The 54,883-nt window shown below is 60.4% G+C and carries 58 protein-coding genes and 1 pseudogene (1 of these 59 running past the window's edge); 29 read left to right on the plus strand and 30 right to left on the minus strand.

The annotated features are described in order from the left end of the window. The 3 genes from modA to modC form a co-directional block, all read left to right on the plus strand. Positions 1-438, plus strand: a 438-nt coding sequence (modA, locus tag AAFM15_RS05480; protein ID WP_341685700.1) for a molybdate ABC transporter substrate-binding protein, incomplete at its 5' end; no start/stop codon positions are given. 13 nt (positions 439-451) lie between these two features. Continuing rightward, positions 452-1,156: a molybdate ABC transporter permease subunit gene (gene modB, locus AAFM15_RS05485; RefSeq protein WP_341685701.1), complete on the plus strand. Its 705-nt coding sequence runs from the start codon at positions 452-454 to the stop codon at positions 1,154-1,156. Then, positions 1,153-2,250, plus strand: coding sequence for a molybdenum ABC transporter ATP-binding protein (modC, locus tag AAFM15_RS05490; protein ID WP_341685702.1), 1,098 nt, complete (start codon positions 1,153-1,155; stop codon positions 2,248-2,250). The genes modB and modC overlap by 4 nt, the downstream gene beginning before the upstream one ends. Before the next feature lie 14 nt (positions 2,251-2,264). Here modC and AAFM15_RS05495 read toward each other — a convergent pair whose 3' ends face one another. The 4 genes from AAFM15_RS05495 to AAFM15_RS05510 are packed head-to-tail and all read right to left on the minus strand — an operon-like array spanning position 2,265 to position 9,539. Continuing rightward, entirely contained in the window at positions 2,265-3,128 is an 864-nt protein-coding gene (locus tag AAFM15_RS05495; protein WP_341685703.1) for a formate dehydrogenase accessory sulfurtransferase FdhD, read from the minus strand. A gap of 5 nt (positions 3,129-3,133) precedes the next feature. Beyond that, positions 3,134-6,001 (minus strand): formate dehydrogenase subunit alpha, encoded by a 2,868-nt coding sequence (gene fdhF / locus AAFM15_RS05500; protein ID WP_341685704.1) that lies wholly within the window; start codon positions 5,999-6,001, stop codon positions 3,134-3,136. Beyond that, complete coding sequence (locus AAFM15_RS05505; RefSeq protein WP_341685705.1) at positions 5,998-7,827, minus strand: NADH-ubiquinone oxidoreductase-F iron-sulfur binding region domain-containing protein; 1,830 nt, start codon at positions 7,825-7,827, stop codon at positions 5,998-6,000. The genes fdhF and AAFM15_RS05505 overlap by 4 nt, the downstream gene beginning before the upstream one ends. 53 nt (positions 7,828-7,880) lie before the next feature. Further along, the gene (locus AAFM15_RS05510; protein ID WP_341685706.1) at positions 7,881-9,539 is read right to left on the minus strand and encodes an OFA family MFS transporter; all 1,659 of its coding nucleotides are present in this window, start codon (positions 9,537-9,539) and stop codon (positions 7,881-7,883) included. A 135-nt stretch (positions 9,540-9,674) separates the two neighbouring features. Between AAFM15_RS05510 and AAFM15_RS05515 the strand changes: the two are divergent. From AAFM15_RS05515 to AAFM15_RS05535, 5 genes and pseudogenes are all read left to right on the plus strand, one after another. Beyond that, positions 9,675-10,346: pseudogene (locus AAFM15_RS05515) on the plus strand (substrate-binding domain-containing protein); the annotation flags it as partial. Then, positions 10,321-10,752 (plus strand): substrate-binding domain-containing protein, encoded by a 432-nt coding sequence (locus AAFM15_RS05520; RefSeq protein ID WP_341685707.1) that lies wholly within the window; start codon positions 10,321-10,323, stop codon positions 10,750-10,752. The pseudogene AAFM15_RS05515 and the gene AAFM15_RS05520, both read left to right, overlap by 26 nt. A gap of 69 nt (positions 10,753-10,821) precedes the next feature. Further along, positions 10,822-11,184, plus strand: a complete 363-nt coding sequence (locus tag AAFM15_RS05525) for a TraR/DksA C4-type zinc finger protein (protein ID WP_341685708.1) — start codon at positions 10,822-10,824, stop codon at positions 11,182-11,184. A 41-nt stretch (positions 11,185-11,225) separates the two neighbouring features. Then, positions 11,226-11,651 carry a VOC family protein gene (locus AAFM15_RS05530; RefSeq protein ID WP_341685709.1) on the plus strand — a complete coding sequence of 142 codons (426 nt, stop codon included), beginning with the start codon at positions 11,226-11,228 and terminating at the stop codon, positions 11,649-11,651. A gap of 2 nt (positions 11,652-11,653) precedes the next feature. Next, positions 11,654-12,259: a MarC family protein gene (locus tag AAFM15_RS05535; protein WP_341685710.1), complete on the plus strand. Its 606-nt coding sequence runs from the start codon at positions 11,654-11,656 to the stop codon at positions 12,257-12,259. A gap of 15 nt (positions 12,260-12,274) precedes the next feature. Here the strand turns inward: AAFM15_RS05535 and AAFM15_RS05540 are convergent, their stop codons facing one another. Then, a complete protein-coding gene (locus AAFM15_RS05540) occupies positions 12,275-13,285 on the minus strand; it encodes a fumarylacetoacetate hydrolase family protein (protein WP_341685711.1) in 1,011 nt (336 codons plus the stop codon). A 101-nt stretch (positions 13,286-13,386) separates the two neighbouring features. Here AAFM15_RS05540 and AAFM15_RS05545 point away from each other — a divergent pair, with 101 nt between their 5' ends. The 3 genes from AAFM15_RS05545 to AAFM15_RS05555 all read left to right on the plus strand — a co-directional run bounded on the left by AAFM15_RS05545 (position 13,387) and on the right by AAFM15_RS05555 (position 15,618). Beyond that, positions 13,387-14,217: an IclR family transcriptional regulator gene (locus AAFM15_RS05545; RefSeq protein WP_341685712.1), complete on the plus strand. Its 831-nt coding sequence runs from the start codon at positions 13,387-13,389 to the stop codon at positions 14,215-14,217. A gap of 19 nt (positions 14,218-14,236) precedes the next feature. After that, positions 14,237-15,265 carry a DUF3108 domain-containing protein gene (locus AAFM15_RS05550; protein WP_341685713.1) on the plus strand — a complete coding sequence of 343 codons (1,029 nt, stop codon included), beginning with the start codon at positions 14,237-14,239 and terminating at the stop codon, positions 15,263-15,265. A gap of 68 nt (positions 15,266-15,333) precedes the next feature. Then, on the plus strand, positions 15,334-15,618 hold the full coding sequence (locus tag AAFM15_RS05555) for a DUF3567 domain-containing protein (protein WP_341685714.1): 285 nt from the start codon (positions 15,334-15,336) through the stop codon (positions 15,616-15,618). A gap of 16 nt (positions 15,619-15,634) precedes the next feature. Here the strand turns inward: AAFM15_RS05555 and AAFM15_RS05560 are convergent, their stop codons facing one another. Next, entirely contained in the window at positions 15,635-16,969 is a 1,335-nt protein-coding gene (locus AAFM15_RS05560; RefSeq protein ID WP_341685715.1) for an aminotransferase class III-fold pyridoxal phosphate-dependent enzyme, read from the minus strand. Positions 16,970-17,043: 74 nt separating this feature from the next. Between AAFM15_RS05560 and purU the strand changes: the two genes are divergently transcribed. From purU to AAFM15_RS05575, 3 genes are all read left to right on the plus strand, one after another. Then, positions 17,044-17,889, plus strand: a complete 846-nt coding sequence (gene purU, locus AAFM15_RS05565; RefSeq protein ID WP_341685716.1) for a formyltetrahydrofolate deformylase — start codon at positions 17,044-17,046, stop codon at positions 17,887-17,889. 26 nt (positions 17,890-17,915) lie between these two features. Beyond that, entirely contained in the window at positions 17,916-18,785 is an 870-nt protein-coding gene (locus AAFM15_RS05570) for a LysR substrate-binding domain-containing protein (protein WP_341685717.1), read from the plus strand. Positions 18,786-18,870: 85 nt separating this feature from the next. Next, positions 18,871-20,385, plus strand: a complete 1,515-nt coding sequence (locus tag AAFM15_RS05575) for an FAD-linked oxidase C-terminal domain-containing protein (RefSeq protein ID WP_341685718.1) — start codon at positions 18,871-18,873, stop codon at positions 20,383-20,385. A 6-nt stretch (positions 20,386-20,391) separates the two neighbouring features. Here AAFM15_RS05575 and AAFM15_RS05580 read toward each other — a convergent pair whose 3' ends face one another. Beyond that, a complete protein-coding gene (locus tag AAFM15_RS05580; RefSeq protein ID WP_341685719.1) occupies positions 20,392-21,087 on the minus strand; it encodes a YggS family pyridoxal phosphate-dependent enzyme in 696 nt (231 codons plus the stop codon). A gap of 95 nt (positions 21,088-21,182) precedes the next feature. Here AAFM15_RS05580 and AAFM15_RS05585 point away from each other — a divergent pair, with 95 nt between their 5' ends. Beyond that, entirely contained in the window at positions 21,183-22,088 is a 906-nt protein-coding gene (locus AAFM15_RS05585; protein ID WP_341685720.1) for an NAD(P)-dependent oxidoreductase, read from the plus strand. A gap of 30 nt (positions 22,089-22,118) precedes the next feature. On the opposite strand, the gene AAFM15_RS05590 is transcribed toward AAFM15_RS05585, so the two are convergent. The 3 genes from AAFM15_RS05590 to AAFM15_RS05600 form a co-directional block, all read right to left on the minus strand. Continuing rightward, the gene (locus tag AAFM15_RS05590) at positions 22,119-22,757 is read right to left on the minus strand and encodes a BON domain-containing protein (RefSeq protein ID WP_341685721.1); all 639 of its coding nucleotides are present in this window, start codon (positions 22,755-22,757) and stop codon (positions 22,119-22,121) included. Next, complete coding sequence (locus tag AAFM15_RS05595; protein WP_341685722.1) at positions 22,754-23,314, minus strand: SIS domain-containing protein; 561 nt, start codon at positions 23,312-23,314, stop codon at positions 22,754-22,756. Before AAFM15_RS05595 ends, AAFM15_RS05590 begins: the two co-directional genes overlap by 4 nt. A gap of 62 nt (positions 23,315-23,376) precedes the next feature. After that, positions 23,377-23,766 carry a YraN family protein gene (locus AAFM15_RS05600; RefSeq protein WP_341685723.1) on the minus strand — a complete coding sequence of 130 codons (390 nt, stop codon included), beginning with the start codon at positions 23,764-23,766 and terminating at the stop codon, positions 23,377-23,379. Between AAFM15_RS05600 and rsmI the strand changes: the two genes are divergently transcribed. Beyond that, positions 23,766-24,683 (plus strand): 16S rRNA (cytidine(1402)-2'-O)-methyltransferase, encoded by a 918-nt coding sequence (gene rsmI / locus AAFM15_RS05605; protein WP_371833086.1) that lies wholly within the window; start codon positions 23,766-23,768, stop codon positions 24,681-24,683. The genes AAFM15_RS05600 and rsmI overlap by 1 nt on opposite strands. A 6-nt stretch (positions 24,684-24,689) precedes the next feature. On the opposite strand, the gene AAFM15_RS05610 is transcribed toward rsmI, so the two are convergent. The 13 genes from AAFM15_RS05610 to AAFM15_RS05670 form a co-directional block, all read right to left on the minus strand. Next, positions 24,690-25,592 carry a DMT family transporter gene (locus tag AAFM15_RS05610; protein ID WP_341685724.1) on the minus strand — a complete coding sequence of 301 codons (903 nt, stop codon included), beginning with the start codon at positions 25,590-25,592 and terminating at the stop codon, positions 24,690-24,692. 4 nt (positions 25,593-25,596) lie between these two features. Next, on the minus strand, positions 25,597-26,598 hold the full coding sequence (locus AAFM15_RS05615; protein WP_341685725.1) for a 2-dehydropantoate 2-reductase: 1,002 nt from the start codon (positions 26,596-26,598) through the stop codon (positions 25,597-25,599). Further along, positions 26,595-27,383, minus strand: coding sequence for a class II aldolase/adducin family protein (locus AAFM15_RS05620; RefSeq protein WP_341685726.1), 789 nt, complete (start codon positions 27,381-27,383; stop codon positions 26,595-26,597). Before AAFM15_RS05620 ends, AAFM15_RS05615 begins: the two co-directional genes overlap by 4 nt. Positions 27,384-27,400: 17 nt before the next feature. After that, entirely contained in the window at positions 27,401-28,216 is an 816-nt protein-coding gene (locus AAFM15_RS05625; protein ID WP_341685727.1) for an HpcH/HpaI aldolase/citrate lyase family protein, read from the minus strand. Between the two features lie 10 nt (positions 28,217-28,226). Then, complete coding sequence (hpaH, locus tag AAFM15_RS05630) at positions 28,227-29,042, minus strand: 2-oxo-hept-4-ene-1,7-dioate hydratase (protein WP_341685728.1); 816 nt, start codon at positions 29,040-29,042, stop codon at positions 28,227-28,229. A 2-nt stretch (positions 29,043-29,044) separates the two neighbouring features. After that, positions 29,045-29,473, minus strand: coding sequence for a 5-carboxymethyl-2-hydroxymuconate isomerase (locus tag AAFM15_RS05635; protein ID WP_341685729.1), 429 nt, complete (start codon positions 29,471-29,473; stop codon positions 29,045-29,047). Between the two features lie 15 nt (positions 29,474-29,488). Then, positions 29,489-30,415, minus strand: coding sequence for a 3,4-dihydroxyphenylacetate 2,3-dioxygenase (gene hpaD, locus AAFM15_RS05640; protein WP_341685730.1), 927 nt, complete (start codon positions 30,413-30,415; stop codon positions 29,489-29,491). 2 nt (positions 30,416-30,417) lie between these two features. Then, the gene (gene hpaE, locus AAFM15_RS05645) at positions 30,418-31,887 is read right to left on the minus strand and encodes a 5-carboxymethyl-2-hydroxymuconate semialdehyde dehydrogenase (protein ID WP_341685731.1); all 1,470 of its coding nucleotides are present in this window, start codon (positions 31,885-31,887) and stop codon (positions 30,418-30,420) included. A gap of 2 nt (positions 31,888-31,889) precedes the next feature. Beyond that, on the minus strand, positions 31,890-32,654 hold the full coding sequence (locus AAFM15_RS05650; protein ID WP_341685732.1) for a fumarylacetoacetate hydrolase family protein: 765 nt from the start codon (positions 32,652-32,654) through the stop codon (positions 31,890-31,892). After that, entirely contained in the window at positions 32,651-33,283 is a 633-nt protein-coding gene (locus AAFM15_RS05655) for a fumarylacetoacetate hydrolase family protein (protein WP_341685733.1), read from the minus strand. Before AAFM15_RS05655 ends, AAFM15_RS05650 begins: the two co-directional genes overlap by 4 nt. Next, positions 33,280-33,771 carry a homoprotocatechuate degradation operon regulator HpaR gene (gene hpaR, locus AAFM15_RS05660; protein ID WP_341685734.1) on the minus strand — a complete coding sequence of 164 codons (492 nt, stop codon included), beginning with the start codon at positions 33,769-33,771 and terminating at the stop codon, positions 33,280-33,282. The genes AAFM15_RS05655 and hpaR overlap by 4 nt, the downstream gene beginning before the upstream one ends. A 110-nt stretch (positions 33,772-33,881) precedes the next feature. Next, the gene (locus AAFM15_RS05665; protein ID WP_341685735.1) at positions 33,882-34,352 is read right to left on the minus strand and encodes an RNA-binding protein; all 471 of its coding nucleotides are present in this window, start codon (positions 34,350-34,352) and stop codon (positions 33,882-33,884) included. A gap of 219 nt (positions 34,353-34,571) precedes the next feature. Beyond that, complete coding sequence (locus AAFM15_RS05670) at positions 34,572-35,774, minus strand: ammonium transporter (protein WP_341685736.1); 1,203 nt, start codon at positions 35,772-35,774, stop codon at positions 34,572-34,574. Between the two features lie 133 nt (positions 35,775-35,907). Here AAFM15_RS05670 and AAFM15_RS05675 point away from each other — a divergent pair, with 133 nt between their 5' ends. Together AAFM15_RS05675 and AAFM15_RS05680 are read left to right on the plus strand one after the other, a co-directional pair. Continuing rightward, a complete protein-coding gene (locus tag AAFM15_RS05675) occupies positions 35,908-36,576 on the plus strand; it encodes a thiol:disulfide interchange protein DsbA/DsbL (protein ID WP_341685737.1) in 669 nt (222 codons plus the stop codon). Between the two features lie 58 nt (positions 36,577-36,634). Continuing rightward, complete coding sequence (locus tag AAFM15_RS05680) at positions 36,635-37,735, plus strand: Fic family protein (protein ID WP_341685738.1); 1,101 nt, start codon at positions 36,635-36,637, stop codon at positions 37,733-37,735. A gap of 21 nt (positions 37,736-37,756) precedes the next feature. Here AAFM15_RS05680 and AAFM15_RS05685 read toward each other — a convergent pair whose 3' ends face one another. Both AAFM15_RS05685 and AAFM15_RS05690 read right to left on the minus strand, forming a co-directional pair. Continuing rightward, positions 37,757-38,176, minus strand: a complete 420-nt coding sequence (locus AAFM15_RS05685) for a hypothetical protein (protein WP_341685739.1) — start codon at positions 38,174-38,176, stop codon at positions 37,757-37,759. After that, a complete protein-coding gene (locus AAFM15_RS05690) occupies positions 38,173-39,183 on the minus strand; it encodes a hypothetical protein (protein ID WP_341685740.1) in 1,011 nt (336 codons plus the stop codon). The genes AAFM15_RS05685 and AAFM15_RS05690 overlap by 4 nt, the downstream gene beginning before the upstream one ends. A gap of 78 nt (positions 39,184-39,261) precedes the next feature. On the opposite strand from AAFM15_RS05690, the gene AAFM15_RS05695 reads away from it, so the two are divergent. Together AAFM15_RS05695 and AAFM15_RS05700 are read left to right on the plus strand one after the other, a co-directional pair. Next, complete coding sequence (locus AAFM15_RS05695; protein ID WP_341685741.1) at positions 39,262-39,963, plus strand: GIY-YIG nuclease family protein; 702 nt, start codon at positions 39,262-39,264, stop codon at positions 39,961-39,963. A gap of 92 nt (positions 39,964-40,055) precedes the next feature. Next, positions 40,056-40,313, plus strand: coding sequence for a hypothetical protein (locus tag AAFM15_RS05700; protein WP_341685742.1), 258 nt, complete (start codon positions 40,056-40,058; stop codon positions 40,311-40,313). Between the two features lie 37 nt (positions 40,314-40,350). On the opposite strand, the gene gatB is transcribed toward AAFM15_RS05700, so the two are convergent. From gatB to gatC, 3 genes are read right to left on the minus strand one after another with little or no spacing between them, the layout of a single operon-like run. Beyond that, on the minus strand, positions 40,351-41,814 hold the full coding sequence (gene gatB, locus AAFM15_RS05705) for an Asp-tRNA(Asn)/Glu-tRNA(Gln) amidotransferase subunit GatB (protein ID WP_341685743.1): 1,464 nt from the start codon (positions 41,812-41,814) through the stop codon (positions 40,351-40,353). Position 41,815: 1 nt separating this feature from the next. Then, positions 41,816-43,276: an Asp-tRNA(Asn)/Glu-tRNA(Gln) amidotransferase subunit GatA gene (gene gatA, locus AAFM15_RS05710; protein WP_341685744.1), complete on the minus strand. Its 1,461-nt coding sequence runs from the start codon at positions 43,274-43,276 to the stop codon at positions 41,816-41,818. Positions 43,277-43,284: 8 nt separating this feature from the next. Next, positions 43,285-43,584 (minus strand): Asp-tRNA(Asn)/Glu-tRNA(Gln) amidotransferase subunit GatC, encoded by a 300-nt coding sequence (gene gatC / locus AAFM15_RS05715; RefSeq protein WP_341685745.1) that lies wholly within the window; start codon positions 43,582-43,584, stop codon positions 43,285-43,287. Between the two features lie 197 nt (positions 43,585-43,781). On the opposite strand from gatC, the gene AAFM15_RS05720 reads away from it, so the two are divergent. The 9 genes from AAFM15_RS05720 to AAFM15_RS05760 all read left to right on the plus strand — a co-directional run bounded on the left by AAFM15_RS05720 (position 43,782) and on the right by AAFM15_RS05760 (position 54,460). Beyond that, a complete protein-coding gene (locus AAFM15_RS05720) occupies positions 43,782-44,825 on the plus strand; it encodes a rod shape-determining protein (protein ID WP_341685746.1) in 1,044 nt (347 codons plus the stop codon). A 23-nt stretch (positions 44,826-44,848) separates the two neighbouring features. Then, on the plus strand, positions 44,849-45,715 hold the full coding sequence (gene mreC / locus AAFM15_RS05725) for a rod shape-determining protein MreC (RefSeq protein WP_341685747.1): 867 nt from the start codon (positions 44,849-44,851) through the stop codon (positions 45,713-45,715). Then, positions 45,712-46,236 (plus strand): rod shape-determining protein MreD, encoded by a 525-nt coding sequence (gene mreD, locus AAFM15_RS05730; protein ID WP_341685748.1) that lies wholly within the window; start codon positions 45,712-45,714, stop codon positions 46,234-46,236. The genes mreC and mreD overlap by 4 nt, the downstream gene beginning before the upstream one ends. Before the next feature lie 23 nt (positions 46,237-46,259). Further along, positions 46,260-48,221 carry a penicillin-binding protein 2 gene (gene mrdA / locus AAFM15_RS05735; RefSeq protein ID WP_341685777.1) on the plus strand — a complete coding sequence of 654 codons (1,962 nt, stop codon included), beginning with the start codon at positions 46,260-46,262 and terminating at the stop codon, positions 48,219-48,221. A gap of 186 nt (positions 48,222-48,407) precedes the next feature. Then, complete coding sequence (locus AAFM15_RS05740) at positions 48,408-49,670, plus strand: TolC family protein (RefSeq protein WP_341685749.1); 1,263 nt, start codon at positions 48,408-48,410, stop codon at positions 49,668-49,670. 9 nt (positions 49,671-49,679) lie between these two features. Next, positions 49,680-51,929: a type I secretion system permease/ATPase gene (locus AAFM15_RS05745; RefSeq protein ID WP_341685750.1), complete on the plus strand. Its 2,250-nt coding sequence runs from the start codon at positions 49,680-49,682 to the stop codon at positions 51,927-51,929. After that, positions 51,926-53,131 carry an HlyD family efflux transporter periplasmic adaptor subunit gene (locus AAFM15_RS05750; protein WP_341685751.1) on the plus strand — a complete coding sequence of 402 codons (1,206 nt, stop codon included), beginning with the start codon at positions 51,926-51,928 and terminating at the stop codon, positions 53,129-53,131. Before AAFM15_RS05745 ends, AAFM15_RS05750 begins: the two co-directional genes overlap by 4 nt. A 19-nt stretch (positions 53,132-53,150) precedes the next feature. Continuing rightward, positions 53,151-53,801 (plus strand): excisionase family DNA-binding protein, encoded by a 651-nt coding sequence (locus AAFM15_RS05755; RefSeq protein ID WP_341685752.1) that lies wholly within the window; start codon positions 53,151-53,153, stop codon positions 53,799-53,801. 38 nt (positions 53,802-53,839) lie between these two features. Next, a complete protein-coding gene (locus tag AAFM15_RS05760) occupies positions 53,840-54,460 on the plus strand; it encodes a helix-turn-helix transcriptional regulator (protein WP_341685753.1) in 621 nt (206 codons plus the stop codon). Between the two features lie 22 nt (positions 54,461-54,482). Here AAFM15_RS05760 and AAFM15_RS05765 read toward each other — a convergent pair whose 3' ends face one another. After that, on the minus strand, positions 54,483-54,785 hold the full coding sequence (locus AAFM15_RS05765; protein ID WP_341685754.1) for a hypothetical protein: 303 nt from the start codon (positions 54,783-54,785) through the stop codon (positions 54,483-54,485). Positions 54,786-54,808: 23 nt separating this feature from the next. Continuing rightward, positions 54,809-54,883, minus strand: partial view of a MoaD/ThiS family protein gene (locus tag AAFM15_RS05770; protein WP_341685755.1) — the final stretch only. Its footprint extends 180 nt past the window's final position; only the last 75 of its 255 coding nucleotides appear in the window; the start codon falls outside the window, past its right edge; its stop codon occupies positions 54,809-54,811.

Here is a 54,883-nt window from a genome sequence, read left to right on the forward strand (position 1 = left end):
GCTCTGTGGAGCCAGAAGCCAGGCGTGGTCGATGTGCAAGGCGCGGTGCTGGCCAGCCCTTTGCCGGGCAAGCTGGCAGTAGCCGACGCGAGGTTGGCGCCTTATGGTGCAGCAGCCTTGCAGGTCATGACGAAGCTGGGCCGCGTCGATGCTCTGCGCCCACACTTTGTGACAGGCGAGAACATTGGCCAGACGTTCCAGTTCGTCAAAACAGGTAATGCCGCACTGGGTTTTGTGGCGCTGTCTCAAGTCATGGTGGATGGCCAGATCAGCTCGGGGTCGGCCTGGGTCATCCCTTCCAAACTGTACGACCCGATTCGCCAGGATGCCGTGTTGCTGAAAACGGGCGAAAACAACCCTGCAGCCACAGCACTTCTGCAATACTTGCGCAGTGACAGTGCCCGTCAGGTGATTCGCGCCTACGGCTATCAGTTCTAAACACGTCTCAAGCTTGTTCAACACCACGTTCCCTGCCGATTTCTGGGCCAGCACTTGGCCTGCACTGTGGCTAACGCTAAGGCTGGCTACTGTGAGCACGCTGGCCCTGCTAGTGCTGGGCACGCCGCTGGCATGGTGGCTGGCGCGCACGGCATCGCGCTGGCGCGAGCCGGTCAATGCACTGGTCACGCTACCCTTGGTGTTGCCGCCTTCCGTACTGGGTTTTTACATGCTGGTGTTGCTGGGGCCGCACGGCCCGCTGGGGCAGCTGACGCAGGCTTTGGGGTGGGGCACGCTGTCGTTCAGTTTTAGTGGCTTGGTGTTGGGCTCCATCGTCTATTCGCTGCCGTTTGCGGTGCAGCCTTTGCAAAGCGCGTTTGCCGCCATGGGCCGCCGCCCCCTGGAGGCGGCCATGACACTAGGGGCCAAACCGCTGGATGCTTTTTTAACAGTGGCTTTGCCGCACGCGCGCCACGCGCTGCTGAGTGCGGGGCTGCTGAGCTTTGCGCACACGCTGGGCGAGTTTGGTGTGGTGCTGATGATTGGCGGCAACATTCCTGGGCAGACGCAGGTGCTGTCCACCCTGATTTACGGCCACGTGGAGGCCATGGACTACGCCCAGGCGCATGTGCTGGCGGGCGGCATGGCGGTGTTTGCGTTTGCGGTGTTGTGGCTGCTCTCGCGTGTGCAGCGGCGCCTGCAGGAGCAACGCTCATGAGTGCCCAGAACATTGACTTGCAGTTTGATCTGCGTTTGCAGCGCTCTGGTTTTACGCTGCAGGCCGCTATGGCGCTGCCCTTGCAGGGCGTGACAGTGTTGTGGGGTGCATCGGGCTCGGGAAAGACGACTTTGTTGCGCTGCCTGGCCGGATTGGAGCATGCGCAAGGCCGAGTGCAACTGGGCCACACGCTTTGGCAGGACGACGCGCAGGACGTGTTTGTGCCCACCTGGCAACGGCGCCTGGGCATGGTGTTTCAGGACCACGCCTTGTTTGACCACCTGGATGTGCGCGGCAACCTGATGTACGGCCTGCGCCGCCTGCCGGCCACCGAACAGGCCACGGCCAAAGCAGCACTGGACGAGGCGGTGCAGGTGCTGGGCATTGGCCATTTGCTGGCGCGAGGCGTACAGGCGCTGTCGGGCGGTGAGCGCCAGCGCGTGGCTATGGCGCGGGCGCTGGCGGTGCGCCCACAGGTGCTGTTGCTAGACGAGCCTCTGGCTGCGCTGGATGCTGCGCGCAAGGCCGAGGTGTTGCCCTGGCTGGAGCAGTTGCGCACGCATTTGCGCGTGCCCATGGTGTACGTCACGCATGCGGCCGACGAAGTCACGCGCCTGGCCGATCACCTGGTGGTGCTGCAGGCCGGGCAGGTGCAGGCCAGCGGGCCGGTGCAGGACGTATTGGCTTCGGTGCAAGTCCCCGTGTCGTTGGGAGACGATGTGGGCGCATTGGTGGATGCCACCGTGGTGCAGCGCGATGCGCAGTGGTCACTGGCGCATGTGCGCATGCAGGACGCCGCCTTGTGCGTGCCCGACCGGGGCTTGGCCGAGGGCACGCGTTTGCGGCTGCGCATCTTGGCGCGCGATGTGAGCATCACGCTCGAGCGCGCTCAAGGCACGAGCATTCAAAACCATGTGCCGTGTGTGGTGCAGGCCATGGTGCCCGACAGCAGCGATCACCAGATGCTGGTGCAGCTTTGCCATGGCGAGGCTTTGCTGGTAGCGCGAGTGACACGCCGCGCAGTAGAGATGCTGCAGCTGCGCGAGGGCATGCACGTGTGGGCGCAAATCAAAGCCGTGAGCATGGTGCACTGAGCACCACTGAAGCCTTAGGCCTGCAGGGCCAAAAACAGTTCGGGTTGGAGTTGCAGCCGCTCGGGTGCGCTAAAGCACAAGAAGCGACGGTTGGTCGCGCGACCAATGGTGCACAAGCCCAGCTGGCGCGCAATGGTCAAGCCCATGTGCGTGATGCCGCTGCGCGAGATGAGCACGGCCACGCCCATTTGCGCCGCCTTGATGACCATTTCGCTGGTCATGCGGCCCGTGGTGTAGAACACATGGCCCTGGGTCGGCGCACCCGTGCTTCCAACCGGACGCAGCGTTTGCGCTTCTTGCAGCCACTGCCAGCCAGCAATGGTGTCAATCGCGTTGTGGCGACCCACGTCTTCCACAAACGTCAGCAAACGGTCTTGCTGAAACAGCCCACAGCCGTGTACTGACCCGGCCTGCTTGTAGACACTGTCCATCAAACGGATCTGGTTGACGATGCTGTAGAGCTCGCTTTGCGTAATGCAAGTGGAGGGCAGCTGCAGCGCATCGGTCTGCTCCATCAGCTCGGCAAACATGCTGCCCTGGCCGCAGCCGGTGGTGACCACACGGCGCGCTGTGCGCTCCTGCCAGCGGGCAATTCCACCCCGGGTGTGTACAGCGGCGGCACCCACTTCCCAATCAACCGTCACGCTGGCCACATCATCCACGCCGTCCACCAGACGCTGGTTGCGCAAGTAGCCCAGCACCAGTTGCTCCGGGCGTGCGCCCAGCGTCATGAGAGTGACGAGTTCCTGCTTGTCCACATACACCGTCAGCGCACGTTCTGCAGGAATGTTCAGACTCTGGATTTCGCCGTGCTCATTGACCACCGTGATGGCTTCGGTCAATGGCGCTTGCGCATTGGTGAGGATGGGCAGGGCCATAGCGCTTACTCCTGCAAAGCCATGAGGCCCTGGGTGCCGTATCCAGGCACACGGGCGGGCGTGCCACCAGCACTCACGGCCACAGCGCAGTACTTGAACTCCGGAATTTTCCCGAAGGGATCGAGCGCCGGGTTGGTCATGAGGTTGGCTGCAGCTTCGTAGTAGGCAAACGGAATGAACACAGCGCCACGCGGCGTGCCGTCATCGCGGCGCACATGCAGGCTGACCTGACCACGGCGCGAGCGCACGGTCAGCACATCGCCGGGTTGCAGACCCAGGGTCTGCATGTCTTGCCCGTTCATGCTGGCGGTGGCCATGGGCTCGATGGCGTCGAGCACACGGGCGCGGCGAGTCATGGAGCCGGTGTGCCAGTGTTCGAGCTGACGGCCAGTGATGAGCACAAAGGGATAGTCGGCATCGGGCCGCTCGTTGGCGGGAATGATGTCGGCAGGCACCAGGTGCGCACGCCCATCGTTGGTGGGGAAGCGCCCGATGAACACAGTGGGGTGACCCGGTGCATCTTCGCTCAGGCAAGGGTAGGTGACGCTGGACTCGCGTTGCAGACGCTCCCAGCTGATGCCACCAATGGCGGCATGCATGGCTTTGCGCATTTCTTCATACACCTCTGCCACACCAAATTCAGGACCGCTGTAGTTCCAGCTCAGCCCCATACCGCGTGCCATTTCCTGCAGGATCCACAGGTCAGCTCGGGCCTGACCGGGTGGCTGCACGACTTGCTGGCCCAGCTGTACCATACGGTCAGTGTTGCTGACAGTGCCGGTTTTTTCGGGCCAGGCGGTGGCGGGCAGCACCACGTCGGCCAGCCAGGCGGTTTCGGTCATGAAGATGTCTTGCACCACCATGTGCTGCAAACTGGCCATGGCATGGCGGGCATGGTTCAGGTCAGGGTCGCTCATGGCCGGGTTTTCGCCCATGATGTACATGCCGCGAATCTTGTGCGGGTCGCTGTCATCGGCCAGGGCTTTGTCCATGATCTCGACCACGGTGTAGCCAGGCTTGTCGTCCAGCTTGGTGCCCCAGAAGTCTTCAAACCAGGCGTGCGCTTTGGGGTCACTGACGCGCTGGTAGTTGGGATACATCATCGGGATCAAGCCCGCATCGCTGGCGCCTTGCACGTTGTTTTGGCCACGCAGCGGGTGCAGGCCGGAGCCAGGCTTGCCAATCTGGCCGGTGATGGTGGACAGCGCAATCAGGCAGCGAACGTTGTCGGTGCCGTGGATGTGCTGGCTCACGCCCATGCCCCACAAAACCATGGAGCCTTTGGAGGTGGCATAGGCCCGCGCGACTTCGCGCAGGGTTTCTGCGGGCACGCCGCAAATCGGCGCCATGGCCTCCGGGCTGTAGCCCTGGATGTTGGCATGCAAGGCTTCGAAGTTGCTGGTGCGCTCGCGCACAAAGGTTTCATCCACCAGGCCTTCTTCGATGACGGTGTAGATCATGGCATTGAGCATGGCCACATCGGTGTCGGGCTTGAACTGCATGATGCGCCAGGCGTGTTTGCCCAGATCGGTCACACGCGGATCGGCCAGCACCACTTTGGCGCCGCGCTGGGCGGCGTTCTTGATCCAGGTCGCGGCCACCGGGTGGTTGGCGGTGGGGTTGGAGCCAATGATGACAATGACTTCGGCATGCTCCACATCGTTGACCTGGTTGCTCACGGCTCCCGAGCCCACGCCTTCGAGCAAGGCGGCCACGCTGGAGGCGTGGCACAGGCGGGTGCAGTGGTCCACGTTGTTGGAGCCAAATCCGGTACGCACCAGTTTCTGGAACAGGTAGGCTTCCTCGTTGCTGCCTTTGGCCGAGCCAAAACCCGCCAGCGATTTGGCACCGTAGGTGTCGCGCAAAGTGACCAGACCGCCCGTGGCCAAGGCCAGGGCCTCTTCCCAGGTGGCTTCGCGGAACACATCTGACCACTGGGCGCTGTCGCGGTTGAGGTGCTCCAGCGCTTCGGGGTCTTTGGGCACACCAGGCTTGCGAATGAGCGGCACCGTCAGGCGTTGCGGGTTATGGATGTAGTCAAAGCCAAAGCGCCCTTTGACACACAGGCGGTTGTGGTTGGCACGGCCATCGCGACCGTCCACGCTGACGATGCGGTTGTCTTTGACGTTGTAGGTCAGCAAGCAACCCACACCACAGAAAGGACACACTGAATCCACCTTGCGATCCACCTGCTGCGAGCCCACTTGCGTAGCGGGCATAAGCGCACCAGTGGGGCAGGCCTGCACACATTCGCCACAAGCCACACAGCTGCTGGCACCCATCGGGTCTTCCAGGTCAAAAGTGATGGTGCTGTGCGCGCCGCGGTGGGCATAACCGATGACGTTGTTGACCTGCTCTTCGCGGCACGCCCGCACACAGCGGTTGCACTGGATGCAGGCATCCAGATTGACGGTCATGGCCGGGTGGCTGATGTCGCTGGCCACACGCTCGCGCTGCAGGCTGCGCAGCGAGCCGCGCACCTGCACGCCCATGCGCTGCGCCCACTGGCTGAGTTCGCCGTGTTCGCCTGCATCGCCCTCACCTTCAGCGTCGTTCCATTTGTAGCCACGCTCGGGCATGTCCGACAGCAGCATTTCGAGCACCATCTTGCGCGACTTGGTGGCGCGTTCGGTGTCGGTGTTGACCTTCATGTCGGGCGTGACGTTGCGGCAGCAGCTGGGGGCCAGCACGCGTTCGCCCGCAATCTCGACCACACAGGCGCGGCAATTACCGTCGGGGCGCAGGCCGTCCTTGTGGCACAGGTGCGCAATGTCCACACCGTGGCGGTGCGCAGCGCTGTGAATGGTTTCGCCATCAAAGGCCTGTACGCGCTGGCCGTTGAGCTCAAAAGAAATGGTCTGGAGCGTGTTCATGCGCCTTCTCCTTGCACTGCGGTGCTGGCACCGACTTCATGCGCAAAGTGTTGGAGGATGCTGCGCACCGGGTTGGGCGCAGCCTGGCCGAGGCCACAAATGGAGGCATCGCCCATCACATCGGCCAGGTCCTGCAGCAGTGCGGCGTCCCACACGGGGTTTTGCATCAGCTGTGCGGCTTTGCTGGTGCCCACGCGGCAGGGGGTGCACTGGCCACAGCTTTCGTGTTCAAAAAAGCGCATCACGTTGAAGGCAGCATCGCGGGCCTTGTCGGCCTGGCTGAGCACCATGACGGCAGCCGAGCCAATGAAGCAGCCGTGCGGCTGCAAGGTGTCAAAGTCCAGTGGAATGTCGGCCATGCTGGCGGGCAAAATGCCGCCCGATGCACCACCGGGCAAGTAGGCGTAAAGCGTGTGACCTTCGGCCATGCCGCCGCAGTATTCATCGACCAGTTCGCGCAGGGTGATGCCAGCGGGCGCGAGCTTGACGCCTGGCGAGCGCACGCGCCCGCTGACGCTGAAGCTGCGCAGGCCTTTGCGGCCATTGCGGCCAAAGCCGGTAAACCAGTCAGCACCGCGCTCGACGATGTCACGCACCCAGTACAGGGTTTCGAAGTTATGTTCGAGTGTGGGGCGACCAAACAAGCCGATTTGTGCAATGTAGGGCGGGCGCATGCGGGGCTCGCCACGCTTACCCTCAATACTCTCGATCATGGCGGACTCTTCGCCACAAATGTAGGCACCTGCGCCACGGCGCAACTCGATGCGCGGCAGGGCGCAAGGCGGATGCGCATGCAGCTTGTCCAGCGCCCCTTGCAGCAGGGCACGACAGCCGTGGTATTCGTCGCGCAGGTAAATGTAGACCGCGTCCACACCGACCACATGGGCGGCAATGAGCAGGCCTTCCAGGAAACGATGCGGGTCGCGCTCAAGGTAAGTGCGGTCTTTGAAGGTACCGGGCTCGCCCTCGTCAATGTTGACAGCCATCAGGCGCGGCACCGCTTGTTCGCGCACGATGCGCCATTTACGCCCGGCCGGGAAACCGGCGCCACCCAGACCACGCAGGCCGGAGTGTTCCAGCGTTTCAATGATGGCGTCACCACTGAGCTCACCACTGACCACGCGTTGCAGCAGGCCATAGCCGCCTTGGGCACGGTAACTGTCCATATCCACATGGGCAGGTGCCAGCACGGTGTCGGCCTCGGTGGTCACCGCGGCCTGCGCCAGCGCGCCCGGGTTGAACTGCCCACCGGGGGCACTGGCGGGGTGTTGGCCACTGCTGGCTTGTGCGTCGAGCGCCAGCTCGCGCACTTGTTTGGTGGTGGCTTGGGGTACAGGACGTTGGTCCACCACAGCCACGGGCGCCTGTTCGCAGCGGCCCACGCAAGGCGCGGCAATGACGCGTACACCGCTCATGCCCAGCTCGTGTTGCAAACTGCTGAGCAGTTGCGAGGCGCCGCCCAATTGGCAGCTCAAACCGTCACACACACGCACGGTGCGCACGGCGGGGGTCTGATCGTCTTCGATCACATCGAAGTGGTGATAGAAGGTGGCGACCTCGTACACCTCAGCCATGGACAGGCGCATTTCTGCGGCCAGCGCCACGAGGTGACGGCGGTAGAGGCCTTTGTATTGGTCCTGCAACGCGTGCAGATGTTCGATGAGCAAATCGCGACGATGTGGCCCCTCGCCAATCAGTGCACGCACCTGGGCGCGGGCGGCGTCATCAGGCTGACGACCTTTGAGTTGGCCGCGACGGCGCAACTGCTGGCGCGCCTCGTCCAGCGTGGCCAGAGGAATCACAGAGGAAGAAGTGACAGTGCTCATGTCTTGCCCTACAAAAGCCCTGCAGCGCATGGCTGCAAGGCATCGCTCAAAATTCAGTGAAAGAACTTGCCCACGCTCAGCAGCGTGCGATACACGCCCCAAACCAGTGGAATGCCAACCGCAGCCCAGGCCAGGTACACCATGGCCATGCTGCTTGCATGGTAGCCCGATTGGCTGGCCCCCACTGCAGATGCCGTAGCACGGTCGTGCGCGATTTGACGCTCACGCGCAAGCTCCTCAGGTGTCATGAAGTGTTTGGGGTTAAGCGGCCTGACCAGCGCGTTGGCCACCAGACCCACAACCAGCATGCCCACCAGGATGTACATGGTCTGGTTGTAAACCTGTTCACGCGGAATGCCCAGGCCAAGCTGGTACTCGCGCATGTAATTCACCACCACCGGGCCAATGATGCCGGCGGTAGACCAGGCCGTCAGCAAACGGCCGTGAATGGCCCCCACCATCTGCGTGCCAAACAGGTCCGCCAGATACGCAGGCACAGTGGCAAACGCGCCGCCATACATCGACAAAATGATGCAAAAGGCCCCCACAAACAACAACTTGCTGCCCATGCCCGCGCTGGCCGGGATGCTGAAATACAGCACACCGCCCAGCACGAAGAACACCGTGTAAGTCAACTTGCGGCCCAGCTTGTCAGACAGACTGGCCCAGAAGAAACGGCCACCGATATTGAACAGGCTGAGCAAGGCCGTAAAGCCTGCGGCCACACCAGCAATGGCGGTCAGTTGAGCCTTGTCGAGTTCAGAGAATTTGGCCTCCAAGCCGATCAGGCTGCCGCCAAAAACTTCCTGCAACATGGGGCTGGCCATGCCGATCACGCCAATGCCGGCCGACACGTTCATGCACAGCACCAGCCAGATCAGCCAGAACTGGGGAATGCCCCAGACCTTGCTCACATGCACATGGTTTTGCGTGATCATGGCGTTGGACTGTGCAGCCACTGGCGGCTCCCAGCCCTCTGGTTTCCAGCCGCTGGCCGGAATGCGGTAGCCAAACGCACCGATCAACATGGCCACGATGTACAGGCTGCCCATGACCACAAAAGTCTGCCATACCCCTACGCTGTCAGCAGTGGCAAACACCTTCATCAACTCGGCTGCCAAGGGCGAGCCAATCATGGCCCCGCCACCAAAACCCATGATGGCCATGCCAGTGGCCATGCCCCGACGGTCAGGGAACCATTTGATCAGGGTACTCACAGGCGAGATGTAGCCCAGCCCCAGGCCAATCCCCCCCACAATGCCCGAGCCCAGAATCATCATCCAGAACTGGTGCAGGTAAATGCCCAGCGCCGAGAACAGCATGCCGCCGCCCCAGCAAATGGCTGCCAACACGCCCACCTTGCGGGGCCCCACATGTTCCAGCCAACCACCCCAGATGGCAGCAGACAAACCCAGGAACACAAAAAACAGGGTGTACATCCAGCCCAGCGTGGCCACTGACCAATCGCACTGGGCGGTGAAGAGTTGCGCGAAAAAGCCCACATCGGGTCCGCACTTGATCGGCTCCTTGATGCCCAAAGCCTTGGACAAGGGCAGCCAAAACACCGAAAAGCCGTAAGCCATACCGATACACAGGTGAATGGCCAAGGCCGCAGGTGGCACCAGCCAGCGATTGAAGCCGGGGCGTGCAATGATGCGCTCCTTGGACAGCAGGCCCGAGCCCGCTTGTGCGTCTTCAGCATGAGATGACATTGTGTCTCCTTGGTTGGAAATGAGGTGTCTATCATTCATCCCTCTTGTTGCAAGGGGGGAATTTAGGGCTTGAAAGGATTTGTGGCAATATGAGCCTGTGCAAGTAATTCATATGCTAAATACAGCATAAAGTTTATGCCACAAGTTTCCATCACACCTCAGTGGTCCATCAGTGACAGCCATGGCAAACACCTCTCGCACAGGCTGTTGGCCCTGTTGCGCGACGTCCAGAACCACGGCAGTTTGTCTGGCGCCTGTAAAGCCACGGGCGTTTCGTATCGCCACGCCTGGACGCTGATTCGCGAGGGTGAATCGCAGCTGGGCCAACTCTTGTTGCTGATGGAGCGCGGCAAAGGCTCCACCCTGACGCCCCTGGCCGAAAAACTGGTGTGGGCAGGCCACCGCATCCACGCGCGCCTGAACCCCATGCTGGAAACCCTGGCCTCTGAGCTGGAGGCCGAACTGGCCAAAGTCCTCCCCAGCACCGAACACCCCCTGCGCGTGCACGCCAGCCATGGTTTTGCGGTGGAAAAGCTGATTGACACACTGGTCCAACAAGGCGCCTCGATCGAGCGCAAATACGTCGGCAGTCAGGAATCCGTGGTGGCGCTGCACGAGGGCCTGTGCGATCTGGCCGGCACCCACATCCCGCAAGGCGATTTTGAAAGCAAGGCGCTGACGCACTATGCACAGTGGTTTGACCTGCAACGCACCCGTGTGATCCACGTGGCCACACGCAGGCAAGGCTTGATGGTGGCACGTGGCAACCCGCTCAAGATTTATGGCGTGGAAGACCTCGCGCGCCCCGGCGTGCGTTTCGTCAATCGCCAACCCAGCTCAGGCACACGTTTTTTGCTGGAGTGTTTTTTTGCGCAAAGCGCACATCAACAGCGCACACATCAACGGCTACACCCACAGCGAATTCACCCACGCGGCTGTGGCCGCCTATGTGGCCAGTGGCATGGCCGATGTCGGCATGGGTGTGGAAACACCCTCCCGGCGCTTCAACCTGGACTTTGTGCCTTTGGCCAGCGAGCGCTACTTCCTGCTCTGCGACAAGGACAGCCTGCACAGCGAGCGCCTGCGCCTGGCGCTGGATATTCTGGCCAGCGCTGAATTCCGCGCGGCAGTGGACGAATTGCCTGGCTACTCGGGCCAACAATGCGGCGTGGTGCAAACCTTGCAGGAAGCCTTCCCGCAGCTCAAGCGCTGACACAGCACTGAACGCCCACAACTTGACGCAAGTCAACATCGTATGACCAACAAGTCCTAGGATGAGGGCATGGACAAACAACTTTTGAACGCTCTCGAAACCCGCCTGCTTGAAGAGCGCAAGCAGCTGCTCGAGCGCATTGCCGCGCAGCGCGGCGGCCTCGTCTCTCGCGCCGACATGGCCACCGAGCACTTTGCGCACAGCGAAGAAAGTCACGCACAAACCATGAGCGAGCGCGACAACGAGTTCGCCATGAACGAGCACGAAACGGCAGAGCTGGCCCAGCTCGATGCTGCCCTGGCGCGCATCCGCAGCGGTGAATACGGTACCTGCATGGATTGTGGTGTGGACATTCGCGCCGAGCGTCTGCAAGCCGCGCCCCAGGCGCTGCGCTGCATCGACTGCCAGACCCGCGCCGAACAGCACGCTTGAGGACGACATCAGGGTGACAGACATGGGCGGCGAGCGCTGCTATGCTCGCCCTCATGCGTAGCCTGTTTCACTTTGCTTTCAACGTCACTGACCTGAACATTGCCCGCCAGTTTTATGGTGAGGTTTTGGGTTGCCAAGAAGGTCGCTCCACCGACACCTGGGTGGACTTCGACTTTTACGACCATCAAATCTCACTGCATCTGGGTGAACCTTTCCCCACCGCCGCGACAGGCCATGTGGGCGAACATCTGGTGCCCATGCCGCACTTTGGGCTGATCCTGCAACTGGCCGACTGGCAGGCCATGGCCGAGCGCCTCAAAGCTGCAGGGGTAGGCTTTGTGATCGAACCCCACCTTCGTTTTGCCGGTGAGCCGGGCGAGCAATGGACCATGTTCTTTCTGGACCCGTTTGGCAACCCGATGGAAGTCAAAGGCTTCGCTGACCTGACCACTGTCTACGCGAGCTGAGCATGGAACACACCTTCGCTTCGGCCACCATCTTGCTGCTCCTGATCACCGATCCGCTGGGCAACATTCCGGTGTTTGTCAGCAGCTTGCGGGCTGTGCCCACCGAGCGCCGCGCCCGCGTGATCGTGCGCGAAGTGCTGATTGCATTTGTGCTGCTGCTGACCTTCATGTTTGTGGGCGACTCTTTCCTGCGCGCCATGAACCTGTCCCAGGTATCGCTGCAAATTGCAGGCGCGGTGGTGCTGTTTTTGATCGCGTTGCGCATGATCTTTCCGCCCCGGGGCGAAAGCGCACCTGTGCCGCAACATGAGCCCCTGATCGTTCCATTGGCCATTCCGGCGCTGGCCGGGCCCTCGGCTTTGGCCACCGTCATGCTGCTGGTCAGTCAGGCGCCAGATCGTCGCCTGGAATGGGTCGGCGCTTTGGTGGTGACGATGGCGGTATGCGCCTTGGTACTACTGCTGGCCGAACGCCTGCAGCGCCTGGTGGGCGAGCGCACCATCAGCGCCTTCGAGCGACTGATGGGCCTGGTGCTGGTGTCGATTTCAGTGGAAATGCTGATCCGCGGCCTGCGCACGCTGTCTCAGCATTGGCCTGCCCTGACCTGAGCAGGCCACCGGGGATCAAGCTGCAGGCGCCGCAATGGTCTGGTCAATCGCGCCAAAAACGCTTTGACCGTCCTTGCCCTTCATCTCGATGCGGATGGTGTCGCCGAACTTCATGAATTCGGTGGAGGGCTTGCCGTCCAGAATGGTTTCAATGGCGCGCTTTTCTGCGATGCAGCTGTAGCCCTTGGGCCAGTCTTTTTTGCCGTCAACTTCAACACCGCGGTTGCTCACCGTGCCGCTGCCTACGATGGAGCCGGCGCGCACATTGCGCGTCTTGCAGATGTGCGCAATCAACTGGCCGAAGTGGAAGGTCATGTCCGGCCCGGCATCGCACATGCCGACCTTGCGTCCGTTCCATGTGGACTGCATGGTCAAATTGACGCGGCCGCCCTCCCAAGCGTCACCCAGCTCGTCCGGGGTCACAGCCACAGGGCTGAATGCGGTGGCAGGCTTGCTCTGGAAAAAGCCAAATCCTTTGGCCAATTCGTCAGGGATCAGGTTGCGCAGGCTCACGTCGTTGGCCAGCATCAGCAGACGAACGCCCTCAAGCGCTTGCTCGGGGCTGGAAGACATGGACACATCGCCGGTCACGACAGCGATCTCGGCTTCGAAGTCGATGCCAAAGGCTTCGCTGGGCACCACCACAGGGTCGCAAGGACCAATGAAGTCGTCGCTGCCACCCTGATACATCAGCGGGTCGGTGTAGAAGGTTTTGGGCACTTCGCTGTTGCGGGCCGCGCGCACCAGCTCCACGTGGTTGATGTAGGCCGAACCATCGGCCCACTGGTAGGCGCGGGGCAGAGGGGCCATACACATCTTCGGGTCAAACGGAAACGCATGACGCGCCTTGCCGGTGTTGAGCGTCAGGTACAAATCTTCGAGCTGAGGCGCCAGGAAATTCCAGTCGTCCAGCACTTGCTGCAAGGTGTCGGCAATGCCAGTCGCATAATGAGCCGTGGTCAGGTCGCGTGAGACCACGACCAGTTGACCGTCGCGGGAGCCGTCTTTGTAAGTGGCAAGTTTCATGTTGAGGTGTCCTGTCCGGGCTGTTTTCGCTACACTGAGCGTCACAGCAGTTTACGCATTGTTAAACTCGTTTAACTAAACGAAACGACATTCTAGATCATATGACCGTCAGCCGTACAGCCCCCGAAGACCAGGATTCTGACAAAACCCGCGCCGGCATCCAGTCGGTCGAGGTTGGCTTTGCACTGCTGGAAGTGCTTGCGCAGGCCGAAGGCCCGCTGATGCTGCGCGATCTGGCCGCCAGCGCCGGCATGAGCGCCGCCAAGGCGCACCGTTATCTGGTGAGCTTTCAACGCTTGGGCCTGGTGGTGCAGGACAACGCCAGCACACGTTATGAGCTGGGCCCGGCCACCCTGCGGCTGGGACTGGCCACCTTGTCGCGTCTGGACGCCGTCAAGATGGCCCGCGAGCGTCTGCCGGCGTTGATGGAAAAAACCGGCCACACCCTGGCCATTGCGGTTTGGGGCAACCACGGGCCGACGCTGGTGCATTGGCAGGAGTCCCCGCTGGCTGTGCCTGTCAACCTGCGTCTGGGTGATGTGATGCCGATGCTGTCCTCTGCAACGGGACGATGCTTTGCAGCTTTTATTGGCAACGGTGTGGGCGCTGACCGGGCCCGCGCCATGATCGAGCAGGAAATGCTGCTCGCACGCAAACTGGGGCGGACCGATGTCCCCACCACCGCAGCAGGCGTACGCGAACTGGTCGAACACACCCGCGCCCAAGGTCTGGGCCAGGGGGTCAATGTGTTGCTGCCCGGACTTTCGGGTTTTTGTTCGCCGGTATTTGATGCCGATGGTCAACTGTCCCTGGGCGTGGTGGCGCTGGGCTCCAGTGCCACACTCGACACCCAACCCCGGGGCACCGTGGCCCAACAACTGCTGAGCATGACCCACCAACTCAGCGCCGACCTGGGCTGGCACCGCGCCTGAACACAAGCCCACGTCTGACATGGACCGTCGCCTGCGCATCCATCCGCCGTGGCTGATCATGGGTGCGCTGGCGCTGGCTGTTTTGCTTGCGCATATGCTCACACTGTCAAGCATCACCCTGAGCGCCATCCGCAACGATCCCCCTGCAGCTCGCAAAGCTCTGGCGCAAGCGCAGTTGATCAAACCCAGCCCGCCAGCGCCAGCGCCGCCCCCCGTCAAAACAGCTCCTGCAAAGCCGCTGTCACCAGCACCCGACCCGTTGGCAGCTTCAATACCCACCCCCTCTGAAGCGACACCGGAAACTAGCCCCTCCCCTGCCGCACCCGCGGCAACCCAGATCGCCACCACCGCGCATGCGCCCGCCGCAGACACGCCCGATGTCCTGGTGGCCCGCCAGCTACCTCCTCCAGCCCTGCTGGAATACACGCTCGAGGGCATGGACCGCGGACTGCACTACCGCGCCAGCAGCACCTTGCAGTGGCAATACAACGAACAGCGCTACGAGCTGAGCCTGAGCGTGCAAGCTTTTTTGCTGGGCACGCGCCAGTGGCGCAGCTCGGGTCAGTTGGGACCTGACGGCTTGCTGCCAGAACGCCTGAGTGACAAGCGCAAAAGCGAAGTCGCGGCCCACTTTGACCGGGTCAACCAGCAAGTGATTTTCAGCAGCAACAAACCCAGTGCCGCCTTGCTGGCCGGGGCCCAGGACCAGATCAGCCTGTTTGTGCAGTTGGGCGGCGCCGTCAACACCACACCGGACCGCTTTGCGCCCGGCGTCACCTTGAATGTGCAGACCGTGACACCACGCAGCGCCGATCTGTGGCGCATTACCCTGGTCAGCGAGGAGCAACTGGTCTTCCAGGGCCAACCTCACCTCACGCGCCATTGGGTTTGTGCCCCTCGCGGTCCCTACGATTCCCGTCTGGAGTTCTGGACAGACCCCGCGCTCACCGGCCTGCCTGTGCGTATCCGCATCACCCAGGCCAACGGCAGCTATATCGACATGCAGCTCAGCGATTTAAAGGATGCCCCGCCCTTGCCGGCATCCTGACCCTGCTGAGGTCTTGAAATTGCGAATGGCGCACACATCTGCACTTGAACTTGAGGCAGAATGAACCCATGAACCTGTTGTACGAATCCGAAGACTTTGCTGTGATGCACCTGCTGGCCAACGAGCCCGCCGAGGGTGAGTCGGCCGCCGCTGACCAACCCACGCTGGAGCGCCACGGCTTTGAAATCGTGGACAAGCGTTCAGGCAAAGAGGTCTATCTCGACGGCTCCTGGGCCGAAATGTTCCAGCAACAGCTGCTGGCCTGGCAGCAGCGCGCCCCCACCCAGGAAGAGGTGGAAGACACGCTGGAAGGCTACACAGGCCTGGCCCAGCAACCTGTGCTGGTGCACTGAGCTCAGCAGCACCCGCTCAGGCGTGCTGACGAATGGCTTTCGCCATGGTGCTCACGATCTGTTCAATCTGCGCATCGGTCACGATGTAGGGCGGGCAGACCACCAGGTTGTCCCCCGCCGGGCGAATCCACACGCCGTCCTGGAAACAGCTTCGGAAAATTTCAAACGCCCGCTTGCCCGGTGCTGATGCGTTGGGAGCCAACTCCACGGCACCAGCCAACCCCAGACTGCGAATACCTGCCACACCAGGCAAGCCTTTGAGGGTACTGTGAAGCGCATCGCCCAGCACGCGGCCTTGCTGGCCGGCGCGGGCAAACAGATCTTCCTGCGCCATCAGCTCCAACGTGGCCAAAGCCGCCGCGCAAGCCACCGGATGACCCGAGTAGGTGTAGCCGTGGAAGAACTCGATGGCGTGCTCTGGGGCCTGCGTGTTCATCATGGCCTCGTAGATGAAGTCGCGACAAATCACCCCACCCAGAGGAATCACGCCGTTGGTCACGGCTTTGGCAAAGTTGAGCATGTCGGGCACCACACCGTAAAAGTCCGATGCAAACGGTGTACCCAAACGGCCAAAACCGGTAATGACCTCATCAAAGATCAGCAAGATGCCGTGCTTGTCGCAAATCTGGCGCAGACGCTGCAGATAACCCTTGGGCGGGATGTACCAGCCCGCGCTGCCGGCAATGGGCTCGACGATGATCGCAGCCACATTGCTTGGGTCATGCAGTGGCAGGATGCGTTGTTCAAGTTCGAGCAAGGGGTCTTCAGCCCACACGGGCTCTTCGCCGTGGATGTAAGCGTGGTTGACTGGGTCGTGGATGAAGCGCATGTGGTCAACGCGCGGCAGCAACTGTGCCCCAAAGGCCTTGCGGTTAGCGGGCAGGCCACCCACGCTCATGCCGCCAAAGTTGACGCCGTGGTAGCCCTTTTCGCGGCCAATGAAAACGGTACGATGCCCCTCGCCGCGTGCGCGGTGGTAAGCCAGCGCCAGCTTGAGCGAAGTGTCCGCCGCTTCAGACCCGGAGTTGCAGAACAGCACCTTGTTCAGGTCACCCGGCGCCAGCTGTGCGATTTTTTGGGCCGCCAGAAAAGCCTTGTCGTTGCCGGCCTGGAACGCGGTGGCGTAGTCCAGGGTGTCCAACTGCTTTTTGATGGCTTCGTTGATGGGCTTGCGGTTGTGACCCGCGCCCACGCACCAAAGGCTGGAAATGCCGTCGATCACCTGACGACCATCGTGGGTGGTGAAGTGCATGCCGTCTGCACCCACGAAAATGCGTGGGTCGTGCTGAAACTGACGGTTGGGCGTGAAGGGCAACCAATGGTTGTCCATGGGCAAAGCGGTCTGGGTCATGACATCTTCCGACGAAATAGACAAGAGCTGCAGTGTACGACCGCCAACAGTCCCTTCTCTACAATAGCGCTGATATGAACCCGACCTACATCCTCACCCTCTCTTGCCCGGACCGTACGGGCATCGTGCATGCCGTCTCTGGTTTCTTGCTGGAGCGCGGCGGCAACATCGAGGAAGCGGCCCAATACAACGACCACGACACCGGCCTGTTTTTCATGCGCGTGCAGTTTGCCTGCGCCGTCAGCGCTGCGGATCTGAATGCTCAACTGACAGCTTTTGCCGAGCCCTTTGCCATGAAGTGGGAGCTGCACACCAGCGAGCAACCCATGCGCTCCATCATCATGGTGAGCAAGGAAGGCCATTGCCTGAACGACTTGCTGTTTCGCGTCAAGAGCGGCCTGCTGCCGCTGGAGGTGCGCGCCATCATCAGCAACCACCGCGACTTCTATCAGCTCGCGGCCAGCTACAACATTCCGTTTCACCACATTCCCCTGACCGCTGCCACCAAGGCCCAGGCCGAGGCCAAGCAGATGGAAATCATCGAAGCCGAAGGGGCAGAGCTGGTGGTGCTGGCGCGTTACATGCAAATCCTGAGCGATGATTTGTGCCGCAAGCTTTCGGGCAAAGCCATCAACATTCACCACAGCTTCCTGCCCAGTTTCAAAGGCGCCAAACCCTACTACCAGGCACACGACCGTGGCGTCAAACTGATTGGTGCCACTGCGCACTACGTGACTGCGGATCTGGACGAAGGCCCGATCATTGAGCAGGACGTGGCCCGAGCCGACCACAGCAAAACCGTGGAAGACCTCACCGCCATGGGCCGCGACACCGAAAGCCAGGTGCTGGCCCGTGCCGTCAAGTGGCATAGTGAGCACCGCGTGCTGCTCAACGGGCACAAAACGGTGATCTTCAAGTAATTGACTTTGCGGGACGGAAACAGACCATGAGCCTACGCATCCCGCCTATTCAATGCTTGCTGACATTCGAGGCGCTAGCACGCCTTCGCAGCGTGACCCAGGCGGCTGACGAGCTGTGCGTGACGCCCAGCGCTGTGAGTCACCGCGTCAAGCAGCTTGAGCAAATGATCGGTACCAAGCTTTTTGGGCGGGCCGATTTTTCACTCACGACCGAAGGCATCGAATACCTCGCCCATGTGCGCGAAGGCCTGGTCTCCTTGCAACGCTTTCCGAGCGCCAACGCCAACCCAGGGCGACGCAAACTGCGCGTGGCCGTGACGCCGACCTTCGCACGCTCGCTGCTCATGCCGCGCCTGCGCCACTTTCACGAGGCCTACCCGGAAATCGACATCACCCTGCAGGTGAGCATTCCCCTGCTCGACGTGGTGGCCGAAGACGCCGACCTGACGATTCGCTTTGGCACCGGCCGCTATGCCGATGTGGAACACGTGTGCCTGATCAAGGACGAGGTCACCCCGCTGGCTTCGCCCGCCTGGGTGCGCGAAAACGGCCCCTTTGACGCCCCTGAGGACCTGGAAGGCGAGACCTTGCTGCGCAGCCCATTGGAGCCCTGGCGAACCTGGTTTGCTGCGCACGATCTTGATTGGCCTGAGCCCACTGAAGGTTCATCTTTTAACGACATTGGCTTGATGTGCGATGCCGCCGCCCAAGGCTTGGGCGTTGGACTGGTGCGGTTGAAACTGGCTACCCCCTGGCTGGAGAGTGGTCAGCTGGTGCGCCTGTTCGATCGCAATGTGCCCAGCCCCCACGCTCACTACCTGTGCTGGCGCACGGGCACGATGGAGCGCTGGGAGTGCGCGACTTTTGCCGAGTGGCTCAAAAGCGCACTGGCCTGATACAGGAGCGACCGCTCCTACTTTCACAACATCTTTCAACATTCTTCAATGCACAAAATGTGCTGACGGGCGTACATTAGGGCCCATGAACAGCCCGATCCCATTTGACGCCGCCCAAGCCGCCGAACAAACGTCCACACGTGCTGCATTGCAGCAGCAAGTCGTGCGGGCGTTACTCGCTGTTTTGCCTCAAGACGCCGTGCTCTACACGCCAGAAGACACGACACCCTACGAGTGCGACGGCCTGACCGCCTACCGCCAGCGCCCCTTGGCCGTGTGCCTGCCCGAAAGCGAGCAAGAAGTGCAAGCTGTACTGCGAGCCTGCAAGCAGCTGCAGGTGCCTGTGGTGGCGCGTGGCGCGGGCACCGGTCTGTCTGGCGGCGCAATGCCCCATGAAATGGGGGTCACGCTTTCGATGGCCCGCTTCAACAAGATCGTGAGCGTGGATGCGCGCAGTCGGACAGCTGTGGTGCAGTGCGGCGTGCGCAACCTGGCCATCAGCGAGGCGGCTGCGCCCTATGGCCTGTATTACGCTCCTGACCCCTCCAGCCAGATCGCCTGCACGATTGGTGGCAACGTGGCCGAGAACTCAGGCGGCGTGCATTGCCTCAAATATGGCCTGACGGTGCACAACGTGCTCAAGGTGCGTGGCTTCACCATCGATGGCGACCCGGTCGAGTTCGGCAGCGAGGCGCTGGACACCGCGGGCTACGACCTGCTGGCCGTGCTGATCGGCAGCGAAGGCATGCTGGCTGTAACCACCGAAGTCACCGTCAAGCTGGTACCCAAGCCGCAGCTGGCGCGTTGCATCATGGCCAGCTTTGACGATGTACGCAAAGCCGGTGACGCCGTGGCCGCAGTGATTGCCGCCGGCATCATCCCCGCCGGGCTGGAGATGATGGACGGCCCCATGACTGTGGCGGTGGAAGATTTTGTCCACGCCGATTACGACCTCAGCGCCGCCGCTATTCTTTTGTGCGAGAGCGACGGCACACCCGAAGAGGTAGAAGAAGAAATTGGACGCATGAGCGATGTGCTGCGTGCTGCCGGCGCCACCGCCATCACGGTCAGCCGCGACGAAGCCCAGCGCATGAAATTCTGGAGCGGGCGCAAAAACGCATTCCCTGCATCGGGCCGCATCAGCCCCGACTACATGTGCATGGACTCGACCATTCCGCGCAAGCGCCTGGCCGACATCCTGCAAGCCATTTCCGAAATGGAAAAAAAATACGCGCTGCGTTGCCTCAACGTCTTCCATGCGGGCGATGGCAATCTGCACCCACTGATTTTGTTCGATGCCAACGACCCCGACCAGCTGCACCGCTGCGAACAATTTGGCGCCGAGATCCTGGAAACCAGCGTGGCCATGGGCGGAACCGTCACAGGCGAGCACGGCGTAGGCATCGAGAAGGTCAACAGCATGTGCGTGCAGTTTTCAGCCGAAGAAAACGAGCAGATGTTTGGCGTCAAACGCGCGTTCGATCCATTGGGCTTGCTCAACCCCGGCAAGGTGATTCCCACCCTTCACCGCTGCGCGGAATACGGCAAGATGCTGGTGCGCGCCGGACAGATCAAGCACCCGGATTTGCCGCGTTTTTGAAAGCCTTTAGTGCGCGTACGTGCGGCCACCAAAAATGGCCGTTCCCACTCGCACCATCGTGCTGCCGGCGGCAATGGCCGCTTCCAGATCGGCTGTCATGCCCATGGACAGCGTGTCCCATTGCGGCGGATTGAGCTCTGTGCGCACCTGCTCAAACAAAGCCGTGGCCCGTTGATGCAGGGCCACTTGGGCCTCAAACCCTTCGACCGGATCGGGAATGGTCATGAGCCCGCGCAACACCAATCGCGGCAAAGCCATCACCTCGCGGGCCAGCACCAGCACCTCGTCTGGGCGCACACCCGACTTGGTTTCACCTCCGTCGGTGTTGACTTGCAGGCACACCTGCAGCGGCGCCATATCGTCCGGCCGCTGGTCTGACAGGCGCTGTGCAATCTTGGACCGGTCCACGCTGTGCACCCAGTCAAAGTGTTCAGCCACCAAACGGGTCTTGTTGCTCTGGATCGGGCCGATGCAATGCCACTGCAAAGGCAAGTCACGCAAAGCCGCGATTTTGTCCACACCTTCCTGGATGTAGTTCTCGCCGAAAGCGGTTTGTCCAGCCGCATGGGCTGCACGTACGTCTTCGGCCGGGAAGGTTTTGGAGACCGCCAGCAGGCGCACCAACTCGGGTGTGCGTCCTGCCGCTGCGCAAGCGCTGCGGATGCGGGCACGGACTGTTTCAAGGTTTTGGACAATGGACATGTCGCCAAGGGTACCAAAGCTGGTCGCACAAGTACTGCATATCTTCGCAGCTCCTGCTAAATTTCAGTTTTCTTCAATCTGCATCAAGACAAGCCATGAGCTCCATCAACGCCAAAACCTACGAAGCCTGCCCCGCCCGCAAAGTTGCCTTTCTGGGCCTGGGCGTCATGGGCTACCCCATGGCCGGCCACCTGGCCCGCGCCGGCCATCAGGTCACTGTGTACAACCGCAGTCCGGCCAAAGCACAAGCCTGGCTGGCCGACTGCCCCGGCAACAGCAGCGCGCCCACCCCGCGCGAAGCCGCAGCGGGCGCCGACATTGTGTTTGCCTGCGTGGGCAACGATGCCGACCTGCGCAGCGTGGTGCTGGGCCCGGACGGTGCGTTTGCGGGCATGAAACCGGGCGCCGTGTTTGTGGATCACACCACGGCCTCGGCGGCTGTGGCCCGTGAACTCAATGCCATCGCGCTGGAAAAAGGCTTGCAATTCATCGACGCCCCCGTCTCCGGCGGTCAGGCCGGCGCCGAGAACGGGATGCTGACCGTGATGTGCGGTGGCAACGCTGCCAGCTTTGAGCAGGTCAAGCCCGTGGGCATGGCGTTCTCCCGTGCGTTCACCCTGATTGGCGAGTCCGGGGCTGGTCAGCTGGCCAAGATGGTCAACCAGATCTGTATTGCCGGGCTGATGCAAGGCCTGTCCGAAGCCGTGGCCTTTGGGCAGCAGGCCGGACTGGACATGAAGCTGGTGCTGGAGGTAATTGGCAAAGGTGCCGCGCAGAGCTGGCAGATGGACAACCGCGGCAAGACCATGGTGGACGACCAGTTCAACTTCGGCTTTGCCGTGGACTGGATGCGCAAGGACCTGGGCCTGGTGCTGGACGAAGCCAAGCGCAATGGCGCCCGCCTGCCCGTGACGGCGCTGGTGGACCAGTTCTACGCCGATGTACAAAAGCTGGGCGGTGGCCGCTGGGACACCTCCAGCTTGATCAAGCGCCTGCGCTAAATCCCGCTCGGCGCCTGATCGCCGTCACGCTCAGTTCTTTTTGGCGGGCGTGGCGGTGGTGCCGCTCAGGCGTTGCAACTCCTGCTCGGAGATTTCCTCAAAAATGCGGACCACTTTGGTCACACCACCAATGCCGCGAGCGATGTCAGTGGCGCGCTTGGCTTCGCGGGCTGTGACGCGGCCCATCAGATACACCTGACCGCGCTCGGTCACGACCTTGATGGCGTTCGATTGCAAGTCCTTGGCATCCAGGAAGGCGGCCTTGACCTGACCGGTGATCACGGTGTCTTTGGCACGCTGGGTCAGGCTGCTGGGAGGAATCACGGCCAGATCGTTAACCACTGAATTCACATTGTCCTGGCTGACGGCCAATTTTTCGGCGCGTTCCTTTTCCGCCTGACTGGCCACCTCGCCGCTGAGCAGCACCTGGCGGTTGTAACTGGTCACATTGGCATGAATACGGTTGCCAATGCTCTGGCGCAGTGCACTGGCCACTTTGAGCTCAATGCCCTCATCTTCCACTTGCGAGCCGGTGGTGCGTCGATCGGTTGCTGACAAGCCGCCAACCACGGCGCCACCAACCACCAGCGGTGCACAAGCCGAGAGACTACCGGCCACTGCAGCCACCAGCACACCACGCATCACCCAAGTTTTGACATCACGCTTCATTCGTCATTCTCCTGTTCGCCCAGCAACTGGACGTCGATTGCATCACATAAACAGTGCAAGACCAAGCATTGCACCTCTCGCACGCGGGTCAATGGCTCTTGCGCCACCGCCACGTGAACATCCGTTTCGGCCAGCATCTTGGCCCATGCCGCACTGACGGGTCCGGTGACAGCCACCACACTGATATCACGCTCATGGGCTGACTGCACCCATGCCGTCAAGACCTGTGTGTCCATACCGTCACTGATCAGTACCAGCACATCACCAGCATGGCCCATGGCCTGCAGCTGCCTGTCCAGCTCGCCTTGCGGCGCGGCCAGATGAATGGCGGGCAGAGGCGGACGTTCACGCTCCAGGCCATTGATCAGCAGCTCAACCAGATATGGCGCCAGCCACGCCCCACCGCCCGTACCAGCCACCAACACCTTACCTCCACCGGTCAAGCCGGTCACCAAAGCTTGCGCAGCTGCATCCACCTGTTTGGCCAACGGTTCGGCCGTTTGGTAGAGCCCATCGGCGCTGTCAATGATGTGTTGCTGGATATGTTGGTCGGACATGAGGCGAAATCATACCGCCAGCCGCCTGACCGGTCAGTGACCAAGGCTACAAACAGGCTTGGTCAGGCAGCGTCAAAAGCACCAGGCAGCCACTGCAGTTGGTCGCCATCGAGCGCCACGACGTCAAAACGGGTGGCCGGCAAACGGGGCCAGCGCAGCAGGTAATGTTGCGCTGCACGCACAATGCGTCGCTGCTTGGTGAAAGCCACGCTGGCCGCTGCGCCACCATGCCCCGCACGGCTGCGCTGGCGAACTTCGACAAAAACCACTGTGCCATCACTTTGCTGCATGATGAGATCAATTTCGCCCCCGCCCCGGCCAGGCGTCCGATAATTGCGCACCAGCAGCCGCAGGCCCTGCTTTTGTAAATAAGCGAGCGCCTGTGCCTCTGCGGCATCGCCCCGTGCTTTGGTGGTCGGTTTTGTTTCGTTTTGTTGCCTGAGGAATTGCATTGATCCCCTCTCCCTTGAATGCCGGTCAGTCGTTGCTGGTGCAAGCGGCCGAAGAAGCCGCCAGCGGGCAAAGCCATCCGGCCAGCACACTGTACGTGGTTGCCACCCCAATTGGCAACCTGGCCGACATCGGCTTGCGCGCTTTGTACCTGTTGGCCAAGGCCGACACCCTGGCCTGCGAGGACACCCGCCACACCCAACAATTGCTTCGCTCTTATGGGCTGGAGCGGCCCACCGCCGCACTGCTGGCCGTGCACCAGCACAACGAGGCACAAGCCGCACAGCAAGTGCTCGAACGCCTGGCCCATGGTGAGCGCGTGGCCTATGTGAGCGATGCAGGCACCCCCGCCATCAGCGACCCCGGTGCTCGGCTGGTCGCCGCCGTACGCGCTGCGGGCTACCGCGTGATGCCCTTGCCCGGCGCCAGCAGCGTGACCACCTTGCTCAGCGCCAGCGGCATGACGGGTGAAGGCGGTTTTGTGTTCCAGGGCTTTTTGCCCAACAAAGCCACCGAACGCGAGCGCGCCGTGCAAGCGCTGGCGCAAGAGCATCGCGCCGTGGTTTTGCTGGAAGCGCCGCACCGCATTGAAGCCACGGGCAAAGCGCTGGCCGCGCTGGGCTCGCGCATGATCACGGTTGGCCGCGAGTTGACCAAGCAGTTTGAGCAAATCCACACCATGACCGCTCAAGACCTGCACGCCTGGCTGTGCGAACGCCCGGAACATCAACGCGGTGAATTTGCCCTGGTGGTGCACGAACGCACCGAAGACAACGCCTCCAGCGGTGAGGGCGATCGGGTGCTGCAATTGCTGTTGCCTGAACTGCCGCTGAAAACCGCCGTTCGTCTGGCTGCGGAAATTTCAGGCGAGTCCAAAAACGCGCTCTACGAACGCGCCCTGGAACTCAAAAACACATAGGCGCTGTCAGCGTTTGAGCAAGCCCAGGACCAATACGGTCCCCACCACCAAGGCTGCGCCCAACAACTGCATGGGCGCAATCGCCTGACCCAGCAGCGCCCAGGCCAGCGCCAATGAAAAAATGGGCTCCACATTCATGATGGGCGAATTACCCACCACCCCCAACTTGGGCAGCACGGTGAACATGATGGTGAAAGCCGTTCCGTACAAGAATGTGAGCATGCCCAACCCCACCCAACCAGTGGCATCCACTGGCAACTGCCAGCCCAGGCCCAGACTGGCCGCTGCGCTGGCCCACACCGCCACCTGCCCCATGGTGGTGAAGGTGCGCAAGCGACCATCCAGATCGCCTGCCTCGTATTGCGTGAGCACCATGGCCAGACCAAACGTGGCCGAAGCCCCCAAGGCAAAAGCCACACCCAAACCTATCTGGCTCCACTGCGCGGCGACGCCCAAGCCGGAAGCTGCACCGAGCACATCCAGCGCCAAGGCCAAACCCAGCAACATGACGGGCATGGCCAACACCACGCGCCGCTCCGGGCGGTGCGCGTACAGCACCCGCGCCCAAAGCGCTGCCGCCATGGGGTAGGTGTTGAACACCAGCAAGGCCAGCGCCACCGGCAAACGCGCCACCGAGGAATACAGGCACACGCTTTGCACAGCAATCAGCGCGCCAATCAAAGGCAAATACCGTTGATGCCGAGCGTTCAAGCGCCAGGACACGCCCTGTTGCCACAAGATCAGCAAGACCACCAATGCCGTGACACCACTGCGAAAACTCACCGCCGTGACCACATTGACGCCGTGATTGAAAGCAAAGCGTGCCGCGACGTGGTTGGCCCCCATCATGAAAGCGATCAAGAGCAAAGTGGCAAAACCCGTCAGGGTCAAACGTGCGGGGGCATTCATGGCTTCATTGTGCGGGGTACAGGCCCAAAGTCCTGGCATGCAGGCGACTCAAACCCAGCAAGGCGTCGGTAAACGGCGTGCTCACACCCGTCATCTGCCCCAGTTCGCGCACCGCACTGACCAGGGCATCGAGCTCCACCGGTTTTCCGGACTGGACATCCTGGAGCATCGAGGTTTTGAAGGCGCCCAATTTGCGCGTCACGGCATGCCGATCTTCCGGTTCCTGCGCAATCGGAATGCCGATGCACTCACCAATCGCTTTGGCTTCCAGCATGACTCTGGACATGAAGCCGCGCACCATGTCGTCATCCAGCACGCTGTCAGCTGTGGCACCTGTGATGGCGCTGACCGGGTTCATGGTCATATTGCCCCACAGCTTGTACCAAATGTCTTTCTGGATTTGAGAGGACAAGGTGGCATTGAAGCCCACGCGTTGCAGCAAAGCATGCAGCGCCTGAACACGCGGCGTGGCTTGTCCAGAAGGCTCACCCACAATCAGACCATCGCCAAAGTGGTGCCGAATGACACCGGGCGCATCGACCGAACAACTGGCATGCACCACACAGCCGATGATGTGCCTCGCAGGCAAGGCACGTGAAATGGCGCCCTGTGGATCCACCGTTTGCAACGAACGTCCTTGCACGGGTCCGCCAAAGCCCTGCAAAAACCACCAGGGTACGCCATTCATGGCCGTCATCACCACTGTTTCAGGGCCGATAAGCGGCGCCACTTGCGGGGCGACTGCAGCCAAGGCCGGCGCTTTGACCGAGATGACCACCAGGTCCTGCACACCCAGATCTGCCGCGTCGTTTGACGCCTGCACAGACACAGAGTGCAACTGACCACCTTGGTTCAATTGCAGGCCACGTTGTTGCAACGCTTGCAAGGTATTGCCCCGCGCCAGCACACTGAGCTGCACACCCGCTTTGGCAAGGTGCACACCCAGCCAACCACCAATGGCGCCTGCGCCGACGATGGCGACTTTCCCGAACCCGATCGCGCTCACGCACGCCATCCTTGATCGATGCGATCGACTTGGCGAACCAAGGCTTCAAACACATCGTTGCCCGCACCGTGGTTGGGGTTGAACTGCAGCGCATCACGCGTGCACTTGGCGGCAATGTCGGCAGGCACCGGGATCGGTGTGCCCATGCTCTGCGTGGCCAGCTGGATCTCGCAGGCGCGCTGCAGCGTCCACAAGATCGCAAAGGTTTGCGGCAATGTTTGCCCCCAGGACAACAGACCATGGTTGCACAGGATCACTGCAGGTTTGCGGCCGATGCTCTGCAGTACACGCGGGCCTTCCTCGGCATGCACGGTGATGCCTTCAAACGTGTGGTACGCCACCATGTCATGCAACTGCGCAGAGTAAAAATTGCTTTGTGACAGCCCACCCTCCAGACTGGCGACCGACACGCCCGCCGTGGTGTGGGTGTGCATGACGCAATGCGCGCCCTCAATGCCGCCGTGAATCGTGCTGTGCAGCACATAGCCCGCCGGGTTGACAGGGTAAGGTGAATCATCAAGCTTGTCACCCGCGAGGTTGATCTTGATGAGATTGCTGGCGGTGACCTCGCTGTAATGCAGGCCGAAGGGGTTGATCAGGAAATGTTTCTCGCCACCAGTCACGGTGTCGGGCAGGCGCAGCGTGATGTGGTTGTAGATCATCTCGGTCCAGCCGAGCATGGCAAACACGCGGTAGCAGGCGGCCAATTGCAAACGCGCCTTCCACTCGTCAGGATGCACGCGGGCCTGCAGCGAAGGCACAACGGGTTGAGGTGTGGGGAACATGGTGTGTCTCCTGCAATTTAGTAGGTGGCGCCTTTTTGAGGGGCGGTGTTCGGTACGTTGGCTTTGAAGCGCGCCGCCAACGCAGTGGTCTGGCGCATCAGGATCTGGGTGTCCAGGCCCACGGCCACAAACGTGGCACCCAGCGCCAGATAGCGCTTGGCCAACGCTTCGTCAGCGGTCAGGATGCCGGGCGCCTTGCCGGCCTTCAGGATGCGGGCGATAGCCCCCTCGATAGCGGCTTGCACCTCGGGATGCGCAGCATTGCCCACATGGCCCATGGAAGCGGACAAATCTGCGGGGCCAATGAATACCCCATCCACGCCAGGCGTGGCGGCAATCGCGTCCAGGTTGTTCAGGCCCTGCAGCGACTCCACCTGCACAATCAGGCACACCTCTTCATTGGCCCGCTTGTAATAATCGGCGTAATGACCCCAGCGCGAGGCACGGGCGCCGGCCATGCCGCGCACGCCGCCATGGCCATCGTCTTGCGGATAACGCATGGCCTGCACCAGTTGAGCCGCTTGCTCGGGCGTATCCACCATGGGCACCAGAATGTTTTGTGCACCCAAGTCCAGGTACTGCTTGATGAGTGCAGTGTCACCCACCGGCACACGGGCTACCGCGTGGCTACCGGGATAGGCTGCCAGCGTCTTGAGTTGCCCGAGGATGCTGCCCAGGTCGTTAGGCGCATGTTCACCGTCGATCACCAGCCAGTCGAAACCAGCGAGGGCGCAGATTTCGGCGGTGTAGTCGTTGGCCAGGCCCATCCACAGCCCGATTTGCGGGCGACGCTCAAGCAGGGCTTGCTTGAAAAGGTTTGTCGGGGTTTGCATGTTGAGCCTCTCAAACAAAACGGAATTGCAGCTTGCCGAGCGGGCCGTAGTCGGCATCGAACACATCGCCCACCTTGGCGGGTGCGGGCTTGGTGAAGGAACCGGCCAGCACAATCTCACCGGCCTGCAGATGCTCGCCCCAGGGCGCGAGCTTGTTGGCCAACCACGCAATGCCCACCGCCGGATGCCCTTGCACGCCCGCCGCCAGCCCGGTTTCTTCGACCACACCGTTTTGGCGCAGGATGGCGCCGCACCAGGGCAAGTCGGTGGTCAGCGGGTCCACGCGCTTGGCGCCGAGCACGATACCCGCGTTGGCGGCGTTGTCGCTGATGGTGTCGTACACCTTGCGCATCACTTTGGTGTGGCGGTCGAACTGCTCGATGCGCGCATCGATGATCTCGATCGCAGGCGTGACGTATTCCGTGGCATCCAGTACCTGCTCCACCGTCACGTTGGGGCCGCGCAGTTCCTTCTTGAGGATGAAGGCCAGCTCGACCTCGACACGCGGGGCGATGAAATTCTGATGCGGAATGTCCAGCACCTGACCGGGTGTGCAGGTGTACAGCATGTCGTCCAGCAGGGTGCCGTAGTCGGGCTCATCGATCTGGCTGGACACCTGCATGGCGCGGCTGGTGAGGCCGATCTTGTGGCCGATCATGGTGCGGCCTTCGGCGAACTTGATCTGCATCCAGGCGCGGTTGATGCGGTAGCCGTCTTCGATGGTCATGCCCGGGTAGCGCTTGGAGAAGTGCTCGATCTGCACACGGGATTTTTCAGACTGGTTCAGCTCGTGCGCGAGCTGCTGGATCAATGCGTCATCAAACATGGTCATTTCCGAAACAGGGGATGAATGTTGCTGTGCTTGGCGTCAAATACTTCAGGCCCGACATCGATCTGCAGCGTGATGCCGATGTGGCGCTGTGCCATGACGGGCGCGAAAAAGGCTTTGGCCACTTCAAGCAATGTTTGCCCGGCGCGTTGCTGTGTGGCTTCGGTGCGGCCACGGCCCATGCGCAGGTTCAGATAGACAAAGGCGTAATCGCCCGTGCCCCCGGCTTCGCGCCCTGCTGCGCCGCCATCTGCCACCGCGTAGTGCGGCGCGGGGTAGGCCAGCACACGGGTGCCGCCGGTCGGAAAGACCTGTTTGCCTTCTTCGTCCTGGACGGTGAGCATGGCGTCCGCCATCTGGCGGCACAAGGTGGTCATGTTCACTTCAGCGTCGAGCTGGCCGGTGTAGAGGATCACGAGATGGGGCATACTTTCCTCTCCGAATCACAAACGGGTGCTGATGGCTGTGTAGCCTTCGGCGCTGCTGGCCACGGGCATGGGCACTTGCGCGCCGTCTTGCGGCGTCACTTCAAAGATGGCGTTGAGCTGGCCGGTGCCGCTGGCGCCAAAGTACGGCGTGACGATCTCTGCGCCGCCGTCGTAACCGGTCCAACCCAGCGCGCCCATCAGCATGGCGGTGTCGTGCATGAAGCCTTCGCCGTGGCCCTTGCTGGCGTATTCGGGCAGCATGTCGCAAAAGGCTTTCCACTCGCGCTTCGCCCACATTTGCAAAACCTGTTTGTCAAGCTGCTCCAGAAATGGGCTCCAGATTTTGTGCGCGAACTCGGGGGCCAAACCGTTTTGTGCAAAGCGGTGGCTGAGTGAGCCGCTGGCCAGAAACGCGACCTTGCCGTCGTAATGCTTTTCCACCGCTTGCCGGAAGGCCCAGCCCAGGCGGGCGCTGTCGCTGAGGTAATGCACCATGCACAGGGCCGAGACCGAGACCACCTTGAAATGCTGGTCTTCGTTCATGTAGCGCAGCGGCACCAGCGTGCCGTACTCGGGGTCGAGCGTGGTGTTGTCGTGCGCCAGCGTTTCCACGCCGTGTTCGTTGGCCACTTTCGCGAGTAGGTGACCCAGTTCAGGGTTACCCGGCGACTCAAACGCCATGTGGTGGATGAAGTGCGGCAGCTCGTTGCTGGTGTAGTTGCCCTTGAAGTGCGGCGCACAGTTGATGTGGTAGTTCGCATTGACCAGCCAGTGCGTGTCGAACACCACCAGCGTGTCCACGCCCATGGCGCGGCAACGGCGGCTGATCTCTTTATGGCCGTCGATGGCGCTTTGGCGTGTGCCAAAACGCGGCCCGGGAATCTCGCTCAGGTACATGCTGGGCACGTGGGTGATTTTGGCGGCAAGCGCTAACTGGCCCATGATCAGACTCCCCAGTGCGGGATGTGGTGGCTGCCCATACTGACCGCCACGTTCTTGGGTTCGCAGAAGACTTCGTAGCTCCAGGTGCCGCCTTCGCGGCCGGTGCCGCTGGCCTTGGTGCCGCCAAAGGGTTGGCGCAGGTCGCGCACGTTCTGGCTGTTGACGAAACACATGCCAGCCTCGATAGCGGCGGCCACGCGGTGGGCCTTGCCCAGGTTTTCGGTCCAGACATAACTGGACAGGCCGTAGTCGATGTCGTTGGCTTTCTGGATGGCGTCAGCCTCGTCCTTGAACGGGATCAGGCAAGCCACGGGGCCGAAGATTTCTTCTTGGGCGATGCGCATGCGGTTGTCGACATCGGCAAAGACCGTGGGCCAGACGAAGTTGCCGTTTTGCACATGCGTGGGCAGGTCGGCTGCATATGACGGCTTGTCGAGACCACCGCACAGCATCGTCGCGCCTTCCTTGGGGCCGAGTTCGATGTAGCTGCGCACCTTGGCCAGGTGGGCTTTGGAGATCATCGGGCCGACGATGGTTTTCTCGTCGAGTGGATCACCCACGGTGATGCGCTTGGCACGCTCGGCAAATTTGGCAGCAAAGTCGGCATAGATGCTTTGCTGCACGAGGATACGGCTGCCTGCGGTGCAGCGCTCGCCGTTGTTGCTGAAGATCATGAACACGGCCGCATCGAGGGCGCGGTCCAGGTCGGCGTCTTCAAAAATCACAAACGGGCTCTTGCCGCCCAGCTCCATGCTGAACTTTTTCAGCCCCGCGCTTTGCACGATGCGGTTGCCGGTGACGGTGGAGCCGGTGAAGGAAATCGCCCGCACATCGCGGTGCGAGACCAGCGGCTCGCCTGCTTCCTTGCCGTAGCCGTGCACGATGTTGAGCACACCCGCAGGCACGCCCGCCTCGAGCGCTAGCTCGCCCAGGCGTGCGGCCGTGAGGGGCGAGAGCTCGCTCATCTTGAGCACGGCGGTGTTGCCAAAGGCCAGGCAGGGCGCGACCTTCCAGGTGGCCGTCATGAAAGGCACGTTCCACGGGCTGATGAGCGCGCACACGCCCACGGGGTGGAACAGCGTGTAGTTCAGGTGCGTGGGCGTCGGGTAGGTGTGACCGTCCACGCGGGTGCACATCTCGGCAAAGTAATGGAAGTTGTCTGCCGCGCGCGGCACCAGCTGCTTGCCGGTCTGGCTGATGGTCTGGCCGCAGTCCTTGGTCTCGGTTTCCGCAATTTCAGGCACGTGTTTCGTGATCAGCTCGCCCAATTTGCGCATGACCTTGGCGCGCTCTGTGGCAGGTGTGGCGGCCCATTTCGGGAACGCTTCTTTGGCTGCAGCCACGGCAGCATTGACCTCCGCCACGCCGCCTGAGGCCACTTCGGCCAGCACTTCTTGCGTGGCAGGGTTGATGGTCTCGAAGTAGTCGCTGCCTGCGACGCTTTTGCCGTTGATCAGGTGGTCGATTTTCATGGTCAAGCTTTCACAATGGTGTTGGTCAAGGCGCCGATGCCTTCGATTTCGGTGACGATCACGTCGCCCGGCTGGCAGTCCACAATGCCGTCGGGCGTGCCGGTCAGGATCAGGTCGCCAGGGTTCAGCGTCATGAAGCTGCTGAAGTACTCGATCAGCGTGGGCACATCAAAAATCATGTCGGCCGTGCTGCCGGTTTGTGTGACCTTGCCGTTCACGGTGGTTTGCAGCTTGAGCGCCATCGGATCGGGCACATCGGCCGCGTCCACCAGCCAGGGGCCAATCGGCGTGCAGGTGTCGCGGTTTTTCACGCGCAGGTTGGGGCGGTACCAGTTTTCCAGGTAGTCGCGGATGGCGTAGTCGTTGGCCACGGTGTAGCCCGCGATGTAGTCATACGCATCGGTCTTCTTCACGTGGCGTGCGGTGCGGCCCATCACCACGGCCAGTTCGCACTCGTAGTGCATGTACTGCACATCGGGTGGGCGTTTGGTGAAGGCTTGGTGGCCGATCAGCGAGGCCTGGCTTTTCATGAAGGCCAGTGGCTCTTCGGGCGCCTTGAAAGCGAGTTCCTTGGCGTGGTCGGCATAGTTCAGACCCAGCGCGATCACGGTGCGTGCTTGCGGGGTAGGTGCCAGCGGCGGCAACCAGACGACTTCGTCGAAGGCGACACAACGACCGGCGTGCGGGCCTTGCATCAACAACAGTTGGCTGTCGGATTCGACAGCGTCGTGAATGGCGCCAGACCAGGCGATGCGAGCGTGTTTCATGCCAGGCCTTTCACGTTGGTGGTCACCGCGCTGAAACCAGGGGCAGAAATCTCAACCCGGTCACCGGCCTTGGCTCGCGGGCGTGTGCCATCACTCAGGCAATTGGTGCCCACCATCAGCACGTCAGCGGGCTGCAGCGTCATGAAGTCGCCCACATCGGCCAGCAGCTGCGGGATGCCGCGCATCAGCTCACTCAAATTCACCTGCTGCACCAACTCGCCATTGCGACGCACCGCGATCTGCAGTGCGCTCCAGTCCTGCAGGCGACCAGGGCTGACGTGCGGCGGCAACGCCAGAAAGCCGTCGCGAGTACGGTACTTGACGGGTGGGCGGTAGTAGCTGGTGTGCGGCACGGTCCAGTCATTCATCAGCACCGCACCCACCACCTGCGCCTGCGCACCGATGACCAGGCCCAGCGTGGCGCCGATGTCGACCTCGCTCACGCCGTCCTGCAACAGCAAGTCCTGTCCGGCGGGGCAGAAGGTGTTGGCGGTCTTCACATACAGCACGGGGGCTTTGGGCGCGGCCTTGTGCGGGTCTTGCGTCATGCGTGCAGACCACAAGTCCCACTCGCGGCGAAAGTTAAGCAAGGTGCCGTACACCGTGCCTTGGGGTAACCAGGGGGTCATCGTTCTTCTTCCTCGACCAGTTCTTCTGGCGTTTCGATTTCGGGCGCTTCCAGTGCAATCACTTCGTCCAGCAGGGCGTACAGCTGGCCCAGTTTGGTTTTGCCCAGGTGCTGCTCCATCCAGGCGTAGTGCGCCTCGATGGTTTGAGACAGCGCCTGCACTTTGTCGAGCCCCAGAGCGGTGGCACGCACCACCGTGCGACGTGCATCCTGCGGGCACTTGTCCCGAACGATCAAGCCATCGCGCTCCATACGAGTGAGTACACCAGTCAAGCTAGGGCCCAACAGGTAAGCTTCACGCGCCACGCGGCCGGTTTCAATGCCTGCAGGGTCATCGGCATGCTCGCCCAGAACGCGCAGCACGCGCCACTGCTGGTCGGACAGGCCGTGTTCGCGCAGCCCGGGGCGGGTATGCGCCATGACGGCTTCGCGCGCTTGCAGCAGCAGGCGCGGCAGGTTGCGGTGGACAAAAGGAATAGGTTTGTTCATTTATTTAACATATTAAATGTTTTTGCAAACCGACCATATAGTGGGAACCCTTGGGTACGTTCAGAAATGAAAAAAGGCGCCGAAGCGCCTTTTGTTGGGGTGCGAAGCGATCAGTAACCGCCGCCGTAGCCACCGCCGCCTTCGCGACGACCGCCACCATTACCACGGGGGCCTGCGCCGTAGGGGCTGCGGAAACCGCCGCCACCGTTGTCGCCACCGTAGCCGCCACCGCCTTCACGACGGCCGCCACCAAAGCCACCACCACCGTAGCCACCGCCGCCTTCGCGACGACCGCCACCGAAGCCACCGCCACCGCTGCGGGGGGGACGGGGTTCCATCGGACGGGCTTCGTTGACCACGATGTTGCGGCCACCCAGGGCCTGGCCATGCATGCCTTCGATGGCAGCTTGGGCTTCAGCATCGCTGCCCATCTCGACAAAGCCGAAACCTTTGGAACGGCCAGTGTCGCGCTCCATCATGACCTTGGCGCTGGTCACAGCACCGAAGGCGGAGAAAGCTTGCTCCAGATCGCCATCACGCACGGAATAGGGCAGGTTGCCCACGTACAGTTTGTTGCCCATTAATGGGACTCCTCAAAACAAAAACACAAGCGATGGAGTTTCCGAAAGCGCATCTAATCCGAGAAAACCCGATGGGAAGCGAAACTGACCTGTTCACCGCAAACACACCCGGCCCAAGGGGGCCAAGCTTGAGCATTATGCGCGAGATTCGTGAATTTTCAACAGGGGGCAATCCCGCAAGCCGCATGAACAGCGGCCTGTGGGCTTTTCCCCACTGTTTTACCAGCTCACTTCGCGGTCAGGAGTGGCACTGATCTTGTGCACGGTCAGGTCAGCACCGTCATATTCCTCTTCCGGGCTGAGCTTCAAACCAAAGACGGCCTTGATCGTGCCGTACACCACGATACCCCCCACGACAGCCCAGACCACGGCCATGGCGGTGCCGATCAGCTGCGCCGTCACATTTACGCCGCCAAGGCCGCCCAATGCCGAGCTGCCAAAGATACCGGCTGCAATGCCGCCCCAGGTTCCGCACAGGCCATGAAGGGGCCAAACGCCCAGCACATCGTCGATCTTCCACTTGTTTTGGGTCAAGGTGAACATGCCCACAAACAAAGCGCCCGCCATGGCGCCGACCACCAGCGCGCCCATAGGGTGCATCAGGTCTGAACCCGCACACACCGCCACCAACCCGGCGAGGGGGCCGTTGTGCACAAAACCAGGGTCGTTTTTACCCAGCACCAGCGCGGCCAGCGTACCGCCGACCATGGCCATCAGGGAATTGACCGCGACCAGGCCGGACATTTTGTCCAGGGTCTGGGCACTCATCACATTGAAGCCGAACCAGCCCACGATCAGGATCCAGGCACCCAACGCCAAAAACGGAATGTTCGAAGGCGGGTGGGCCGACATGGCACCGTCCTTGCGGTAACGGTTGTAGCGGGCGCCCAACAGCAGCACGGCCGGCAACGCAATCCAGCCCCCCACCGCATGCACCACCACAGAGCCTGCAAAGTCGTGGAACTCATCGCCCGTGAGGGCCTTGATCCAGGCTTGCACACCGAAATGCTGGTTCCAGGCGATGCCTTCAAAGAAGGGGTACACAAAACCCACGACACAGGCCGTGGCCAGCAACTGGGGCCAGAACTTGGCGCGCTCGGCAATACCGCCAGAGATGATGGCGGGAATGGCTGCGGCAAAGGTCAGCAAAAAGAAGAACTTGACCAGGTCGTAACCATTTTTGGCAGCCAGTTGTTCAGCACCCACAAAAAAGTGCGTACCGTACGCCACGCCATAGCCCACCATGAAATACACCACGGTGGACACCGAAAAATCCACCAGGATTTTGACCAAGGCATTGACCTGGTTCTTTTTGCGAACCGTGCCCAGCTCCAGAAAGGCAAAGCCCGCGTGCATGGCCAGCACCATGATGCCACCCAGCAAAATAAAGAGCGCATCCGCGCCCTGTTTCAGTGCATCCATTGTCATCCTTTGGATAAATTGATCGTAATTGGTGCAAAACACCGGTTTCAAGCGAATTTGCACCAAATACATGCAATATTCATGCCCCAAATCATGCAAGCACCATACAGGTACATGGCGAGGGCTTTACCCCATGCAGTCAATCAAGGATGATGGCGGCATGAATCCATCGCGACGACAACTTTGCCTGCTGCCCTTGGGTGCGAGCTTGCTTTGCCTACCGGCATGGGGCAGCGACTCGGTGGATGAAGGCATCGACTTTGAGGTCCTGGCCACTCCCCAGGCCACGCGCAGCGGCACCCGGGTAGAAGTGATCGAATTCTTTCGCTACGGCTGCCCTTTCTGTGACAGGCTCGAGCCTGTGCTCAAGCGCTGGGCGCAGGAGCGGGAGAAAGACTTTGTGCTGCGCAAAGTCCCGGTGTCCTTCCAAAGTACCACCCATCAACAGCTGCATCTGACCCTGGTGCACCTGCAGCAAGAGACACGACTGGCCCCCCACATTTATGACGCCATCCATCGCCACGCCCGCGCCCTGGACAGCCTGGAAGACATCGTGGATTGGCTGAGTGGGCATCATGTGGATGCCTCCCGCTTCACACAGGCCTGGCAATCCTCTGCTGTCGCTCAGGCACTGACCCAGGCCAACGCCGAGGTCCAAGCCTATGGCGTGAAATTCGTGCCTCAATTTGGCGTCAATGGCCGCTACCTGACTTCGCCCGCCATGGTGGGAGGCAACAACGCTCGCGCCCTGCAAGTGGTGGAAGCACTGGTTCAGCGCGAACAGGCCAAAAACAAGGGCTGAAGCGCAAAACCGGTATTTACGCTTCACATTTGAAGCGTGAAACTCTAAAATGCGCTTCATGTACCTCTGGCAATCCTCAAAATGGCCTGAATTTCAGGTGGACCTGGTCGCACTGCAGCCCACGCTGGCCGCTGCGCGTTATGCGCAGGGCAGGGCCATGGGCCTGGCCAGCCAGCTGCAACTGATGGACCTGGGCGACCTGCAACTCCAAGGCTGGGCCGACGAAGCCATCGCCACGGCGCAGATCGAGGGGGAACTCCTGCAGGTCAATTCCGTTCGCGCCTCCGCAGCGAGGCGTCTGGGGCTGGCGGATGCCAAGACCGCCGAACGCGATGCCCGCACCGAAGCCACGCTCGACGTGCTGCAAGCCGCCATCGGGCAAAGCCAGCAGCCTCTGAGCCACGACATGCTGCATGGCTGGCATGCGGCCCTCTTCCGCACCGGCGCCTACCGCGACCATGCCGAGCCGATGCAGATCGTCACGCCCCGGCTGGGCAAGCCCGATGTGGTGCATTACCAAGCCCCCAGCTCGGTCGATGTGCCTGCGCACATGACGCAGTTGATCGACTGGTTCAACCACAGCCAAGGCAAAACGGATGGGCTGGTCCGCGCCGCCATCGCTCACCTTTGGTTTGAAGCAGTTCACCCGTTTGAAGACGGCAACGGCCGCGTGGGCCGCGCCTTGAGCGAAATGGCCTTGGCGCAAGACCTGAAAACCGACCAACGACTGTGGAGCCTGTCGCAACAGATGTGGCTCGACAGAGCGGGCTATTACGCCCAACTGCAAGCTGCCACCGGCCAAGCCAACATGGATGTGACGCCCTGGGTGCAATGGTTTGTGGGCTGTGTGCACAAAGCGGCTGACGCTACCTGGGAGCACATGCAAGCGGCCACGCGCAAAACCCGCTTCTGGGCTGCGCTGCGCGAGCAACACCCGCAACTCACGCCCACGCAAACCAAGGCGATCAACAAACTCTACGACGCTGGCCCCGAAGGTTTTTCGGGCGGTATGAGCACCGAGAAATACGTGAACCTGTGCGGCGTCTCACGCGCCACGGCTTACCGCGAACTCACGGCGCTGTGCGAGATGGGGGCGCTGGTGCAGACGGGGGTGGGGCGGGGGACGCGGTATCACCTCGCTCTATCAGAGGCCTCATAAAACTGCTGAGCTCTGTAAATCTCACTTGGCGGTAGTCGTATCGCGCTGTGCTTCGTAAAGCATGCCCAAGGTGAAAGGTACAGGCATTTGACTCTTCACACTTTCGGCATTAAGAGCTTCACGAATCATTTCACCACGTGAGATATACCCTGCGCCGCCCTTGATGACCGTGCCGTCCGCGAAAGTCGCACTCAAACGGTAGCTTGCCTCGCTATCGGTTGCCCATTGAAACTTTATCGACTGACCCAGCTTCATATTCTGAGCGATTAGCCCATGGTGGTCGCCTATACCTCGATAGTCGATATCCAGCCGTTCAATGGGCTGACTTCCAGAGTTTTTCACCTCAATAGCCGCAACCGGTTGTAGCCAACCAACCATACTTGCCGACAAAGCACCCACAATAAATGCCAGGGTCGAGAGTAAACTTTTCTGCGCATTCATACCTGCCCTCCGCACCATCGATCAACTTCGCGTAAGACTTCGGCATCGAGCAATGAGAATACCTCTTGGTACTCCAAATCACCCGTGTCAAATTCCGCCCCATCCACAACTATGACTTGAGCGCCAAGTGCTTGTAGATGTTGCTCCAATTCGTTGGAGGCAGTCATTCTTCTTCTCCCTTCCCAACTCAGCGGCTTACTCAAGAGAACATGCATTGGAATTTTCTGGCTAATTACATGCTCAGCCGTAAATTTGATCATCCCGGCGCTTGATTTCCCCCCAGAGCAAGCGACCAATAAAACACTGCCCGCGCCATCAAGGATTGCTCGCAGTCTTTCGCGGTCAAAGTCCGAACCATCCAAACCCGTCACGTAGGAGTCAATGGCTGCAATCTGGAAATCTTGATGGCCATTATTCCTCTGCTCTTTAAGCTGATACCCCTGAATCAAGTGTTTCGCCGGAGTACCAAGCCCCAGGATGAGGTGATAGGGTTTTGCGGCCGTGCATGTGTCATCACAGGCATTTACAGCCAGTCCTATGCCCATAGACAAATTCAAAGCCTGGCCATGATAGCGGTCATCCACATCCACGATGACACGCTTGATGTAGTCTTGCGCACCGGCATTTCGAAGCGCCTCCAAACAATGGAGGAAGGCGTTTTCTGGGAAATGACCCAGGACAAAACCAAAGTGCGTCATGCACAGTGACTCGCAGCGTTCGGAATCTGCCGCAATGATGATCTGCTGCGTTGCGCTAGGTTCGCTGTCCCAGCGTTCTGTCTTGGTGGTGGTAATGACCAATGGTTTTTCATCACCATGCACGATCACTCTGAATTGACGCCCTTCATGCATGCGTGCACAGCTTCGGAAATGCTCACGGTCCAAGCCATAGGCGATAAGCACGGCATTCATTAACGTGAAGCCATCCATGTCGTATGTGCAGGCGATGGCATCCGTGTTAACAGGTTCGTAGCAGGCGTGGGGAACGGGACGAATTAGGACCTCCATTGATCTCTCCTGGGCAAGTACATTGGTCACACCAGCATGGTCTATAGTTGTTGAAAATTATTTTTAGAACAGTATCCCATGAAGCCGTTGCCCATCGAATTTGAACCGAATGCTTCTTTCTGTTATCGACTCGCTCGCTACCACTTGCTGAACGAGATCGCCGGTGAACCTGAAGCCATGACAGGTGAGCCCTTCCGGCTCCTGCCTGTTGCCACGCGTGTCATCGGTCGTTATTTGACCGATGAACAACAAGCCATGACATACCCCGCCCGAGATACGGACGGAGAACTGCGACAAGTCGGTGCTGCGCTACGGTTTTTTGTTTCCCTTCGTGCGAAACGGGGCGCGGAGTCGCCATTTGTCTGGCTCGGGCGATCGGGCATGTACCGGCTGAAGTCGGACACAGAGGTCATTGAAGAGGCGGACGTAGACACCGACGAAAACGTGGAAGACGAGCCCACCATTGAATTCAATGGCTGGATTTATGCTTTCACATTTCCAGCAATCAAACGCTCAGACCGACCTTTCCCAATCAAGATAGGGCTGACAACAGCACCTGATGTGGAAACCAGGGTTTTTGGCCAGTGCAAAGGCTCTGGGTTTTTCGAACGCCCTGAAATTCTCGGACGCTGGCAAGTCAAACGTGTGGCGCAAATTGAAGACGCCATTCATGCGGTTCTGAAAGCGCGTGGCCGCTGGAAAGAAGACGCGCCGGGTGATGAATGGTTTGTGACAACACTTGACGAAGTCAGTGCCATCCTCGAATTCATCAACTCATAGTTCATCGCATGACATACCTAAATATCATCTCGACGTTACTGCTAATCGTACTGATTGGGATCTCGATTCAAATCGCTGGCAGCATTCATTTGATGCGCGCCCTGCTTCACGAAATCAAGCCGAGTGAAAAAGTTATATCTGATGTTGATGTTAAGTGGGGGGCCATTACGCTCGCAGACACGCTGTTGAGAAAAATACGCGACCTTGAACGTCAACAATTTACCCTGTCCGAGATGAACCAAAAATTAGAGGAACTGAACGAATTCAATCAACTCTCACCAGAGCAAAAAAATCGCATCAGTTCTCTGAAGGATCTAGCCGAAAAACTAAAGTCAGATAGGTCTTCCTGATAAATCAAACATCCACGCAAAGTGGCATCCCAATAATTCACCCCAGCTTCTTCATCAACAACGCATTGACCTGCGCCGGATTGGCCTTGCCCTTGCTGGCTTTCATGATCGGGCCGACCAGGCCGTTCAGCGCCTTGGCGTTGCCCGCCTTGAACTCTTCGACGTTCTTGGGGCTGGCGGCCAGCACCTCGTCGATGATCTTTTCCAGCTCACCGGTGTCGTTCATCTGCTTGAGGCCTTTGGCCTCGATGACAGCATCCACTTCACCGCCTTCAGACCACAGCACCTCAAACACCTGGCGCGCCGCGTTGTTGCTGATGGTGTTGTCGCTGATGCGGCCGATCAGGGCGGCCAGTTGCGCGGCACTGACCGGCGCCTGCTCGATGCCGATGTCGGCGGCGTTCAGGCGGCGCGAGACTTCGCCCATGATCCAGTTGCTGGCCAGTTTGGGCTGGCCGCAGGCCTTGGCGGCGGCTTCAAAGTAGGCGGCCATGGCCTTGCTCTGGGTGAGCGTGGTGGCGTCGTATTCGGGCAGGGCGTAGTCCTTGACGAAGCGCTCGGCCATCACACGCGGCAGCTCGGTCATTTCGCCCTTGACGCGCTCGACCCAGTCGCGGCCAATCACCAGCGGCGGCAGGTCGGGGTCGGGGAAGTAGCGGTAGTCGGCCGAGTCTTCCTTGGTGCGCATGGCGCGGGTTTCGCCGGTGTCGGGGTCGAACAGCACGGTGGCCTGCTGGATGGCGCGGCCGTCTTCAATTTCTTCAATCTGCCAACGGACCTCGTAGTCGATGGCCTGCTGCATGAACTTGAAGCTGTTCAGGTTCTTGATCTCGCGGCGCGTGCCCAGCGGTGCCCCTGGTTTGCGCACCGATACGTTGGCGTCGCAGCGGAACGACCCTTCCTGCATGTTGCCGTCGCAGATGCCGATCCAGGTGACGATCTTGTGCAGTTCCTTGGCGTAGGCCACGGCTTCTTCGCTGCTGCGGATGTCGGGCTCGGTCACGATTTCGAGCAGCGGCGTGCCGGTGCGGTTCAGGTCAATGCCCGACTGGCCAATGAAGTCTTCGTGCAGCGACTTGCCGGCGTCTTCTTCAAGGTGGGCACGCACCAGGCGAACGGTCCGTTTTTCCGATTGCCCTGAGCCTGTCGAAGGGCCAAGGTAGAACGACACCTCGCCGCCCTGCACCACCGGGATCTCGAACTGGCTGATCTGGTAGCCCTTGGGCAGGTCGGGGTAGAAGTAGTTCTTGCGCGCAAAGATGCTGCGCTCGGCCACATGCGAATTCACCGCCAGACCGAACTGGATGGCGCGCTCCACGGCGCCTTTGTTCATGACCGGCAGCGTGCCGGGCAGCGCCATGTCGAGTGCGCAGGCCTGCGTGTTTGGCTCGGCGCCAAAGGCCACGCTGGCGCGGCTGAAGATCTTGCTGTTCGTGGACAGCTGGGCGTGGGTTTCAAAGCCGATGACGACTTCGTAGCCTTGAACGAGTTTGGCAGTCATATCAAATGCCCTCCGGCTTGCGAAGGTGGAAATCGGTGGCTTGCTGCAGGCGGTGCGCCACGTTCAGCAGCTGCGCTTCCTTGAAGTAGTTGCCGATCAGCTGCAGGCCCACGGGCATGTTGTGGGCGCCAAAGCCTGCGGGCACGCTCATGCCGGGCAGGCCGGCCAAAGAGGCGGGCAGCGTGAAGATGTCGGCCAAATAATCGGCCACCGGGTCATTGGCGTTCTCGCCCAACTTCCAGGCCACGCTGGGTGCAACGGGGCCAGCGATCACATCGCACTCCTGGAAAGCTTGCTGGAAGTCATTGGCAATCATGCGGCGGATTTTTTGCGCCTGCAGGTAGTAGGCGTCGTAGTAGCCGTGGCTCAGCACATAGGTGCCGGTCATGATGCGGCGCTTGACCTCGCTGCCAAAACCTTCGGCGCGCGACTTTTTGTACATGCTCTCCAGGTCGGTGTAGTCCTTGGCGCGGTGGCCGAACTTCACGCCGTCAAAGCGGCTCAGGTTGGAGCTGGCTTCGGCGGGGGCAATGATGTAGTACACCGGAATGGCCAGCTCGGTACGCGGCAGGCTGATGGGCACCAGCGTGGCGCCCAATTGGGTCAGTTCGCCTAAAGCACCATCAACAGCAGCGCGCACATCGGCGTGCAAGCCTTCGCCAAAGAACTCTTTCGGGATGCCGATGCGCAGGCCTCTCAAATCAGCGCTCAAAGACTTCGTGAAGTCTTCTGCAGGCACGTCCAGCGAAGTCGAGTCGCGGTCGGCATCCGGGCCGCACATGGCGCTCAGCAGCATCGCGCAGTCCTCGGCGGTGCGGGCCATGGGGCCGCCCTGGTCCAGGCTGGAGGCGTAGGCAATCATGCCGTAACGGCTGGCGCGGCCATAGGTGGGCTTGATGCCGGTGATGCCGCAAAAGCTGGCGGGCTGGCGGATCGAGCCGCCGGTGTCGGTGCCGGTGGCCGCAGGCACGATGCGCGCGGCAATGGCCGCAGCGCTGCCGCCCGACGAACCGCCGGGCACGCGAGTCACGTCCCAAGGGTTTTTCACCGGGCCGTAAGCCGAGTTTTCGTTGGCCGAACCCATGGCAAATTCATCGCAGTTGAGCTTGCCCACGGTGACCATGCCGGCATCAGCCAGGCGCTGCACCAGCGTGGCGTCAAACGGCGAGCGGTAGCCTTCGAGCATTTTAGAACCAGCGGTGGTCGGGAAGTCTTTGGTGACAAAGATGTCCTTGTGGCCCAACGGCACGCCCTCCAGCGCACCGGCTTGGCCTGCAGCGATGCGTTCGTCCGCGGCTTTGGCCTGCGCCAGCGTGGCTTCGGGGTTCAAGGCCAAAAAGCTACCGGTCGCATCCGCTTGGGCACGCGACACAAAATGCTGCGCCACCTCGGTGGCAGAAAAGGTTTTGGCCTTCAGGCCTGCGGCCAGTTCGGCCACGGTCATGTCATGCAATTGCGTCATGGCCTGCCTCACTCAATCACTTTGGGGACCAGGAACAGCCCACGCTCCACAGCGGGGGCGCTTTGCTGGTTGGCCTCGCGGTTGTTGGGTTCGCTCACCACGTCTTCACGAAGACGCAACTGAACGTCCTGGATCACGGCCACCGGGTGCGGCAGCGGCTCTACGCCTTTTGTATCGACGGCCTGCATGGCCTCGACGATATTGAAAAAGCCGTTGATCTGGTCGAGCAGGTGCCCGTTTTCCTCGGGCTTGAGCTCCAGCCGGGCCAGGTTGGCGATCCGGTCAATGTCCTGGGCAGTCAGCGTCATAGTGGTGTGAACTCCAAAGCATTCGTTTCTTTTTCATATCTTCACACTTTGGTCGAGCTATGAAGTGCGCAAGAAACGGGCAATCGGGTATTATCCTGTGTTTAAAGAAGGTGGGCGCGAACCCGCCTCGAACAAAGCTTTTCGTCACCCTGTTTCCGGGCAGATGCCAACTTGTCATCCCCCTCTAGGATTTGCGCATGTTTTCCTCATTCCGCCGTTATTTTTCCAGCGATCTGGCCATTGACCTGGGTACAGCCAACACCCTGATTTTTGTGCGTGACAAAGGCATCGTTCTGGATGAGCCTTCCGTCGTGGCCATCCGCCACGAAGGCGGCCCCCAAGGCAAGAAAACCCTGCAGGCTGTGGGCCACGAAGCCAAGGCCATGCTGGGCAAGGTGCCTGGCAACATCGAAGCCATTCGCCCCATGAAGGACGGCGTGATCGCCGACTTCACCGTGACCGAGCAGATGCTCAAGCAGTTCATACGCATGGTCCACCCGCGCAGCACCTTCCGTCCCAGCCCGCGCATCATCATCTGTGTGCCTTGCGGCTCTACCCAGGTCGAGCGCCGCGCGATTCGCGAATCCGCTTTGGGCGCAGGTGCCTCCGAGGTCTACCTGATCGAAGAACCCATGGCAGCTGCCATCGGCGCGGGTCTTCCAGTCGCAGAAGCATCGGGCTCCATGGTGGTCGACATTGGCGGCGGCACCACCGAAGTGGGCGTCATTAGCCTGGGTGGCATGGTCTACAAGGGCAGCGTGCGTGTGGGTGGTGACAAATTTGACGAAGCCATCATCAATTACATCCGTCGCAACTATGGCATGCTGATTGGTGAGCCCACGGCTGAAGCCATCAAGAAAAACATCGGCTCGGCATTCCCGGGCAGCGAAGTCAAGGAGATGGAAGTCAAAGGCCGCAACCTGTCCGAAGGTGTGCCACGCAGCTTCACCATCAGCTCCAACGAGATCCTTGAAGCCCTGACCGACCCGCTCAACAACATCGTCTCAGCCGTCAAGACCGCACTGGAGCAGACCCCGCCCGAGCTGGGTGCCGACATTGCCGAGCGCGGCATGATGCTGACTGGCGGCGGCGCACTTCTGCGCGATCTGGACCGTCTGCTGGCCGAAGAAACCGGCTTGCCGGTGCTGGTGGCCGAAGACCCGCTGACCTGCGTGGCCCGCGGTTGCGGCATGGCGCTGGAACGCATGGACAAGCTCGGCAGCATCTTCACTGACGAATAAGGGCTCGGCCCTCTGGTGCGGCCATGCCCCTGGACTCTCTTGATCGCTCCACACCTGCGTTTTTCCGGCAGGGCCTGTCCTCTACGCTCAAGCTGATTTTGCTGGGGGCGTTGTCCATCGGCTTGATGTTTGCCGACCACAGACTCCAGATGTCCCAACCCATTCGCGCAGCTCTCAGCATGGCCTTGATGCCTCTGCAGTGGGCTTCCTTGCTGCCGGGTCGGCTGGTGGATGCCACAGGTCAATATTTCCAGGGCGTTGAATCAGCACAGGACGCGCAACTCAAATACCAGGCGTTGACCATTTCGCAAGCACAGCGCCTTCAACGTGTTGAACAACTTGAAGCCGAAAACACCCTGCTGCGGGAGTTGCTGAGTCTGCAGGCCCAACACCCCACCAACAGCAAAGTGTGCGAGATTCTGTACGGTGTACAAGACCCTTACTCCGAGAAACTGATCATCAACAAGGGCTCCTTGGCAGGCTTGCAGGCCGGATCGGCAGTCATTGATGCACAAGGTGTGGTGGGACAAGTCACACGCACCTACCCCATGCGCAGCGAAGTCACTTTGCTGATCGATCGCAGCCAGCACATCTCCATCATGAACGCACGCACCGGCGTTCGCTACGTGGCCCAGGGCCTTCCCAACTCCATGGGCGGCGCACTGGAGTTGCAATATGTTCCGACCAATGCCGACGATCAAAAAGATGACTTGTTGGTGACCTCTGGCATTGATGGCGTGTTCCCCGCTGGTCTGCATGTCGGGCGCATCTCCATGGTTGATCGCAAGGTCAACTCATCATTTGCCCGCGTACTGGCTTACCCTGCATCTGAGCGCAAAGGTCGTCACGTTCTGGTGATCAGCCCAGCGAGCAAGGAGGCACGATCATGATCATGCCTGCTGGCCGCCAAAAGCTGCTGCTGCCTGTCAACCCCCGCTTCATTGCCTTGAGCCTGTTGCTGGCCCTGTTTGCAAACATGCTGCTGGACCTGCTGCAATGGCCGGGACTACCTGATTTGCTGGGGCTGGTACTGCTGTTCTGGACAGTCCACCAGAACCGCCGCATCGGCATGGTGGTCGGCTTCATATTGGGCTTGCTGATGGATGTTCACCAATCAGCGCTGCTGGGGCACAACGCGCTGGCTTACGTTGGCTTGACTTATCTGGGTTTGCTGATGCAGCGCCGCCTGCTCTGGTTCCCCCTCCAGGAGCAAGCCTTGCAAGTGTTGCCTTTGTTTGTGTTTGCAACCGTCGTCCAGGTGATTGCACGTCTGTTTGCCGGTGACGGCTGGCCAGGCTGGAGCGTGGCTTTCGGACCGGTACTGCAGGCGATTTTGTGGCCGCTGGTAGGCAGTCTGCTGCTGGCCCCTCAACGTCGCCCTTACGCGCCTGACAAGATCCGCCCCCTCTGATCAAGGCCATGCGATTGAAACCTCTGGCACGACTGCGCAACACCGAGCTGGAGTTGCTGCACTTTGACCAACGCATTCGCGTCATGCTTTGGGTGGTAATGCTGTGCTTCGCATTGCTGCTGGCACGGCTGGTGTATCTGCAAATCATCCGTCACGATGACTTGCTCGATCAGGCCGAGAGCAATCGCACCGCCATCATCCCCACCGTGCCACCACGCGGCATGATCCTGGATCGCAACGGCGTGGTGCTGGCACGCAACTACTCCGCTTACACACTGGAGATCACACCCAACAAAGTTGAGGACCTGGCCAGGACGATTGACGAGTTGGCGCAGGTCATCGACATCCAGCCGCGCGATCGGCGCAAATTCAAACGCCTGATGGAGGAGTCAAAAAATTTTGATTCCCTGCCCATTCGCACCCGCTTGAGCGATGAGGAGGTGGCACGCTTTACCGCTCAGCAGTACCGTTTCCCCGGCGTGGAAGTCAAGGCACGTTTGTTCCGGCAGTACCCCTTTGGTGAACTGGCAAGCCACGTCGTGGGCTACATTGGCCGCATCAACAGCCGTGACAAAGAGCGGCTTGAAGAAAGTGACGAAGCCGGCAACTACAGAGGCACACAATACATTGGCAAACTTGGCATAGAGCAAAGTTACGAAGCGCAGCTGCATGGCACCACAGGCGTGCAGGTGGTTGAAACCTCAGCGGGGGGCCGCGCCACAAGACGTTTATCCAGTCATTCCGCCACGCCTGGACAGAACCTGGTACTGAGCCTTGATATCCGCCTTCAGCAACTGGTTGAAGACCTTTTTGGCCAGCGTCGTGGCGCCCTGGTGGCACTGGATCCAAGATCAGGCGAGGTGCTGGCTTTTGTCAGCAAACCCACATTTGACCCCAACTTGTTTGTGGAGGGCATCGACAGCGAGAGCTGGAAAGCTCTTAATGAGTCGATCGATAAACCCTTGCTCAACCGCGCCTTGCGTGGCACCTACCCGCCCGGCTCCACCTACAAACCCTTCATGGCCTTGGGCGCACTGGAAGTGGGCAAGCGCAAACCCGAACAGATCATTGTGGACAACGGTTCCTGGGTCTATGGTGGGCACACTTTCCGCAGCCATGGCGATGGCGGCCTGGGCCCTGTCAACATGGTGCGCGCTATCGCGCTGTCGAGCAATGTGTATTTCTATGCTCTGGCCAACGACATGGGCGTGGACACGATTCATGACTTCATGAAGCCTCTGGGCTTTGGCCAGATCACTGGCATCGATTTGCCCGGCGAAGTGCGCGGCGTCCTGCCCAGCACCACCTGGAAGCGCAACACCTACAAAAAACCCGAGCAACAGCGCTGGTATGGTGGGGAAACCATCTCACTGGGGATTGGACAGGGATACAACAACTTCACCATGCTGCAATTGGCCACCGCGACAGCCGCATTGGCCAACGGAGGCACGCAGTACACACCGCGGCTGCTCAAATCCATGCAGGATCCCGTGACACGACAATTCACCAACGCAGCCCCCCCTGAAGCCCGGGAGCTGGGCTACAAACCTGCGCACATCGATGTGGTTCGCAGTGGTTTGGTGGGCGTGGTCAGCGAAGGCACTGCCACGCACGTGTTTCGAGGAGCAGGCTACCAAAGCGCTGGAAAGACGGGCACCGCACAAGCTGTCACCATAGGCCAGAAAGAGCATTACAACGCAGCCAAACTGGCCGAACGTCAGCGTGACCACGCCCTGTACATGGCATTTGCGCCTGCCGAGGATCCCAAAATTGTGGTGGCGGTTGTGGTTGAAAACGCAGGCTTCGGAGCCGCCTCAGCTGCCCCGATTGCGCGGCGGGTTTTTGACTATTGGCTGATGAATCAGTACCCCAGCCAAGCCGATATCGAAGCTACGCGCCAAGGGCAATCTTCCGTACCGCTGGGAACCCCCAGAATTGCCTCAGAAGTGGAAATTCAGCACCGAGCCGCCAACAGTGGCAAATAGCCCAAAATCCACAAATTAAATCCAAAACAAGCCAAATTTAAATACAAAGATGTACTCATATACGCCAATTGGCGTATTTACATCCGTTTTTTTGCCTAGAGAATTTTCAATGAATTCTTCTCAACAGGCACATCTTTGTTACATCCCGGCTCCAAATCTCGTCCTTTGTGTATAGCAGTGCTGGCCATGCTGGCCGGCCTTGCACACGGACAAACACTGCCCGAAGTGGTGCGCTATTCGCTGGAGAACTACCCACAGGTGCAAGCTTCGCTGGCCAAGGCACTGGCAGCGGACGCCGAAATCGACAAAGCCCGCAGCGCGCACATGCCGCAGCTGAGCCTGACAGCTTCAAGCAACCATTACGCCAGCGGCCAAAGGCCGGCCTCGCTCAACAGCACCAGCGTGTCGCCCACGGCGAAAGTCAACCTGTGGTCCGGGGGCCGTATTGAGGCTGACGCCGATCGCGCGCGCGCCCTGAGTCGTGCAGCGCACCTGACCAGCCAGGTGACACTGGATGACGTGGCCTTGCTCGCCTGTGAGGCCTACCTCAACTGGGCCAAAACGGCTGACCTTTACCAGCTGGCAGTCAAAAACATGCAACTGCATGCGGAGGTGCTGGAAGACATCCGTGTGATTGCACAAACAGACACCGGACGGCGCATTGATCTGGACCAAGCCAGCGTCCGGCTGGACAACGCCCGGCTGACCCTGCAGCAACGCAAATCCGAACTGGCGCAAGCCATGCAAAAAATGCAGCGCTTCTGGCCTGAAGGTCTGGATGCACGCCCCATCGGGCTGGATGTCACCATGGGTCACGATGGCTACTTCACAGATCTGCCCAATAGCGCAAGCGAGGCTGCGCAAGCCGTTTCTGATGAATTACCCTCGATTGCCCAATATGTACAACAGGTGCAAGCGGCACAAGCCGCTGTGCGCATGGCCAAGGGCTTGTACTGGCCTACGGTGGATCTGGTGACCTCCCGCCAATACAACGAAGCCAGTGCCAAACAAGACTTCTTGACCCAGTTGCAACTGAACATGCCCCTGTACTCCGGGGGCTCAGTCAACGCACAAATCAAGGCGGCCGAACAGCAACTCAAAGCCTCGCAACTGTCACTGGACGAGGCTCGCCTTGTCCAACGCGAGAAAGCCGTCCTGGCCTGGCAAGACTGGGCCGCCACCCGCGTGCGATCTGACGTGGGTGGCACCCAATCGGACGTGGGCGAGAAGGTGGTGGAAGGCTATCGCCAACAGTTCAAGCTGGCCAAGCGCTCCTTGCTGGACCTGCTCAATATTCAGGCCGACAGTTTTGGCTACCGCAGCGCAGCCCTCAGCGCCTTTCATGACGAGCGCATTGCGCGTGCACGCCTGTTGGCCAGCACAGGGCAACTGGCCGCCCGCTTCATGCCTCAAGCAGCCGCCCCTACATCCGCACACACCCCTTCCTGATACCTGTACATGAACACCCCCTCTCCCGCGTTGTCCTCCGTCCCCAGCACAGGTGGGCCTGCGCCAGCGGCGCAGCCTTCCAACCCGGCTGCAGCGCAAAACGACCCTTTGCTGGTGTGTCTTGCCATGCAGGCCAAGCTGCTGGATCGGCCGGTGCACATGCAGGTTCTGCGTGGTGGTTTTGCTCTGGACAGCCGCGGGCGCGTTCCTTTGGCCGCTTATCCCGACATGGCCCACAAGCATGGCCTGGTAGCCGCTTGGTCACGCATTCGCGTGAGCGAGATTCCGGGCTACGTCCTGCCCGTGTTGATGCCCCTGACAGATGGCCGCGCCTGCATACTCAAAGCCATTGAAGACGCTGATGCGGTGGTTTACTGGCCGGAAACGGGTCTGCAGGAACAACGTCTATCGATGGCAGAACTGCAGGGCCTGGCCCGCCCTGAGGTGCTGGCCGTTCGCGCCCAAACGCGCAAACACAGCCAGACACTCAACCCACTTGACGGCCCCGCCTTCAACTGGTTCTGGGGTACCTTGTGGCGCTTCAGAGGCTTTTACTATGAGTCCATGCTGGCCACGGTGATTGCCAACGTGCTGACCCTGGCCTCCATCTTCTTCACCATGAACGTCTACAACCGGGTGGTGCCCACGCAGGCTTACACCTCCCTGTGGACACTGGCCATTGGCACCGCCATTGCGGCGCTGCTTGAATTTGTCATGCGCTGGCTCAAGGCCCGCTTGGTGGATCTGGGCGGGAAAAAAGCCGACCTCGCCATCAACGCTACTTTGCTGCGCGAAATCATGTCGATTCGATTGGAGCACCGCCCCCAGTCGGCGGGTATTTTTGCCAGCTCGATGCGCGACTTTGAATCCCTGCGCGACTTCTTCTCTTCGGCCTCCCTGGTCTTGGTCGCCGACCTGCCTTTTGTGCTCATGTTCCTGGCACTGATCGCCATCATTGGCGGTCCGATTGTTCTGTTGCCGGCAATTGCCGTTCCGATTTTGATCATTGCCGGCCTGCTCGCCCAGAAACCCTTGATGCGAGCTATTCGACAGAATATGAAAGAGTCTGGAGACAAACAAAGCGTGCTGGTCGAATCGGTACTCAATATGGAGTTGCTCAAAGCGCACAACGCAGAAAGCTACCTGCAGCGCCGCTGGGAGGCTTCCAACCTGGCTGGCTCCGAGTCCTACAAGCAGATGCGCTCTTTGACCAACCTGATCATGGGCGTGTCCTCCACCATCCAGCAACTGGTGACTGTGGGCATGGTGGTCATGGGCGTCTACATGATTCACGATAACCGGCTCACATTGGGGGGCCTGATTGCCTGCGTCATGCTTGTCAGTCGTGCACTGTCACCGTTGTCAAGCGTGATGTCGCTAGCCTCGCGCTATCAGCAGGCCAAGACTTCGCTCGAAACGCTGGACGGCCTGATGAAGCGCCCACGTGACCGCGCACATGACCGCAACTATCTGACGCCAGAGCAAGTGGAAGGACAGCTGCAAGCGCAAGAACTGGAGTTTGCCTATCCTGCCGAGCACAAGATCCCGGTCATCAAAAAACTGTCGCTGACTGTCCCCGCCGGCCAAAAACTGGCGCTGCTGGGTCGGATCGGCAGCGGCAAAAGCACGCTGCTGCGACTGATGGCCGGTCTGTACACGCCTTCAGCGGGCAGCGTCCGCCTTGATGGCATAGAGCTGCAACAGATCGAGCCCAGTGAAGTTCGCCAGCGCATCGGCTACGTTGGACAGGACCCTCAACTGTTCATGGGTACCCTGCGCGAAAACCTGGTGCTCTCTGACAGCTGGATCACGGATGCGCGGATCACCGAGGTGCTCCAGTCTTTGCAAATGTACGAGCTGGTTGCCGCCCATCCCCTGGGACTGGACATGCCGATCAGCGAAGCGGGTGGCGGTCTGTCCGGGGGGCAGCGCCAGCTACTGGCCATCGCTCGCATGATGCTGCGCAACCCGCGCATCGTGTTCATGGATGAACCTACTGCCAGCATGGACCAGAACACAGAAGCCCGCGTGATTGCCGTCATCAAGTCCTGGCTCAAGGACAAGACCCTGCTGGTCTCCACGCACCGTCCACAGCTGCTGGAATGGGTCGATGACATCGCGGTGATCGATGCTGGACAGTGCGTGGCCAACGGACCCAAACAACAAATGATCGAGATGCTCTCCAAAGGCATCGGTGTCAACCAAAGCTCCGGTGCAAGCACGCCTCCCAACGAAGCCACCGTCAGGAAAGCTGCATGAGCACGATCAGCAAATCCAAAATCGGAATGATGACCGTCGAAGACGATGAGCGTCAGGCCAGCCAGATCTTGATCCGGGCGATCGGCATTGCTCTGATACTGGCCTTGGCTTGGGCTGCATTCTTCGAACTCGACGAAATCACCGTCGGACAGGGCAAAGTCATTCCCACCAGCCGAGAACAAATCATCCAGAGCCTCGATTCGGGGGTGCTCAACGAGTTGCTGGTGCGTGAAGGGTCGGTCGTCGAAAAAGGGGATGTACTCATCCGTATCGACAGCGCACGATCAGGAGCGGTCTATCGCGAGGCGCGTGAAAAATACATGGGCCTGCTGGCCTTGTCTTCGCGCCTGAAGGCGGAGGCCTACAACTTGCCTTTGCAGTTCCCAGATGAAATCAAGGCCGAGAAAGACCTGATCCGACAGGAAACGCAGGCCTACGAAGCAAGACGTCGTGCCTTACAGGAATCGCTGCGGGCATTGGACATTTCCATTTCAGCCACCATGCGTGAGCTGGCCCTCACCGCCCCGATGGTGGAAAAAGGAGTCATGTCCGAGGTGGAGTTGCTGCGCCTGCGCCGCCAGCAATCAGAGTTGATGGGGCAGCGCGCCGATCGACAAAACCGTTACATCACGGATGCCAACAACGAGCTGGTTCGCGTGAACACCGAGCTGTCTCAAACCAAGGAAAACGCATCGGCCCGAGAAGATGCCTATCTGCGCACAACCATCACCTCGCCCATGAAAGGGGTTGTGAAAAACGTCCAGATCACGACCGTGGGAGGCGTGATCCAGGCTGGACAACCGATCATGGAGATCGTGCCGACAGATGACGAGATGCTGGTCGAGGCTTATGTCAAACCGGCAGACGTGGCCTTTGTCAAGCAAGGGCAGGAGGCTGTGGTCAAGTTGACTGCCTATGACTTCAATAAATACGGCGGGCTCGATGGCGTGGTGGAGTTCATCAGCCCGGATACGCTGCGCAACGAGAAAGATCGTCGTCCAGGCGTTCCGGCCGAACTCCAGGAAGGCCTGTACCGTATTTTGGTTCGCATCAAAAATGCAGGTCAGGTCCGCCATGGGCAAGCTCTCACCCCCACACCCGGCATGACCGCCAGTGTGGAGATCAAGACGGGTCAGAAGACCGTTCTGGAATACATCTTTCATCCTCTGCAAAGTGTCACTACGGCACTTCGGGAACGCTGATCTTTAGCAGGAGACTCGCATGAACAAAACCAATAACACTCCAACGGTCATCAAACCGATTCAGGTTTCGGAGCCGGTACCGGAATACCTGAGCACGGCAGAGGCGGCTCGCCTGCTGGGCCTGTCCACCACCTTGGTCCAAACCCTGGTTGATCAAAACGAGCTGGTCGCGTGGAAAACGCGTGGTGGGCACCGTCGTATTTCACGCAAATCGGTGGTCAATTACCAAGGGCATTCGCGCCGCAGTGATGCTCCATCACGAGGAGCACGTACACACGCCCAGGTGACGCTGGTGTCGGAAAACAGCAAGCTGCTGGGCAAGCTCAAAACTGCGATACCCCAATGGAAATTACCCATTTCCGTGAACATGTTCGAGTCCGTGACAGAGGCCCTGCTCGACCTCTCCAATATTCGCCCGGACCTGATGGTCGTCGAACTCAATATGCCGCTGAGCGAGCAACAAAAAACCTTGCAAGCCATTGTGAACTTCAACAGCAAGGGCCTGGGAGCGCTTCCGATTGTGCTGATCACACAGGAAAACGAATTGGCCAACAGTGAGGCAGCCCATCAGGCCAACCCAGGAACCATCCAAATCATTCACAAGCCACTCCAGGAAGAGTGGCTCCATGCCTACATGGTCGGAGTCGTTGCGGCATGTCGAATCTGCTAAAGCTCATCCCTGATCCTGAACCCCGCCCTTCACGCCGTATGACCATCAAAGGCCAACTCCAGACGCGCCCTTTGTCGCAAGCCAATCAGGAAGCACTGCTTTCGCTTGGCAACCCATCTGCTCCTTCCTCGGATCCACAGGGCCAATGCCTGCGGCAAATGCGTCTGAAACAAGGGAAAAATCCCGCAGAGCTGGCAACACAGGCCTGCATTTCGCTGGCTCAACTCTACGGACTGGAGTCAGGGGCTAACAATTTGTTTTACACCGCAGATTTCGCACTCCAGGCCAAGCGCCGCGTCGCCAGGCTTCTGGGCGTAGATTGGGACACGATCGCAGCTCGCCCCGGATGCGGTATCCCGGCAGCCAACTCAAATGTGCGCTCCTTGTTAGCTGTGCATACGGCGGTGGCTCCTCAGCCCGCGATCGCCGTCAGCACGGATGACATTGCTGTCCCTCGACTGATTTCTGTCTCTGCAGATTGCGAAGTTGAGCCAGTGAAAGTACAGGAAACAATTGACGCCACTGTGACCCAAGCATCCGCACCACAAAAACAAGTTGCACAGGGCCCATCAAGCTGGTGGTGGATTTTGGTGTTGACGCTCATTGCTGGCGCAGGCACACAATGGGAACGCCTTTCACAGATCCTGGCCACTGTTTAAGGCGCTGAGCTTTCGATCAGCCTCAGCCCCCACCACGCTGCGTGGTCAGATCAAACCTGCGCATGAACTGCAAACGAGCCTGGTCATCCGCCTCTTCAAAACGAAACACCATGCCCATGCGTGGCAAACGCATCAGCGCAATGGTTCTGGGCGGCAGGACTTTCCACTCGATCTGCAAGCGCCCTCCTCCCTGAAGGCGTACCTGCACCGTCTGATCTGAGCATTGCCAATCATGGTCACCCATGGCTTTGGGCAGCCAGGCCAACCACTCGGCTTCGGTGCAGGCCATATCCCGTTCAAATGATGCGGGGTAGTGCGACTGCATAAACTGTCCTCAACGAAACGCCATCATCCACCAGCAATGGGCGGCCAGATGGCCAGCACGTCGCCTTCAGCAAGGACATGCAATGCGCGTTGTTCGGG

Source organism: Limnohabitans sp., assembly GCF_038134685.1.
Taxonomy (GTDB): domain Bacteria; phylum Pseudomonadota; class Gammaproteobacteria; order Burkholderiales; family Burkholderiaceae_C; genus Limnohabitans_A.

Excerpts from the sequence above, each read along its gene's own strand:
- modC (WP_341685702.1), top strand. The coding sequence starts at position 1,153 with ATGAGTGCCCAGAACATTGACTTGCAGTTTGATCTGCGTTTGCAGCGC.
- AAFM15_RS05495 (WP_341685703.1), bottom strand. The coding sequence starts at position 3,128 with ATGGCCCTGCCCATCCTCACCAATGCGCAAGCGCCATTGACCGAAGCC.
- fdhF (WP_341685704.1), bottom strand. The coding sequence starts at position 6,001 with ATGAACACGCTCCAGACCATTTCTTTTGAGCTCAACGGCCAGCGCGTA.
- AAFM15_RS05505 (WP_341685705.1), bottom strand. The coding sequence starts at position 7,827 with ATGAGCACTGTCACTTCTTCCTCTGTGATTCCTCTGGCCACGCTGGAC.
- AAFM15_RS05510 (WP_341685706.1), bottom strand. The coding sequence starts at position 9,539 with ATGTCATCTCATGCTGAAGACGCACAAGCGGGCTCGGGCCTGCTGTCC.
- AAFM15_RS05520 (WP_341685707.1), top strand. The coding sequence starts at position 10,321 with ATGGCGTGGAAGACCTCGCGCGCCCCGGCGTGCGTTTCGTCAATCGCC.
- AAFM15_RS05525 (WP_341685708.1), top strand. The coding sequence starts at position 10,822 with ATGGACAAACAACTTTTGAACGCTCTCGAAACCCGCCTGCTTGAAGAG.
- AAFM15_RS05530 (WP_341685709.1), top strand. The coding sequence starts at position 11,226 with ATGCTCGCCCTCATGCGTAGCCTGTTTCACTTTGCTTTCAACGTCACT.
- AAFM15_RS05535 (WP_341685710.1), top strand. The coding sequence starts at position 11,654 with ATGGAACACACCTTCGCTTCGGCCACCATCTTGCTGCTCCTGATCACC.
- AAFM15_RS05540 (WP_341685711.1), bottom strand. The coding sequence starts at position 13,285 with ATGAAACTTGCCACTTACAAAGACGGCTCCCGCGACGGTCAACTGGTC.
- AAFM15_RS05545 (WP_341685712.1), top strand. The coding sequence starts at position 13,387 with ATGACCGTCAGCCGTACAGCCCCCGAAGACCAGGATTCTGACAAAACC.
- AAFM15_RS05550 (WP_341685713.1), top strand. The coding sequence starts at position 14,237 with ATGGACCGTCGCCTGCGCATCCATCCGCCGTGGCTGATCATGGGTGCG.
- AAFM15_RS05555 (WP_341685714.1), top strand. The coding sequence starts at position 15,334 with ATGAACCTGTTGTACGAATCCGAAGACTTTGCTGTGATGCACCTGCTG.
- AAFM15_RS05560 (WP_341685715.1), bottom strand. The coding sequence starts at position 16,969 with ATGACCCAGACCGCTTTGCCCATGGACAACCATTGGTTGCCCTTCACG.
- purU (WP_341685716.1), top strand. The coding sequence starts at position 17,044 with ATGAACCCGACCTACATCCTCACCCTCTCTTGCCCGGACCGTACGGGC.
- AAFM15_RS05570 (WP_341685717.1), top strand. The coding sequence starts at position 17,916 with ATGAGCCTACGCATCCCGCCTATTCAATGCTTGCTGACATTCGAGGCG.
- AAFM15_RS05575 (WP_341685718.1), top strand. The coding sequence starts at position 18,871 with ATGAACAGCCCGATCCCATTTGACGCCGCCCAAGCCGCCGAACAAACG.
- AAFM15_RS05580 (WP_341685719.1), bottom strand. The coding sequence starts at position 21,087 with ATGTCCATTGTCCAAAACCTTGAAACAGTCCGTGCCCGCATCCGCAGC.
- AAFM15_RS05585 (WP_341685720.1), top strand. The coding sequence starts at position 21,183 with ATGAGCTCCATCAACGCCAAAACCTACGAAGCCTGCCCCGCCCGCAAA.
- AAFM15_RS05590 (WP_341685721.1), bottom strand. The coding sequence starts at position 22,757 with ATGAAGCGTGATGTCAAAACTTGGGTGATGCGTGGTGTGCTGGTGGCT.
- AAFM15_RS05595 (WP_341685722.1), bottom strand. The coding sequence starts at position 23,314 with ATGTCCGACCAACATATCCAGCAACACATCATTGACAGCGCCGATGGG.
- AAFM15_RS05600 (WP_341685723.1), bottom strand. The coding sequence starts at position 23,766 with ATGCAATTCCTCAGGCAACAAAACGAAACAAAACCGACCACCAAAGCA.
- AAFM15_RS05610 (WP_341685724.1), bottom strand. The coding sequence starts at position 25,592 with ATGAATGCCCCCGCACGTTTGACCCTGACGGGTTTTGCCACTTTGCTC.
- AAFM15_RS05620 (WP_341685726.1), bottom strand. The coding sequence starts at position 27,383 with ATGTTCCCCACACCTCAACCCGTTGTGCCTTCGCTGCAGGCCCGCGTG.
- AAFM15_RS05625 (WP_341685727.1), bottom strand. The coding sequence starts at position 28,216 with ATGCAAACCCCGACAAACCTTTTCAAGCAAGCCCTGCTTGAGCGTCGC.
- hpaH (WP_341685728.1), bottom strand. The coding sequence starts at position 29,042 with ATGTTTGATGACGCATTGATCCAGCAGCTCGCGCACGAGCTGAACCAG.
- AAFM15_RS05635 (WP_341685729.1), bottom strand. The coding sequence starts at position 29,473 with ATGCCCCATCTCGTGATCCTCTACACCGGCCAGCTCGACGCTGAAGTG.
- hpaD (WP_341685730.1), bottom strand. The coding sequence starts at position 30,415 with ATGGGCCAGTTAGCGCTTGCCGCCAAAATCACCCACGTGCCCAGCATG.
- hpaE (WP_341685731.1), bottom strand. The coding sequence starts at position 31,887 with ATGAAAATCGACCACCTGATCAACGGCAAAAGCGTCGCAGGCAGCGAC.
- AAFM15_RS05650 (WP_341685732.1), bottom strand. The coding sequence starts at position 32,654 with ATGAAACACGCTCGCATCGCCTGGTCTGGCGCCATTCACGACGCTGTC.
- AAFM15_RS05655 (WP_341685733.1), bottom strand. The coding sequence starts at position 33,283 with ATGACCCCCTGGTTACCCCAAGGCACGGTGTACGGCACCTTGCTTAAC.
- hpaR (WP_341685734.1), bottom strand. The coding sequence starts at position 33,771 with ATGAACAAACCTATTCCTTTTGTCCACCGCAACCTGCCGCGCCTGCTG.
- AAFM15_RS05665 (WP_341685735.1), bottom strand. The coding sequence starts at position 34,352 with ATGGGCAACAAACTGTACGTGGGCAACCTGCCCTATTCCGTGCGTGAT.
- AAFM15_RS05670 (WP_341685736.1), bottom strand. The coding sequence starts at position 35,774 with ATGGATGCACTGAAACAGGGCGCGGATGCGCTCTTTATTTTGCTGGGT.
- AAFM15_RS05675 (WP_341685737.1), top strand. The coding sequence starts at position 35,908 with ATGCAGTCAATCAAGGATGATGGCGGCATGAATCCATCGCGACGACAA.
- AAFM15_RS05680 (WP_341685738.1), top strand. The coding sequence starts at position 36,635 with ATGTACCTCTGGCAATCCTCAAAATGGCCTGAATTTCAGGTGGACCTG.
- AAFM15_RS05685 (WP_341685739.1), bottom strand. The coding sequence starts at position 38,176 with ATGAATGCGCAGAAAAGTTTACTCTCGACCCTGGCATTTATTGTGGGT.
- AAFM15_RS05690 (WP_341685740.1), bottom strand. The coding sequence starts at position 39,183 with ATGGAGGTCCTAATTCGTCCCGTTCCCCACGCCTGCTACGAACCTGTT.
- AAFM15_RS05695 (WP_341685741.1), top strand. The coding sequence starts at position 39,262 with ATGAAGCCGTTGCCCATCGAATTTGAACCGAATGCTTCTTTCTGTTAT.
- AAFM15_RS05700 (WP_341685742.1), top strand. The coding sequence starts at position 40,056 with ATGCGCGCCCTGCTTCACGAAATCAAGCCGAGTGAAAAAGTTATATCT.
- gatB (WP_341685743.1), bottom strand. The coding sequence starts at position 41,814 with ATGACTGCCAAACTCGTTCAAGGCTACGAAGTCGTCATCGGCTTTGAA.
- gatA (WP_341685744.1), bottom strand. The coding sequence starts at position 43,276 with ATGACGCAATTGCATGACATGACCGTGGCCGAACTGGCCGCAGGCCTG.
- gatC (WP_341685745.1), bottom strand. The coding sequence starts at position 43,584 with ATGACGCTGACTGCCCAGGACATTGACCGGATCGCCAACCTGGCCCGG.
- AAFM15_RS05720 (WP_341685746.1), top strand. The coding sequence starts at position 43,782 with ATGTTTTCCTCATTCCGCCGTTATTTTTCCAGCGATCTGGCCATTGAC.
- mreC (WP_341685747.1), top strand. The coding sequence starts at position 44,849 with ATGCCCCTGGACTCTCTTGATCGCTCCACACCTGCGTTTTTCCGGCAG.
- mreD (WP_341685748.1), top strand. The coding sequence starts at position 45,712 with ATGATCATGCCTGCTGGCCGCCAAAAGCTGCTGCTGCCTGTCAACCCC.
- AAFM15_RS05740 (WP_341685749.1), top strand. The coding sequence starts at position 48,408 with ATGCTGGCCGGCCTTGCACACGGACAAACACTGCCCGAAGTGGTGCGC.
- AAFM15_RS05745 (WP_341685750.1), top strand. The coding sequence starts at position 49,680 with ATGAACACCCCCTCTCCCGCGTTGTCCTCCGTCCCCAGCACAGGTGGG.
- AAFM15_RS05750 (WP_341685751.1), top strand. The coding sequence starts at position 51,926 with ATGAGCACGATCAGCAAATCCAAAATCGGAATGATGACCGTCGAAGAC.
- AAFM15_RS05755 (WP_341685752.1), top strand. The coding sequence starts at position 53,151 with ATGAACAAAACCAATAACACTCCAACGGTCATCAAACCGATTCAGGTT.
- AAFM15_RS05760 (WP_341685753.1), top strand. The coding sequence starts at position 53,840 with ATGACCATCAAAGGCCAACTCCAGACGCGCCCTTTGTCGCAAGCCAAT.
- AAFM15_RS05765 (WP_341685754.1), bottom strand. The coding sequence starts at position 54,785 with ATGCAGTCGCACTACCCCGCATCATTTGAACGGGATATGGCCTGCACC.